52 protein-coding genes, 1 tRNA gene and 1 pseudogene (2 of these 54 running past the window's edge) are annotated in these 57,671 nt (G+C 70.5%); 41 read left to right on the top strand and 13 right to left on the bottom strand.

Translation table 11 applies throughout. The features are described from left to right. The 4 genes from htpX to ACVW00_RS12405 all read left to right on the top strand — a co-directional run. Nucleotides 1-706, top strand: the 3' portion of a protein-coding gene (gene htpX / locus ACVW00_RS12420) for a zinc metalloprotease HtpX (protein WP_457111208.1). Its footprint begins 173 nt before the window's first position; 706 of the gene's 879 nt are visible here — the last part of the coding sequence; its start codon lies off the left edge, out of view; it ends in the stop codon at nt 704-706. Nucleotides 707-840: 134 nt separating this feature from the next. Further along, nucleotides 841-4,407: a DNA polymerase III subunit alpha gene (gene dnaE, locus ACVW00_RS12415; RefSeq protein WP_457111207.1), complete on the top strand. Its 3,567-nt coding sequence runs from the start codon at nt 841-843 to the stop codon at nt 4,405-4,407. Further along, nucleotides 4,395-4,961 (top strand): hypothetical protein, encoded by a 567-nt coding sequence (locus ACVW00_RS12410; RefSeq protein ID WP_457111206.1) that lies wholly within the window; start codon nt 4,395-4,397, stop codon nt 4,959-4,961. Before dnaE ends, ACVW00_RS12410 begins: the two co-directional genes overlap by 13 nt. Nucleotides 4,962-5,022: 61 nt before the next feature. Continuing rightward, nucleotides 5,023-6,609: a DUF3352 domain-containing protein gene (locus ACVW00_RS12405; protein WP_457111205.1), complete on the top strand. Its 1,587-nt coding sequence runs from the start codon at nt 5,023-5,025 to the stop codon at nt 6,607-6,609. Nucleotides 6,610-6,613: 4 nt separating this feature from the next. On the opposite strand, the gene ybaK is transcribed toward ACVW00_RS12405, so the two are convergent. Next, nucleotides 6,614-7,111, bottom strand: a complete 498-nt coding sequence (gene ybaK / locus ACVW00_RS12400) for a Cys-tRNA(Pro) deacylase (RefSeq protein ID WP_457111204.1) — start codon at nt 7,109-7,111, stop codon at nt 6,614-6,616. An 11-nt stretch (nt 7,112-7,122) separates the two neighbouring features. Next, nucleotides 7,123-7,791: an LON peptidase substrate-binding domain-containing protein gene (locus ACVW00_RS12395; protein WP_457111203.1), complete on the bottom strand. Its 669-nt coding sequence runs from the start codon at nt 7,789-7,791 to the stop codon at nt 7,123-7,125. Between the two features lie 81 nt (nt 7,792-7,872). On the opposite strand from ACVW00_RS12395, the gene hisD reads away from it, so the two are divergent. The 6 genes and pseudogenes from hisD (at nt 7,873) to hisF (ending at nt 13,128) form a co-directional block, all read left to right on the top strand. Then, complete coding sequence (gene hisD, locus ACVW00_RS12390; RefSeq protein WP_457111202.1) at nt 7,873-9,177, top strand: histidinol dehydrogenase; 1,305 nt, start codon at nt 7,873-7,875, stop codon at nt 9,175-9,177. Next, complete coding sequence (locus ACVW00_RS12385; protein WP_457111201.1) at nt 9,177-10,274, top strand: histidinol-phosphate transaminase; 1,098 nt, start codon at nt 9,177-9,179, stop codon at nt 10,272-10,274. Before hisD ends, ACVW00_RS12385 begins: the two co-directional genes overlap by 1 nt. After that, on the top strand, nt 10,271-10,873 hold the full coding sequence (gene hisB, locus ACVW00_RS12380) for an imidazoleglycerol-phosphate dehydratase HisB (RefSeq protein ID WP_457111200.1): 603 nt from the start codon (nt 10,271-10,273) through the stop codon (nt 10,871-10,873). Before ACVW00_RS12385 ends, hisB begins: the two co-directional genes overlap by 4 nt. Before the next feature lie 67 nt (nt 10,874-10,940). Then, nucleotides 10,941-11,574, top strand: a pseudogene (hisH, locus tag ACVW00_RS12375) (imidazole glycerol phosphate synthase subunit HisH). A gap of 49 nt (nt 11,575-11,623) precedes the next feature. Then, on the top strand, nt 11,624-12,370 hold the full coding sequence (gene priA, locus ACVW00_RS12370; protein WP_457111199.1) for a bifunctional 1-(5-phosphoribosyl)-5-((5-phosphoribosylamino)methylideneamino)imidazole-4-carboxamide isomerase/phosphoribosylanthranilate isomerase PriA: 747 nt from the start codon (nt 11,624-11,626) through the stop codon (nt 12,368-12,370). Next, on the top strand, nt 12,367-13,128 hold the full coding sequence (hisF, locus tag ACVW00_RS12365) for an imidazole glycerol phosphate synthase subunit HisF (RefSeq protein ID WP_457111198.1): 762 nt from the start codon (nt 12,367-12,369) through the stop codon (nt 13,126-13,128). The genes priA and hisF overlap by 4 nt, the downstream gene beginning before the upstream one ends. Nucleotides 13,129-13,143: 15 nt before the next feature. Here hisF and ACVW00_RS12360 read toward each other — a convergent pair whose 3' ends face one another. Genes ACVW00_RS12360 through ACVW00_RS12350 form a run of 3 tightly spaced genes read right to left on the bottom strand, consistent with a single transcriptional unit; the run spans nt 13,144 to nt 15,275 of the window. After that, a complete protein-coding gene (locus ACVW00_RS12360) occupies nt 13,144-13,968 on the bottom strand; it encodes a septum formation family protein (protein ID WP_457111197.1) in 825 nt (274 codons plus the stop codon). After that, a complete protein-coding gene (locus ACVW00_RS12355; protein ID WP_457111196.1) occupies nt 13,965-14,744 on the bottom strand; it encodes a septum formation family protein in 780 nt (259 codons plus the stop codon). Before ACVW00_RS12355 ends, ACVW00_RS12360 begins: the two co-directional genes overlap by 4 nt. A gap of 24 nt (nt 14,745-14,768) precedes the next feature. After that, nucleotides 14,769-15,275, bottom strand: a complete 507-nt coding sequence (locus ACVW00_RS12350) for a flavodoxin family protein (protein ID WP_457111195.1) — start codon at nt 15,273-15,275, stop codon at nt 14,769-14,771. A gap of 151 nt (nt 15,276-15,426) precedes the next feature. On the opposite strand from ACVW00_RS12350, the gene leuA reads away from it, so the two are divergent. Further along, nucleotides 15,427-17,175, top strand: a complete 1,749-nt coding sequence (leuA, locus tag ACVW00_RS12345; RefSeq protein WP_457111194.1) for a 2-isopropylmalate synthase — start codon at nt 15,427-15,429, stop codon at nt 17,173-17,175. On the opposite strand, the gene ACVW00_RS12340 is transcribed toward leuA, so the two are convergent. Then, nucleotides 17,162-19,105 (bottom strand): ATP-binding protein, encoded by a 1,944-nt coding sequence (locus ACVW00_RS12340; protein WP_457111193.1) that lies wholly within the window; start codon nt 19,103-19,105, stop codon nt 17,162-17,164. The genes leuA and ACVW00_RS12340 overlap by 14 nt on opposite strands. A gap of 594 nt (nt 19,106-19,699) precedes the next feature. Here ACVW00_RS12340 and ACVW00_RS12335 point away from each other — a divergent pair. The 5 genes from ACVW00_RS12335 to ACVW00_RS12315 all read left to right on the top strand — a co-directional run bounded on the left by ACVW00_RS12335 (nt 19,700) and on the right by ACVW00_RS12315 (nt 25,034). Further along, entirely contained in the window at nt 19,700-20,548 is an 849-nt protein-coding gene (locus ACVW00_RS12335) for an alpha/beta fold hydrolase (RefSeq protein ID WP_457111192.1), read from the top strand. Between the two features lie 96 nt (nt 20,549-20,644). Next, nucleotides 20,645-22,303: an ATP-binding protein gene (locus ACVW00_RS12330; RefSeq protein WP_457111191.1), complete on the top strand. Its 1,659-nt coding sequence runs from the start codon at nt 20,645-20,647 to the stop codon at nt 22,301-22,303. Between the two features lie 55 nt (nt 22,304-22,358). Then, nucleotides 22,359-23,126, top strand: coding sequence for a DNA repair protein RecO (gene recO / locus ACVW00_RS12325; RefSeq protein ID WP_457111190.1), 768 nt, complete (start codon nt 22,359-22,361; stop codon nt 23,124-23,126). After that, nucleotides 23,123-23,902 (top strand): isoprenyl transferase, encoded by a 780-nt coding sequence (locus ACVW00_RS12320; RefSeq protein ID WP_457111189.1) that lies wholly within the window; start codon nt 23,123-23,125, stop codon nt 23,900-23,902. Before recO ends, ACVW00_RS12320 begins: the two co-directional genes overlap by 4 nt. Before the next feature lie 145 nt (nt 23,903-24,047). Next, a complete protein-coding gene (locus ACVW00_RS12315; protein ID WP_457111188.1) occupies nt 24,048-25,034 on the top strand; it encodes a type IV toxin-antitoxin system AbiEi family antitoxin domain-containing protein in 987 nt (328 codons plus the stop codon). A 110-nt stretch (nt 25,035-25,144) separates the two neighbouring features. Here ACVW00_RS12315 and ACVW00_RS12310 read toward each other — a convergent pair whose 3' ends face one another. From ACVW00_RS12310 to ACVW00_RS12295, 4 genes are read right to left on the bottom strand one after another with little or no spacing between them, the layout of a single operon-like run. Continuing rightward, a complete protein-coding gene (locus ACVW00_RS12310) occupies nt 25,145-25,552 on the bottom strand; it encodes a Fur family transcriptional regulator (RefSeq protein WP_457111187.1) in 408 nt (135 codons plus the stop codon). Next, nucleotides 25,539-26,531, bottom strand: a complete 993-nt coding sequence (locus ACVW00_RS12305) for a metal ABC transporter permease (RefSeq protein WP_457111186.1) — start codon at nt 26,529-26,531, stop codon at nt 25,539-25,541. Before ACVW00_RS12305 ends, ACVW00_RS12310 begins: the two co-directional genes overlap by 14 nt. After that, nucleotides 26,531-27,298 (bottom strand): metal ABC transporter ATP-binding protein, encoded by a 768-nt coding sequence (locus tag ACVW00_RS12300; protein ID WP_457111185.1) that lies wholly within the window; start codon nt 27,296-27,298, stop codon nt 26,531-26,533. The genes ACVW00_RS12305 and ACVW00_RS12300 overlap by 1 nt, the downstream gene beginning before the upstream one ends. Continuing rightward, complete coding sequence (locus ACVW00_RS12295; protein ID WP_457111184.1) at nt 27,295-28,161, bottom strand: metal ABC transporter substrate-binding protein; 867 nt, start codon at nt 28,159-28,161, stop codon at nt 27,295-27,297. The genes ACVW00_RS12300 and ACVW00_RS12295 overlap by 4 nt, the downstream gene beginning before the upstream one ends. Before the next feature lie 64 nt (nt 28,162-28,225). On the opposite strand from ACVW00_RS12295, the gene ACVW00_RS12290 reads away from it, so the two are divergent. The 11 genes from ACVW00_RS12290 (at nt 28,226) to ACVW00_RS12240 (ending at nt 38,462) form a co-directional block, all read left to right on the top strand. Continuing rightward, nucleotides 28,226-28,531 carry an antibiotic biosynthesis monooxygenase family protein gene (locus ACVW00_RS12290; RefSeq protein WP_457111183.1) on the top strand — a complete coding sequence of 102 codons (306 nt, stop codon included), beginning with the start codon at nt 28,226-28,228 and terminating at the stop codon, nt 28,529-28,531. Nucleotides 28,532-28,615: 84 nt separating this feature from the next. Then, nucleotides 28,616-30,028, top strand: a complete 1,413-nt coding sequence (locus ACVW00_RS12285; RefSeq protein ID WP_457111182.1) for a glycine--tRNA ligase — start codon at nt 28,616-28,618, stop codon at nt 30,026-30,028. A 68-nt stretch (nt 30,029-30,096) separates the two neighbouring features. Further along, nucleotides 30,097-30,780, top strand: a complete 684-nt coding sequence (locus ACVW00_RS12280) for a hypothetical protein (RefSeq protein ID WP_457111181.1) — start codon at nt 30,097-30,099, stop codon at nt 30,778-30,780. After that, nucleotides 30,777-31,940, top strand: a complete 1,164-nt coding sequence (gene dusB / locus ACVW00_RS12275; RefSeq protein ID WP_457113108.1) for a tRNA dihydrouridine synthase DusB — start codon at nt 30,777-30,779, stop codon at nt 31,938-31,940. Before ACVW00_RS12280 ends, dusB begins: the two co-directional genes overlap by 4 nt. A gap of 147 nt (nt 31,941-32,087) precedes the next feature. Continuing rightward, nucleotides 32,088-32,933 (top strand): SH3 domain-containing protein, encoded by an 846-nt coding sequence (locus ACVW00_RS12270; protein ID WP_457111180.1) that lies wholly within the window; start codon nt 32,088-32,090, stop codon nt 32,931-32,933. A gap of 66 nt (nt 32,934-32,999) precedes the next feature. Then, complete coding sequence (locus ACVW00_RS12265) at nt 33,000-34,787, top strand: ABC transporter ATP-binding protein (RefSeq protein ID WP_457111179.1); 1,788 nt, start codon at nt 33,000-33,002, stop codon at nt 34,785-34,787. Further along, nucleotides 34,784-36,598, top strand: a complete 1,815-nt coding sequence (locus ACVW00_RS12260) for an ABC transporter ATP-binding protein (RefSeq protein ID WP_457111178.1) — start codon at nt 34,784-34,786, stop codon at nt 36,596-36,598. Before ACVW00_RS12265 ends, ACVW00_RS12260 begins: the two co-directional genes overlap by 4 nt. Before the next feature lie 252 nt (nt 36,599-36,850). Continuing rightward, nucleotides 36,851-37,207: a phosphoribosyl-AMP cyclohydrolase gene (hisI, locus tag ACVW00_RS12255; protein ID WP_457113107.1), complete on the top strand. Its 357-nt coding sequence runs from the start codon at nt 36,851-36,853 to the stop codon at nt 37,205-37,207. Continuing rightward, complete coding sequence (locus ACVW00_RS12250; RefSeq protein ID WP_457111177.1) at nt 37,200-37,787, top strand: Trp biosynthesis-associated membrane protein; 588 nt, start codon at nt 37,200-37,202, stop codon at nt 37,785-37,787. The genes hisI and ACVW00_RS12250 overlap by 8 nt, the downstream gene beginning before the upstream one ends. A 43-nt stretch (nt 37,788-37,830) precedes the next feature. Continuing rightward, nucleotides 37,831-38,022 carry an HGxxPAAW family protein gene (locus tag ACVW00_RS12245; protein WP_457111176.1) on the top strand — a complete coding sequence of 64 codons (192 nt, stop codon included), beginning with the start codon at nt 37,831-37,833 and terminating at the stop codon, nt 38,020-38,022. Further along, on the top strand, nt 38,022-38,462 hold the full coding sequence (locus ACVW00_RS12240; protein WP_457111175.1) for a DUF2752 domain-containing protein: 441 nt from the start codon (nt 38,022-38,024) through the stop codon (nt 38,460-38,462). Before ACVW00_RS12245 ends, ACVW00_RS12240 begins: the two co-directional genes overlap by 1 nt. 9 nt (nt 38,463-38,471) lie before the next feature. Here the strand turns inward: ACVW00_RS12240 and ACVW00_RS12235 are convergent, their stop codons facing one another. Further along, a complete protein-coding gene (locus ACVW00_RS12235) occupies nt 38,472-38,885 on the bottom strand; it encodes a DUF4190 domain-containing protein (protein ID WP_457111174.1) in 414 nt (137 codons plus the stop codon). A 172-nt stretch (nt 38,886-39,057) separates the two neighbouring features. Between ACVW00_RS12235 and trpC the strand changes: the two genes are divergently transcribed. The 8 genes from trpC to pyk all read left to right on the top strand — a co-directional run bounded on the left by trpC (nt 39,058) and on the right by pyk (nt 51,587). Further along, nucleotides 39,058-39,846 carry an indole-3-glycerol phosphate synthase TrpC gene (trpC, locus tag ACVW00_RS12230; protein ID WP_457111173.1) on the top strand — a complete coding sequence of 263 codons (789 nt, stop codon included), beginning with the start codon at nt 39,058-39,060 and terminating at the stop codon, nt 39,844-39,846. After that, entirely contained in the window at nt 39,843-41,060 is a 1,218-nt protein-coding gene (trpB, locus tag ACVW00_RS12225; RefSeq protein WP_457111172.1) for a tryptophan synthase subunit beta, read from the top strand. The genes trpC and trpB overlap by 4 nt, the downstream gene beginning before the upstream one ends. Beyond that, nucleotides 41,057-41,869 (top strand): tryptophan synthase subunit alpha, encoded by an 813-nt coding sequence (trpA, locus tag ACVW00_RS12220; protein ID WP_457111171.1) that lies wholly within the window; start codon nt 41,057-41,059, stop codon nt 41,867-41,869. The genes trpB and trpA overlap by 4 nt, the downstream gene beginning before the upstream one ends. Further along, on the top strand, nt 41,862-42,491 hold the full coding sequence (locus tag ACVW00_RS12215; protein ID WP_457111170.1) for an SCO family protein: 630 nt from the start codon (nt 41,862-41,864) through the stop codon (nt 42,489-42,491). The genes trpA and ACVW00_RS12215 overlap by 8 nt, the downstream gene beginning before the upstream one ends. 13 nt (nt 42,492-42,504) lie before the next feature. Further along, the gene (gene lgt / locus ACVW00_RS12210; protein WP_457111169.1) at nt 42,505-43,494 is read left to right on the top strand and encodes a prolipoprotein diacylglyceryl transferase; all 990 of its coding nucleotides are present in this window, start codon (nt 42,505-42,507) and stop codon (nt 43,492-43,494) included. A gap of 383 nt (nt 43,495-43,877) precedes the next feature. After that, on the top strand, nt 43,878-48,419 hold the full coding sequence (gene gltB, locus ACVW00_RS12205; protein ID WP_457111168.1) for a glutamate synthase large subunit: 4,542 nt from the start codon (nt 43,878-43,880) through the stop codon (nt 48,417-48,419). Nucleotides 48,420-48,454: 35 nt separating this feature from the next. Then, nucleotides 48,455-49,912 carry a glutamate synthase subunit beta gene (locus ACVW00_RS12200; protein WP_457111167.1) on the top strand — a complete coding sequence of 486 codons (1,458 nt, stop codon included), beginning with the start codon at nt 48,455-48,457 and terminating at the stop codon, nt 49,910-49,912. A 226-nt stretch (nt 49,913-50,138) separates the two neighbouring features. Further along, nucleotides 50,139-51,587: a pyruvate kinase gene (gene pyk, locus ACVW00_RS12195; protein ID WP_457111166.1), complete on the top strand. Its 1,449-nt coding sequence runs from the start codon at nt 50,139-50,141 to the stop codon at nt 51,585-51,587. On the opposite strand, the gene ACVW00_RS12190 is transcribed toward pyk, so the two are convergent. Together ACVW00_RS12190 and ACVW00_RS12185 are read right to left on the bottom strand one after the other, a co-directional pair. Further along, nucleotides 51,550-52,131, bottom strand: coding sequence for an AAA family ATPase (locus ACVW00_RS12190; RefSeq protein ID WP_457111165.1), 582 nt, complete (start codon nt 52,129-52,131; stop codon nt 51,550-51,552). The two genes, pyk and ACVW00_RS12190, sit on opposite strands and share 38 nt — an antisense overlap. Before the next feature lie 77 nt (nt 52,132-52,208). Next, a tRNA-Leu gene (locus ACVW00_RS12185) sits at nt 52,209-52,295 on the bottom strand. 46 nt (nt 52,296-52,341) lie between these two features. On the opposite strand from ACVW00_RS12185, the gene ACVW00_RS12180 reads away from it, so the two are divergent. From ACVW00_RS12180 to ACVW00_RS12155, 6 genes are all read left to right on the top strand, one after another. Beyond that, nucleotides 52,342-52,950, top strand: coding sequence for an ANTAR domain-containing response regulator (locus tag ACVW00_RS12180; RefSeq protein ID WP_457111164.1), 609 nt, complete (start codon nt 52,342-52,344; stop codon nt 52,948-52,950). 214 nt (nt 52,951-53,164) lie between these two features. Then, a complete protein-coding gene (locus tag ACVW00_RS12175; RefSeq protein WP_457111163.1) occupies nt 53,165-54,301 on the top strand; it encodes a branched-chain amino acid ABC transporter substrate-binding protein in 1,137 nt (378 codons plus the stop codon). An 85-nt stretch (nt 54,302-54,386) separates the two neighbouring features. Then, a complete protein-coding gene (locus ACVW00_RS12170; protein ID WP_457111162.1) occupies nt 54,387-55,403 on the top strand; it encodes a branched-chain amino acid ABC transporter permease in 1,017 nt (338 codons plus the stop codon). Then, nucleotides 55,400-56,617 (top strand): branched-chain amino acid ABC transporter permease, encoded by a 1,218-nt coding sequence (locus tag ACVW00_RS12165; protein ID WP_457111161.1) that lies wholly within the window; start codon nt 55,400-55,402, stop codon nt 56,615-56,617. The genes ACVW00_RS12170 and ACVW00_RS12165 overlap by 4 nt, the downstream gene beginning before the upstream one ends. Then, on the top strand, nt 56,610-57,407 hold the full coding sequence (locus ACVW00_RS12160) for an ABC transporter ATP-binding protein (RefSeq protein ID WP_457111160.1): 798 nt from the start codon (nt 56,610-56,612) through the stop codon (nt 57,405-57,407). The genes ACVW00_RS12165 and ACVW00_RS12160 overlap by 8 nt, the downstream gene beginning before the upstream one ends. After that, nucleotides 57,397-57,671, top strand: the start of a protein-coding gene (locus ACVW00_RS12155) for an ABC transporter ATP-binding protein (RefSeq protein ID WP_457111159.1). 445 nt of this gene lie beyond the right edge of the window; 275 of the gene's 720 nt are visible here — the first part of the coding sequence; its start codon is at nt 57,397-57,399; the stop codon falls past the right edge of the window. Before ACVW00_RS12160 ends, ACVW00_RS12155 begins: the two co-directional genes overlap by 11 nt.

Raw genomic sequence — 57,671 nt, 5'->3', positions numbered from 1 at the left:
GATCGCGATCAAGGCGATGCGTGCCTACCCCGTGACCGCCGCGGAGCAGCCGGCCATGTACCGGATCGTGCAGGAGCTCTCCGCCTCGGCCGGACAGCCGATGCCGCGCCTGTTCGTGTCCCCGACCGAGGCGCCCAACGCGTTCGCCACGGGCCGCAACCCCGAGCACGCCGCGGTGTGCTGCACGGAGGGCATCCTCCAGCTCCTCGACGAGCGTGAGCTGCGCGGCGTGCTGGGCCACGAGCTGATGCACGTCTACAACCGCGACATCCTGACCTCCTCGGTGGCCGCCGCTCTCGCGGGCGTGATCACGTCGGTCGCCCAGCTGATGATGTTCGCCTCGATGTTCGGCGGCGGCGGCAGCAACGACGAGGACCGCCCGAACCCGCTGGTGCTGCTGCTGATGGCGCTGCTCGCCCCGATCGCCGCCGCCGTGATCCAGATGGCGATCAGCCGCACCCGCGAGTACGACGCCGACGAGGACGGCTCCCGGCTCACCGGTGACCCGCTCGCGCTCGCCAGCGCCCTCGCCAAGCTGGAGCACGGCGTCGCGGCCCGTCCGCTCGCGCCGACGCCGCAGCTGCAGAACGCGAGCCACCTGATGATCGCGAACCCGTTCCGCGGCCAGGACGTCTCCCGGCTGTTCTCGACCCACCCGGCGACCGCGGACCGAATTGCCCGGTTGCAGGCGATGGCCGGGCGCTGACCGGCTGATCCGACGGCACCCACGCGTGTTGTCAGCGGTGGCTGGCACACTGTCGTCGTACGCTGGCGATCTTCCCCTCAGACGCCTCCGCGCGTGCCGTCCAGCGACCCTCCGGGAAGGTGAGAACCCGCTCCATGGCGACCGGCTCCGACGACTCCTTCGTGCACCTGCACGTGCACACGGAGTACTCCATGCTCGACGGTGCCGCCCGGCTCAAGGACATGGCGCAGCGCACCGCCGAGCTCGGCATGCCGGCCATTGCGATGACCGACCACGGCAACGTCTTCGGCGCCTACGAGTTCTACAAGGAGGCGCGGGCCGCGGGCATCAAGCCGATCATCGGGATCGAGGCGTACTTCACGCCGAACATCTCCCGGTTCGAGCGCAAGGGCGTCAACTTCTACGACGGCGGCCCCGACGACGTCTCGGCGCGCGGCGCGTACACCCACATGACGCTGCTCTCGGAGACCACCGAGGGCATGCACAACCTGTTCCGGCTCTCGACCGGCTCGTGGCGCGACGGGTTCTTCAAGCAGCCGCGGATGGACCGCGAGCTCCTCGCACAGCACGCCAGAGGTCTCATCGGCACGACCGGGTGCCCGTCCGGCGAGGTGCAGGTGCACCTGCGCTACGGCAACTACGCCGAGGCCCGCAAGGTCGCCGGTGAGTTCCAGGACATCCTCGGCCGGGACAACTACTTCCTCGAGCTGATGGACCACGACCTCGACATCGAGCGGCGGGTCCGCGACGGCCTCCTCGCGCTGTCGAAGGACCTGCAGATCCCGCTGCTGGCCACCAACGACTCCCACTACGTCAACCAGGCCGACGCGAAGTCGCAGGAGCACCTCCTGTGCATCAATTCCGGCAGCACCATGACGATCCCCGCCGGCGACGGACCGGGCCAGCGGTTCGCGTTCAGCGGCGACGGCTACTACATCAAGTCCCCGGCCGAGATGCGGGCGCTGTGGGTCGACCGCTACCAGCTGCGCGAGGCCTGCGACAACACGCTGCTGGTCGCCGAGCGCTGCAATGTCGAGTTCACCGAGGGCAACGGCACCTACATGCCGCGGTTCCCCTGCCCGCCGGGTGAGGACGAGGTCTCGTGGCTGGTCAAGGAGGTGGAGAAGGGGCTGCAGCACCGCTACCCCGACGCCGTCCCCGCCGAGGTCCGCAAGCAGGCCGACTTCGAGGTCGGCGTGATCACCCAGATGGGCTTCGCGGGCTACTTCCTCGTGGTCGCCGACTTCATCAACTGGGCAAAGGACAACGGCATCCGGGTCGGCCCCGGTCGCGGTTCGGGCGCGGGGTCGATGGTCGCCTACGCGATGCGGATCACCGATCTCGATCCCCTGCAGCACGGCCTGATCTTCGAGCGGTTCCTCAACCCCGACCGGATCTCGATGCCGGACTTCGACATCGACTTCGACGAGCGCCGGCGCGGTGAGGTGATCCGCTACGTCAGCGAGAAGTACGGCGAGGACCGGGTCTCGATGATCGTCACCTACGGGACGATCAAGGCCAAGCAGGCCGTCAAGGACTCCTCACGGATCCTCGGCTACCCCTTCGCGATGGGCGACCGGATCACCAAGGCGATGCCGGCATCGGTGATGGGCAAGGACGTCCCGCTCCAGGAGATCTTCGACCCCGCCCACAAGCGCTTCGGCGAGGGCGGCGAGTTCCGGGCCCTGTACGACGGCGACCAGGACGTCAAGCAGGTCGTCGACACCGCGATCGGCATCGAGGGCCTCAAGCGCCAGTGGGGCGTGCACGCAGCCGGGGTGATCATGTCCAGCGAGCCGCTGGTCGACGTGATCCCGCTGCTCCGGCGGCCGGCGGACGGCGCGATGATCACGCAGTTCGACTACCCCACCTGCGAGGCGCTCGGCCTCATCAAGATGGACTTCCTCGGGCTGCGCAACCTCACGGTGCTCGACGACGCGGTGAAGAACATCAAGGCCAACCGCGGTGAGGACGTCGAGCTCGAGAAGCTCACGCTGGACGACCCGAAGACCTACGACCTGCTCCAGCGCGGTGACACGCTCGGGGTGTTCCAGCTCGACGGCGGGCCGATGCGGGCGCTGCTGCGCTCGATGCGCCCGGACACCTTCGAGGACATCTCCGCCGTCGGTGCGCTCTACCGCCCGGGCCCGATGGGTGCGGACTCCCACAACAAGTACGCCCGCCGCAAGACCGGGCGTGAGCCGGTGGAGCCGATCCACCCCGAGCTGGCCGAGGCCCTCGAGGACGTCCTGGGCGAGACCTACGGGCTGATCGTCTACCAGGAGCAGGTGATGGCGATCGCGCAGAAGCTCGCCGGCTACTCGCTCGGACAGGCCGACCTGCTGCGCCGCGCGATGGGCAAGAAGAAGAAGTCCGAGCTGGACAAGCAGCTCGAGACCTTCTCGGCCGGCATGACCGAGCGCGGCTACTCGATGCACGCGATCAAGACGCTGTGGGACATCCTGCTGCCCTTCTCCGACTACGCCTTCAACAAGGCTCACTCCGCCGCGTACGGCGTGGTGTCCTACTACACCGCGTACCTCAAGGCGAACTACCCGGCCGAGTACATGGCCGCGCTGCTGACGTCGGTGAAGGACGACAAGGACAAGATGGCGATCTACCTCAACGAGTGTCGCCGGATGAAGATCCAGGTGCTGCCGCCCGACGTCAACGAGTCCGACGCCAACTTCACGCCCGTCGGCACCGACATCCGGTTCGGCCTCGGCGCCGTGCGCAACGTGGGCCACAACGTCGTCGACGGGATCGTCGGGGCGCGCCGCGACAAGGGCCGCTACACCGACTTCAACGACTTCATGGACAAGGTGCCCGCGGTCGTGTGCAACAAGCGGGTCATCGAGTCGCTGATCAAGGCCGGTGCCTTCGACGACATGAAGCACAAACGTCGCGCGCTGGTGGCGATCCACGAGGTCGCGGTCGACCAGTACGTCGACATCAAGAAGAACGAGGCCATCGGGCAGGACTCCCTGTTCGCGGGTCTCGACGACCTCGGCGGAGGTGACGCGGGCGGGTTCGGCATCTCGGTCGCGGTCCCCGACATCGACGACTGGGACAAGATGACGCTGCTCGGGCACGAGCGGGAGATGCTCGGCCTCTACGTCTCCGACCACCCGCTGCTGGGCATGGAGCACGTCCTCTCTGCGGCCCGTGACTGCACCATCGGCCAGCTGATGCTCGACGAGGAGAGGGCCGACAACTCGACGGTCGTCGTCTCGGGACTGATCACCTCCGTGCAGCGCAAGATCACCAAGCGGGGCGACACCTGGGCGATGGTCACCCTCGAGGACCTCGACGGTGTCATCGACGTGCTGCTGTTCCCGAGTGCGTACCAGCTGGCCGCCAACGTGCTGACCGAGGACGCGATCGTCACGGTCAAGGGCCGGCTGTCGCGGCAGAAGGACCAGCCCGAGCTGCACGGCCAGGAGGTCACGCTGCCCGACCTCAACGACGTCGCCCGAGGACCGGTCGTGATCTCGATGCCACTGACCCGCTGCACCGCACCGGTCGTCGAGCAGCTCAAGGAGGTCCTCGGCACCCATCCCGGGATGTCCGAGGTCCGGCTCAAGCTGATGGCGCGGGAGTCCACCAAGGTCATGCGCCTCGACGACGGCCTCCGCGTGACGCCGAGCCCGGCGCTCTTCGCCGACCTCAAGCAGCTGTTGGGCCCCGGATGCGTGGGCTGACCCAGACCGAGGCGCAGCCCACGCGCCCTGCCCTCCTCGGCCACCCGCTGGTGCGGGACGCCGTCGTGGTCGTCGCCTGGTTCGCGGTGGCTGCTGCCATCGGGGCACTGGTGTGGTGGCAGGTCACGCCGCTGGCCGAGTTCACCCGCACGGCGACGAACGCGCAGATGGACGAGGAGCAGCTCGGCCGCCAGGTCTCGGCCGACGGCTGGTTCTTCGTCATCGGCGCCCTCGGCGGACTGGTGAGCGGGATCGCCCTGCTGACGCTGCGTCGCCGAGACCCGGTCGCGACCGTGGTGCTGGTGGCGCTCGGGGGCCTGCTGGCGTCCTGGCTGATGCTCCGCCTCGGGGTGTGGCTGGGCCCGGCCAACCCGAAGGACGTCCTGTCCGACGTGGCCGTGGGCCACAAGGTGCCGCTGCAGCTCAAGACCCACACCGCCGGGGTGGACTTCGCCTGGCCGCTGGGTGCGTTGCTGGGCGCGGTCGGTGTCCTGTGGAGCTCCGATGACCGTCGCGGTCATGAGGAGCCCGCGCCTGGGGCAAACGAGGGGTGAGCGGCCCCGAACGCGAGTAGGGTTCCGCCGCCAGACCTCTTCACCCGAAACCGGAGCTCCGATGTCCGACGACCAGCCGACCGCTCCTCTCGAGACCTCGGCGCAGGTCGAGACCGTCGGACCGCAGGGCGCCGCCAGGCGCTCGCGGCGTCTCCCGGTCGTCGCAGCGGTGGCGGTGGCGGTGGCCGCGGTGCTCGGAGGCGGCGCCTACGCGGCGTACTCCTACCTCGACGGCGGCGGCCCGCAGCCGGCCGACGTGCTGCCGGCGAGCACCATCGCCCTGGTCAGCGTCGACCTGGACCCCTCGGCCGGACAGAAGATCGCGGCGATCAAGTCGATCCGGCGTTTCCCGGCTCTCAAGGAGAGCCTCGGCCTGCATGCCGACGACGACCTGCGGGAGTTCGTCTTCGACAAGGCCACCGGGTCGAGTGGCTGCAAGCTCGACTTCGACCGCGACGTCAAGCCGTGGCTGGGCAAGCGGGCCGCGTTCGCGGGCGTCGACCTGGGCGGAGCGAGCCCGTCTCCGGTCATCGCCCTGCAGATCAGTGATCGCGCGAAGGCCGAGGCGGGGTTCGCCGCCATCGTCAAGTGCACCCACCCCGAGGTCCTCGGCTACGTCGTGGGCGACGACTACCTGATCGCGAGCGACAGCGTCGAGCACGCGCGGCGGGTCCTCGACGACGGGAAGGCCAAGCCTCTGGCCGACGACGCGGCGTACCGCAAGTGGACCGGCGAGGCCGGTGATGCAGGAGTCCTGAGCTTCTACGTCGGGAACACGTCCACGAAGTACCTGTCGCGGCTGCTCGACGAGACCGGGGGGCACCTCCTGGGGTTCGGGACCGGATCGCCGGGTGCCCCGGCGACCGAGGAAGCGCTGAAGGGGTTCCAGGGCCTCGGCGGCACCGTCCGGTTCGCGGACGGAGGGATGGAGCTCTCGATCGCCGGCGGCGGTCTGCGCCCGCTCTCGAGCGTGTCGAGGGTCGGTGCCGAGGTCGGCGACCTCCCCGGCGACACCTCGGTCGCGCTGGGCCTGGGCGTGAGCAAGGACTACGCGAAGAGGCTGCTCGACCAGCTGGGCGACGGCGCGGACGACCTGACGTCACAGGCGGAGTCGGCTGCCGGCCTGGACCTTCCCGAGGACCTGCAGACGCTCCTCGGCAGCGCCGTCACGCTCTCACTGGGCGGTGACGCCCCCGACTCGCTCGACGCGATCCAGGGGCCGGAGGACGTGCCGATCGGGCTGGTCGTCCACGGCGACGCCGACAGGATCCGCGCGGTCATCTCGAAGATCGAGGAGCACACCGGCACGGCCCTGTCCGACATCCCGCTCAACATCGACGACGCCGGCGGCAAGGTCGCCATCGGTCCGGGCGACTACGCCGCCGACGAGCTGCTCAAGGACGGCCACCTGGGCAACCAGGACAGGTTCCGCGACGTCGTCCCCGACGCCGACAAGGCGGCGGCGATCCTCTACGTCGACTTCGACTCGAAGTGGCGCGACCTGATCGTCGACGCGGTGACCCGGGAGGAGGGCCCCGGCTCCGGTGAGGAGCTGGACTCGAACACGGCGCCGCTGCGCGCGCTCGGGATCAGCTCGTGGATCGACCACGACGTCACCCACGCGCTCGTGAAGCTCACCACGGACTGAGGGCTCAGCCGGCCGGCCGCGCGATAGGCGCGATGGTCGCGCCGGTGACCCGGGCGAGGTCGTCCGGATCCAGGCCGAGGTCGAGCCCGCGGCGACCACCGCTCACGTAGACCACCGGGTGCCGGCCCGCGGACTCGTCGAGCACGGTCGGCAGTGAGCGCTTCTGGCCGATCGGCGAGATGCCGCCCACGACGTAGCCGGTCACCCGCTCGGCCACGACCGGGTCGGCCATCGTCGCCTTCTTGCCCTGGACGGCTGTCGCGAGCGCCTTCAGGTCGAGCTGGCCGGTGACCGGGACGATCCCGACGACGAGGCTGCCGTCCACGTCGGCCAGGAGCGTCTTGAGCACCGTGGCCGGGTCGAGGCCGAGTGCGTGCGCGGCCTCGAGGCCGTACGAGGCGGCTGCCGGGTCGTGCTCGTAGGCGTGCGTCGTGAACGGGATCGTGGCGCGGGTCAGGGCCACGGTCGCCGGCGTACCGGGTGCGGTGTTCTTCCTCGCCATGACGGCTCAGGCTAGTTGGGGGACCAGCGGGTCCGGGCGACCTCCGTCGCCGGCAGGCTCGGCAGCGCGCGCATGGCGCGCATCTCCTCGCGCAGCGACCGGCGCAGCATCCGCAGCCGGGTGAGCACGTCGGGTGCCTCGAGGAGGTCCTGGCGCTCCCGCTGGCTCAGCAGGCAGGTCGCGGCCAGCGAGTAGGACAGGTACGCCGGGTCGCGGGGCATCGGTCCGGCGAGCACGGGCCCGCCGCGCATCGACGAGAGGGCGTCGCGATACTCCTCGAACGCGGCGAGGGACAATGCCGCCTCGTCGGTGGCCTCGGTGGTGTCGGCCTCCTCGGCGACCAGCTCGCCACGGGCGGTGAGGTACTCGCCTGCCGGGTCCACCTCGTCGAGCACGATCCGCTGCCGGCCGGTGACCTCGATGTCGAAGCGTCCGTCGTCGTAGCGCTCGACCTCGGTGAGCTGCACCAGCGTCCCGACGCGGTGGAGCGACTGCATGCCGCGGTCACCGACCTCGTAGCCCTCGCGGATGGCGACCACGGCGAAGATGCGATCCGCGGGATCCGGCATGGCGAGCAGGTCGCGCATCAGGGCGCGGTAGCGGTCCTCGAAGATGTGCAGCGGCGTGACGACCCCCGGGAACAGCACCGCGTTGAGCGGGAACACCGGAACCTTCGTCACGACGCTCACGCTAGCCGCCCCGGGTGCCCGCGCACTGAAATCCGGCGCAGGCGCGGCGGTCGGTTTCCCTAGACTGGTGCCATGATCCGCCGTGTCGACCTCAGGGGCACGGCTGCAGCGTCCCCGGACTACCGCACCCTGGTGCCGCGCGCCGAGTTCGACGTGGACGCCGCCGTGGATGTCGTCCGGCCGATCTGCGACGAGGTCCGCGAGCGCGGCGTACCGGCCATCCTGGAGTTCTCCGCGCAGTTCGACGGTGTCGACCAGACCGACATCGCGGTGCCGGTCGAGGCCCTCCACCGCGCTCTCGACGCGCTCGACCCCGACGTGCGAGCCGGGCTCGAGGAGTCGATCCGGCGGCTGCGCACGACCTGCGAGGCCGAGCTGGAGGCCGACGTCGTCACCGATCTCGGCCCGGGTGCGCGCGTGACCCAGCGGATGGTTCCCGTCGACCGGGTCGGCCTGTACGTGCCCGGCGGGCTGGCCCCCCTGGTCTCGAGCGTGGTGATGAACGTGGTGCCGGCCCAGGTCGCCGGCGTGGGCTCGATCGCGCTCACCAGCTCGCCGCAGCGTGACCACAGCGGACTGCCCCACCCGACCATCCTCGCGGCCTGCGCTCTCCTCGGCATCGACGAGGTGTACGCCGTGGGAGGGGCCCAGGCGATCGCGATGTTCGCGTACGGCGCGGGCCCGTGCCGCCGCGTCGACCTGGTGACCGGCCCCGGCAACATCTACGTCGTCTCGGCGAAACGGCTGCTCAAGGGCGTCGTCGGCATCGACTCCGAGGCTGGTCCCACCGAGATCGCCATCCTCGCGGACGACACTGCCGACCCGGCGTACGTCGCGGCCGACCTGATCAGCCAGGCCGAGCACGACCCGCTCGCGGCGTCGGTGCTGGTGACCGACTCCGACCAGCTGATCGCGTCGGTGGCGGCCGAGCTCGAGCGCCAGGTGCCCGCCGCGAAGCACAGCGAGCGGATCCGCACGTCGCTCACCGGGCGGCAGTCGGGCGCCGTGCTCGTCGACGACCTCGACCAGGGGCTGGATGTCGTGAACGCCTACGCCGCCGAGCACCTCGAGATCCACACCCGCGACGCCGCCGCCGTGGCCGCCAGGGTGCGCAACGCCGGCGCGGTCTTCGTCGGGTCCTTCTCCCCGGTGTCGCTCGGGGACTACTGCGCAGGTTCCAACCACGTGCTTCCCACAGCCGGCTGCGCCTGCCACAGCTCGGGGCTCTCCGTGCGCGCGTTCCGCAAGGCGGTGCACGTCGTGGAGTACTCCCGCGAGGGCCTCGACGACGTCGCCGCCCACGTCGTCAACCTGGCCGAGGCAGAGGACCTCCCCGGGCACGCCGCTGCCGTGCGGCTGCGCACCCGGGAGCCGTGATGGCCGACCGCAGGTTCCCGCCGCTGCGAGAGGAGCTGGTCGGGATCGAGCCGTACGGCGCGCCGCAGCTCGACGTGCCGGTGGCCCTCAACGTCAACGAGAACCCCTACGCACCGTCGGCACGCGTGGTAGCGGACATCGCGGTCGCGGTCGCCGAGGTCGCGACGACCCTGAACCGCTATCCCGATCGCGAGTTCACCGAGCTGCGCAAGGGCCTCGCCGAGTACCTCAACATGTCGGGTGGCCACGGCATCGGACCCGACCAGGTCTGGGCGGCGAACGGCTCGAACGAGGTCATGCTGCAGCTGCTGCAGGCCTTCGGAGGTCCCGGCCGCACGGCGGTGTCGTTCGCCCCGACGTACTCGATGTACCCCGAGTACGCACGCGACGCGATGACTGCCTGGGTCGCGGGCCGGCGGCACGAGGACTTCTCCTTCGACCTCGACCACGCGCAGGCGCTCGTCGACGAGCACCGGCCGAGCGTGGTGCTGCTGCCCTCGCCGAACAACCCCACCGGCACGGCGCTCCCGCACCACGTGATCGGCACGCTGTGCGAGCTGACGGCCCGGCACGACGGCGTCGTCGTGATCGACGAGGCGTACGCCGAGTTCCGCAGGGAAGGCACTCCCTCCGCGCTCGAGCTGCTCGACACGCACCGCAACCTGGTCGTCACCCGCACGATGAGCAAGGCTTTCGCGCTCGCCGGAGCCCGGGTCGGCTACCTCGCGGCTGCGCCCGAGATCTGCGACTCCCTACGCGTCGTCCGGCTGCCCTACCACCTCTCGGCGGTGACCCAGGCGACCGCCGTTGCGGCGCTCCGCCACGCCGACGAGCTGCTCGCGAGTGTCGCCGCGCTGCGCGAGGAGCGCGACCGCACGGTGGCGTGGCTGCGCGACCAGGAGCTCGAGGTCGCCGACTCGGACGCGAACTTCTGCCTGTTCGGCCGCTTCGAGGACCGCCACGCGGTCTGGCAGGGTCTGCTGGATAGGGGAGTCCTGATCCGGGAGACTGGGCCCGACGGTTGGCTCCGCGTGTCGATCGGCACCGCGGAGGAGATGGCGGCGTTCCGCGCCGCCTTGCTGGAGGTACTGGGATGAGTCGCACTGCACGGATCGAGCGCGAGACCAAGGAGTCCAAGGTCCTCGTCGAGCTCGATCTCGACGGCACCGGCCGCGCCGACGTCACCACCGGAGTCGGGTTCTACGACCACATGCTGTCCTCGCTCGCCCGGCACTCCCTGGTCGACCTCACCGTCCAGACCGACGGCGACACCCACATCGACGCCCACCACACCGTCGAGGACACCGCGATCGTGCTCGGCGACGCCCTGCTCGAGGCGCTCGGCGACAAGGCCGGCATCCGCCGGTTCGGCGACGCCACCGTGCCCCTCGACGAGACGCTCGTCCAGGCGGTCGTCGACGTCTCCGGCCGGCCCTACTGCGTCCACGTCGGCGAGCCCGAGGGGCAGCAGTACGTCGCCATCGGCCGCGACGGGTACCTCGGGTCGCTGACCCGGCACGTCTTCGAGACCCTCGCCCAGCACGCCCAGATCGCGCTGCACGTCCGGGTGCTGTCCGGCCGCGAACCCCACCACATCGTCGAGGCGCAGTTCAAGGCGGTCGCGCGCGCACTGCGCGACGCGATCGCGCTCGACCCGCGCGAGACCGGCGTGCCGTCGACGAAGGGCACACTCTGAGCACCCCCCGACGTTCTTCGCCTCCCCCGCTCCGCTCCTCCGCCGAACAATGCTGCAGGGACCCCGCATGAGCCCCCGAGTCACCGTCCTGGACTACGGCTCGGGCAACCTCCGGTCGGCCGTGCGCGCCCTCGAGCGTGCGGGTGCCGAGGTCACGCTGACCGGCGATCGCGGAGCGGCGCTCGACGCGGACGGCCTGGTCGTCCCCGGCGTGGGCGCGTTCGCCGCGTGCATGGCCGGGCCTGCGGCGCGTCCGCGGCCCGGAGATCATCGGCCGCCGGCTCGCGGGGGGTCGACCGGTGCTCGGCATCTGCGTCGGCATGCAGGTGCTGTTCGAGACCGGGGTGGAGCACGGTGTCACCACCGAGGGCTGCGGAGAGTGGCCGGGCACGGTGGAACGGATCCAGGCACCGGTGGTCCCGCACATGGGGTGGAACACCGTGTCCGTGCCCGAGGGCAGTGCCCTCTTCGCGGGGGTGGAGCAGGAGCGCTTCTACTTCGTGCACTCCTACGGAGTGCGCGACTGGACCCTGGTGACCAACGGCCGCACGCGCGAGCCGGGAGTCACCTGGACCGAGCACGGCGGCGACCGGTTCGTCGCCGCCGTCGAGAACGGACCGCTGTGCGCGACCCAGTTCCACCCCGAGAAGTCCGGTGACGCCGGAGCCCGGCTGCTGGCCAACTGGGTCGGCTCGCTGTGACCCCACCCAGCCGGCCCATCCCGACGACCCGTGACCCGAGGAGCCCTTCGTGACCGATCCCCACCTCGAGCTGCTGCCCGCCGTCGACATCGCCGACGGCCAGGCCGTCCAGCTGGTGCAGGGCGTCGCCGGCTCGGAGAAGCGCTTCGGCGACCCCGTCGAGGCCGCGTTGCGCTGGCAGCACGCGGGTGCCGAGTGGCTGCACCTGGTCGACCTGGACGCGGCGTTCGGTCGGGGCAACAACCGTGAGCTGCAGGCGGAGATCGTCGGCCGGCTCGACATCCGGGTCGAGATGAGCGGCGGCATCCGCGACGACGAGTCGCTCGAGGCGGCGATGGCGACCGGCTGCCGCAGGGTCAACATCGGCACCGCGGCGCTGGAGCGGCCCGACTGGTGCGCGGCCGCCATCGCGACGTACGGCGACCGCGTGGCGATCGGGCTGGACGTGCGCGGCACGACGCTGGCCGCACGCGGCTGGACCCGCGAGGGCGGCGACCTGTACGACGTCCTGGCCCGACTCGACTCGGAGGGCTGTGCGCGCTACGTGGTCACCGACGTCAACAAGGACGGCATGCTCCAGGGGCCGAACCTCCAGCTGCTGACCGACGTCTGTGCCGTGACCGACCGCCCCGTCGTCGCCTCGGGGGGCATCACCGAGCTCGCCGACCTCGGGGCGCTGATGGGCCTGGTCCCGGTCGGCGTCGAGGGCGCGATCATCGGCACAGCGCTCTACGAGGGAAGGTTCACGCTCGAGGACGCGCTGCGACTGACCTGGCCCGACCGGTTCGTCTCATGAGCCTGGCCGTGCGCGTCATCCCGTGCCTCGACGTCGACGGCGGACGGGTCGTCAAGGGCGTGAACTTCGCCGATCTCCGCGACGCGGGAGACCCCGTGGAGCTCGCCCGGCTCTACGACGCCGAGGGCGCAGACGAGCTGACCTTCCTCGACATCTCGGCCTCGCACGAAGGGCGGGCGACGACGATGGAGATCGTGTCCCGCACGGCCGAGCAGGTCTTCATCCCGCTGACCGTGGGTGGTGGCGTCGGGAGTGTCGATGATGTCGACCGGCTGCTGCGGGCCGGCGCCGACAAGGTCGCGGTCAACACCGCCGCGATCCGCCGGCCCGAGCTGGTCGCCGAGATCGCCGACCGGTTCGGCAACCAGGTGCTGGTGCTGTCGGTCGACGCCCGCCGGGCGCCGGGCACGGACTCCGGCTTCGAGGTGACCACCCACGGCGGCCGCGAGTCGGGCGGCAAGGACGCCGTTGCGTGGGCAGTCGAGGCTGCGGAGCTGGGCGCCGGGGAGATCCTGCTCAACGCGATGGACGCCGATGGCACGCTCGACGGGTTCGACCTCGAGCTCGTGCGGCTGGTCCGAGCGGCGGTGGGCATCCCGGTGATCGCCAGCGGCGGCGCCGGGCGGGCCGAGCACTTCCCGCCTGCGGTCGAGGCGGGTGCCGACGCCGTGCTGGCCGCCAGTGTCTTCCACTTCGGCACACTGCGCGTCGGCGACGTGAAGGCTGCCCTCGTGGACGCCGGCCTCCCGGTCCGCTGACCTCGGGGCGGGCATTCAGCCAGGGTCCGGGGTCCAGCAGTAGCCGTAGCGCTGGCCCGCCGCCCACTGCGACTGGGTGGGCCACTCGAAGCTCCACTTGAGCTTGAGGATGTCGCTGGCAGCCCGCGACTCGATGTCGCGGCAGCTGGCGTCGGCGGCAGCGCCCGCCGCCTTGCCGAGGTACTTGCTGCCCTGGGGGAGGTCGATCGTCGCACGGGCCCGCCACGAGTGCGCCGCGGAGCAGATCACCCTCTCGAACCGCGACGCGGCCGGCGAGGACGTGCCACAGGTGCCGTACTGGTCGAGGGCGCCGTCGGCGGCGAGCAGGTCCCGGGTCCTCCTGGGCAACGGCGCGAGCTGGTCGTGGCCGGCGAGCGCGACCAGGTCGCAGCGGAACCAGAGAGCGCCCCGGTCGCTCTCGGCCAGCGTGGGGCTGAACCACACCACGGCGAGGCGGCTCAGCCGGCGGGTCTCCTCGTCGCCCCCGAGGTAGGTGGCGAGCCGCGCGCGGCAACGGGTCGCGATCTGCTGCTGGACGGTGTCCGAGTCGACCGCCAGGAGGTGGCCGTCCACGACGGGGTCGATCGTGCCGACGCGGATCGTCACGGTGGTGTGCGCGGTCCTGCACGGCACCGGACCGGCCGTGCTCGTCGGCTTCGCTGCCGCCGCGTAGTCGAGCTCGTAGCAGGCGTGTTGCGGTGGCGGTGCGGGCGGCGCCACCGTGGCGGTGGGGGAGGCGGTGGTGCCCTGGGCGGTGGGGCGGTCGTCGCTGCTGCACGCCGACAGCAGGGCCGCGGCGGCCACGGCGCTCGCGACCAGAACCGTCGTACGCCGCCTCACTTGTCCGTCCTCGTCCAGCAGATCGAGCGGCGGTTGCCGGCCGACCACTCGGCCTCGTGGAACCAGGTGTAGGCGTACTGGTAGTCGCTGGGGTAGTGCGACCACGCTGCGATCCAGTCCGAGCACAGGTCGCGCGAGCGCACCTGCACGATCCGGTCACCCGGATAGGGATCCTTCGGCTGACCGACCTTGATGGTCGAGATGGCCCGCCAGTCATGTGGCTGCGAGCACGACACCTTGGTCGAGGAGGCGAACGTGGCGCCGTGGGCGCAGCTGAGCCAGGCGTCGGGCTGACCGGCCGCGAACAGCCCCTTCGCCTCCGCAGGGAGCGGGCGCAGCCGCTTGGTGCCCTCAGGACCGCCGACCACGTCGCAGCGGTACCAGCGGGCGCCGCGGGCCCAGCCGCGCTCCGACGGCCGGAACCAGGCCCAGGAGAGCTGGACGCGGAGCGCGAGGCTCTCGTCGGCGCCGAGGAAGTCGCGGAACGACTCGCTGCACGCGTGGAAGACGAAGGCGCCGTGCCTCTTGTCGTCGTACGCCGTGCCGGTGCTGTCGGGAAGCGCCCCCACCGAGAACGTCTCTGCGGTGTGCGGCTTGCTGCACGGCACGTGCGCACTGGCGTTCGTCGGCTCGTCGAGGTCGCGGGATGTCAGGTTGCGACAGGTGCCGACCTTCGGGGCAGCGAGCCGGTCCGCCTCGGTGTCGTGGTGGGCCGGTGTGCCGCACGCCGCCGCGACCAGCCCCAGGGCGAGGAGGACGACGATGCGTCGGACCACGGACCCTCCTCCAGCCGGCCCCTCTCAGCCGATCAGCAACGCGGCGATCGTACCGCCCAGCTCGTAGGCGGCTTCGAGGTCCGCGTCGCCGACGTCGCCCATCGCCTCGAGCACGTCGTACCCCTGCTTCCAGCCGAGCGCGCCGGTGATCGACAGCACCGACCTGACCGCGCCCGTGGTGTCGTAGCGGCCGTGCACGTAGAGGCCGAACGGCCGGCCCGCGGTCCGTCCCTGCGACTCGCCGGCCCCGCCGCCGGCGTCCAGGGCGCCGCCGACCTGGAGGAACGTGGCGTCGAACACGTGCTTCAGCGCTCCGCTCATGTAGCCGAAGTTGGCCGTCGTCCCGAGGACGTAGCCGTCGGCGTCGAGGAGGTCCTCATGGGTCGCGTCGCCGGTGGCGAAGTCGAGTGCGCGCCGCTCGACCACCTCCACCCCCTCGATCGACTCGTCCCTGGTGCCGGCCAGGACGCGCTCGGTGAGGGCCTGCAGGGCGCGGGTCGGCGAGTGATGGATGACCAGGAGCCGGGGCATGCGGCCAGCGTAGGCACCCGCTATGCTGAGCCGGTCATGTCGATGCGCCGGCTTCTCCTTCGCTGCCGCAGCGAGGTCTGAGCACGCCGGACCCCCTCGCTGCGGAGTGCTTGCGTACGCCGGCTCCACTCCTGACGACAGCGAAGAGAACATGACCCTCGAGAACTCCCGGCTGGACCGGTTCACCAACACCCAGAAGACCAGCGGCATGCCCGTGCACCGCTACCGCGCGTTCCCGCCGGTGGACCTGCCGGACCGCACCTGGCCGAGCAACCAGATCACCCACGCGCCGCGCTGGCTGTCCACGGACCTCCGCGACGGCAACCAGGCGCTGATCGACCCGATGAGCCCGGAGCGCAAGCACCGGATGTTCGACCTGCTCGTGTCGATGGGCTACAAGGAGATCGAGGTCGGCTTCCCGAGCGCGAGCGAGACCGACTTCGCGTTCGTGCGCCAGCTGATCGAGCGCGACAAGGTCCCCGACGACGTCACCATCTCGGTGCTGACCCAGGCCCGCGAGGACCTCATCGAGCGCACCGTGCAGTCGCTGGTCGGCGTACCGAAGGCGAACATCCATCTCTACAACGCGCTCGCACCGCTGTTCCGCCGGGTGGTGTTCCACGCCGACAAGCACGAGATCAAGGACATCGCCGTCCGCGGCACCCAGCTGGTGATGAAGCACGCCGAGAACCACCTCGACAAGACCGTCATCGGCTACGAGTACAGCCCGGAGATCTTCACCGGCACCGAGCTGCCCTTCTCGGTCGAGGTGTGCGAGGCCGTCTCCGACGTCTGGCAGCCCGAGGACGGCCGCGAGATCATCCTCAACCTGCCGGCCACCATCGAGATGGCCACTCCGAACGTGTACGCCGACCAGATCGAGTGGTTCTCCCGGCAGCTGACGCGGCGCGAGTCCACCACGATCAGCCTGCACCCGCACAACGACCGGGGCACCGCCGTGGCCGCGACCGAGCTGGCGATGATGGCCGGCGCCGACCGGGTCGAGGGCTGCCTGTTCGGCCACGGCGAGCGCACCGGCAACGTCTGCCTGGTCACCCTGGGGATGAACCTCTTCAGCCAGGGCATCGACCCGCAGATCGACTTCAGCGACATCGACGAGATCCGCCGCACCGTCGAGTACTGCACCCAGCTGCCGGTGCACCCACGGCATCCCTACGCGGGCGACCTCGTCTACACGGCGTTCTCCGGCTCGCACCAGGACGCGATCAAGAAGGGGCTGGAGGACCTGGATCGCCTGGCCGCCGAGCAGGGCAGGCCGGTCTCCGAGATCGCCTGGGAGGCGCCGTACCTGCCGATCGACCCGAAGGACGTGGGCCGCAGCTACGAGGCGGTCATCCGGGTCAACAGCCAGTCCGGCAAGGGCGGCGTGGCCTACATCATGAAGTCCGAGCACAACCTCGACCTCCCGCGCCGGCTGCAGATCGAGTTCAGCCGGGTCGTCCAGCAGCAGACCGACGACACCGGCCGGGAGATGTCCGCCGACGACATCTGGGCGACGTTCGAGGGGGAGTACCTCGGGCGGGACACCCCGATCAGGCTCAACTCGGTGCACACGTCGTCCGCTGCGGGCGAGAAGGACCAGCTCACCGTCAACGTGTACGTCGACGGCCGGCTGCACGAGCTGCACGGCACCGGCAACGGCCCGATCGCCGCGTTCGTCGACGCGATCAACGGCCTGCGCGAGCTGGATCCCGCGTGGGACTGGGACGTCCGGGTGCTCGACTACCACGAGCACGCGCTCTCCTCCGGCGGCGACGCGATCGCCGCCGCCTACGTGGAGTGCGTCGTGCGCGGGGAGGTCCTGTGGGGAGTCGGGCTGGATGCCAACATCGTCACCGCGTCGTTGCGCGCGGTGGTCTCCGCGGTCAACCGGTCCTGACCCGCGTCTCCATCGGGCTGAGGCGGGCCGCCAGGGGGAGCACGATCGTGAAGGTCGTGCCCTCTCCCTGGCGCGACTGCACGTCGATCTGGCCCCGGTGCCGCTCCACGATGGAACGCACGATCGACAGGCCCAGGCCGGTGCCCTGGATGGCGTCGGCGCGGACGTTGCTGGAGCGGAAGAAGCGCTGGAAGACGTCCTTGACCTCGTCGGGCGGGATGCCGAGGCCGGTGTCGCTCACGCTCAGGCGGCAGGTGTGGTCGTCCTCCACGGTCAGCCGGGTGGTGATGTGCCCGCCGTCGCGGGTGAACTTGATCGCGTTCGACAGCAGGTTCGTCACCGCTCTCTCGAGGTAGGTGGCCTCTCCGAGCACGACCACCGGCTCGTCGGGCAGCTCCTCGTGCAGCTCGAGGTGGCGACTGGAGAGCAGGCCCGTCACGGATGCGTGGCTCGCGTCCACCACCGTCCGGAGGTCGAGCGCCTCGAGCCGTGACGGCGGCTGCATCGCGGCTCCCTCGTAGCTGGCCAGGGTGAGCAGGTCGTTCGCCATCGCCAGCAGTCGCTCGGCATTGCGCTCGACCACGTCGACCATCTGCTTCTGGGCGGGCTCCAGCTCACCGGCCATGCCGTCGACGAGCAGCTCGATGCTGCCGATGATGCTGGTCAGCGGGGTCCGCAGCTCGTGGCTGACCGTGCTGACGAACTCGTCCTTGGCGTCGTCCAGCGCACGCAGGTGGTCGACCGCCTGCTGCTCGCGCTCGAGTGCTTCGCGCAGGAGCTCCTGGTTCCGCCTGGTCTCGGTCACGTCGCGCGCCACGAACAGGTAGCCGATCGGCTGGTTCGAGCCGTCGGCGATCATGCTCGTCGTCATCGACACGACCAGCGGGACGCCGTCCGGCGGCACCCAGGTCCAGTCACGCGTCCTCGCCCCTGCATCGGTGACTCCGTCGACGAGCGCCTCGAAGCCCGCGGGTACGCCGGCAGCCACACCCCGCGCCGCGATCTCGTCGTGGTCGAGGAAGTCCAGGAACGAGCGGGACGCCGCGGATCGGGCGTCGAAGCGCAGCAGCGCCTCCGCGCCGGCGTTGACGATCGTGATCCTGCCGGTCTGGTCGGTGCCGACGATCGCGACGGTCGTCGCGGAGCGCAGCAGGTGCTGCAGCAGGTGCTGGGTGGCGCGCTCGTCGGTGATGTCGGTCATCGTGAGGACGAACTGGAGCGACCCGTCATCGGGGCTGTGGTAGACGCCGTTGGCGTACGTGACGACCCGCTCACCACCGGTCGAGGTGCAGATCACCGTCTCGCCGTGCAGCGGGATGTGCTCGGGGTCGGCGAACGCGTCGCGAACCCGCTGCCACTGGTCCGGGCGCTGGAGCCGTTCCCAGAACGCCCGCCCGACCAGGTCGTCCGCGGTGAAGCCGGTCAGCCGGGTGACCGCAGGGTTCAGCGCGAGCATGATCCCCTTCGAGTCGGTGACCATGATCGGCATCGTCGAGGACTCGATGACCGCCTCTGTGCGTCGCTGCTCGTTGCGCACCGCCAGGTTTGCCCGCAGCTGCTGGCGGACCGCGAGGGCCAGGGGCAGACCGGTCACGACCAGGCACACCAGGTAGAGCTGGGTGATCAGGTTGCTGCTCGTGCTCCCGGCAGGGTGGTGGACGGTGGCGAAGGGGCCGAACCCGCCGACCGTCAGCCAGGTGATCGCCGCGGCCATCAGTGCCTGCTCGATGACCACGACCCGGGACCCGAACGCGACCCCCGCCCAGATCAGGAACGGCAGTGGCGCGAACGCGAGGCTCAGCTCGGTGCCGGGGCCGAAGGAGAAGATCGTGACCACGGCGAGCAGGAAGCCGTGCAGCGTGACGGGGACGGTCCGCGGGCGGCGTACCGTGCCGCGCGGCAGCATGGCGAGCGGCGCCAGCACGATCACCGAGGCCCAGGTGCGAACCGGTGGTCGAAACGATCGTGGCGTCGAAGTCACCACCGAGAAGGCTCTGTGACGTCAGCGCGACGCCCAACCCGGCGACCACGGCACCACCCAGGGCCACCAGGAGGAGCCAGAACAGGTCGGCCAGCTCGTCGAGGTGGCGCCCGACGAGCCGCCGGGTGCCCCAGCAGACCAGGACCGTCTCGGCCACGTCGGCGAGGGCGAGGCAGGCCGACGCGTCCCAGGGGCGACCGCCGAGGAGGTTGGCGAGCAGGTTCGCGACGAAGAGCGCTCCGACGAGCCCTGGCCACCAGGAGCGCGGTGCCACGAACAGGGTGATCACCCCGACGCCGGCCGCCGGCCACCAGCTGGCCGTGGTGTCGGTCGCCTTGGACAGCTCGATCCCGATCTCGCCGGCTGCGAGGGTGGCGAGGACCAGCCCGGCGACGAGGATTCGTCGCCAGACGGGGGTCGGTCCGCCGGGAGTCGCCACTGGGCGATTCTCCCCGAAATCGGGTGGTTCCGAGGGTGAACAGCACGACTCGCGCCCCGTGATTGTCGCCGTGCCGTGCGCGCCGTCGTGGGAAACTCGGAGTCATGTCCCTGGTCTCCGAACGCATCGGCCAGTTCTTCCACGACGGTCACCGCATCGAGTACACCGAGTACGGCGCGGGGGAGCGCTGGGTGGTCCTGGTCCACGGCCAGCTGATGCCGCGGCGGATGCACCAGCCGCTGGCCCGCAAGCTCGCCGCGACGGGGGCCCACGTCGTCACCGTCGACCTCCTCGGGCACGGTCGCTCCGACCGGCCCGCCGACCCGCTGCTGTACTCGATGACCGCGTTCGGGGAGCAGGTGATCGCGCTCCTGGACCACCTGGGCGCCGAGCGGGCGGTCCTCGGCGGCACCTCGCTCGGGGCGAACGTCTCCCTCGAGGCAGCGGTGCTCGCTCCCGAGCGCATCCAGGGCCTGCTCATCGAGATGCCGGTCCTCGACAACGCCGTCGAGGCGGGGATCCTGGCGTTCGCGCCGCTGCTGTTCGTCTCGAGGTTCCTGCCGTTCGCGGTCAGCGGGGTCCGCAAGCTGTCCCGTGCGGTCCCGCGCGGGATCGTGCCGTTCTGGGTCGGCATCGGCCTGGACACCCTCGACCAGCGGCCCGCCGCGATGGCGGCCACCGTCCACGGCCTCTTCTACGGGAGGGTGGCGCCCTTCTCGCGGCAGCGGCGGGCGATCGACGCCCCCGCGCTCGTCGTCGGGCACACCCGTGACCCGATCCATCCTGCGGCCGATGCCGAGATGCTCGCCGACGAGCTGGTCGGGGCCCGCTTCGTCGCGGCACGGAGCATCCTGGAGTGGCGGGTCGCGCCCGAGCGCCTCGACAACCTGGCGGCCGGCTTCGTCGCGGAGTGCTTCGAGTCCGCTGCCGGCAGCCGGCTGCTCGGCAGCTGATCGCCCTCCGGCGAATGTGAGCGATATGCCGGTTTCACGTCAGTTCGGCCACTACGCTCGGCTGCATTCCCGGGTCGCGTGAGAGGCGGCAGTCGAATGCGATCCAGATCGGCGTTCATCCTCGGGATCCAGCAGCTGCTGGGTCGCGAGCACGCCGACCCGCGGGTCGCGCAGTACCTCTTCCTGGTGCCGGTGCTGCTCGACGTGTGCCTGGTGACGCTCCTGCAGGACGCAGAGCTGCGCCCGTCGTACCTGACCGGTCTGGTCGTGGTCGCGCTGGCGACCTTCGTCGCTCACCTCGTCGGCGTCGGACGGCTCTCCGAGCAGTGGTCGGTCGTCGTGCCGGCCGCCGACGTGCTCGGTCTCGGCCTGATGCGGGTGATGCCGGAGAGCACGCTGGGCATCGCCCTGGTGTTCCCCGCGATCTGGCTCGGGCTGCAGTTCGGCCGGCGCGGCGTCGTGCTGACCGCGATGACCGTGCTGGTGTCCTTCGTGCCGATCTTCGTCGAGCGGGACCCGTCGAGCAACGAGGTGTCCGGGATGGGAGAGGTCCTGCTGATCACGGTGCTCTGCTCACTGGTCGTCGCCGTGACCGCGGAGCTCTGGCTCGGCAAGGTGGACGAGGCGGCCGACGCGCAGCGGATGCTCGAGCGCGCAGTTGCGGACAGCGCCGACCAGCGGCGGTTCAACGAGGCGATCCTCGACAGCGTCGACGTCGGGCTGCTCACCCTCGACGCCGACGGACGGGTGCACTCGATGAACCCCCGGCACCAGCGGTTCATGGAGCTCGCCTACCCGCAGGGCCACGACGGCTCACCGGACCAGAAGGGCTTCACCTTCGCCGCGGACGGGTTCACCGAGCTCGCCCGCAACGAGCTGCCGACCTGGCGGGCCATGCACGGCGAGACGCTGCGCGACTACCTCATCTGGGTCGGGGAGGACCCGGGTCTGCGGCGCGCCTTCGCGGTGTCGGTCTCGCCGTTCTTCACCACTGAGGGGACCTTCGACGGCGCCGTGCTCGCCTACCACGACGTCACCGAGCTGATGACGGCCGCACGCCTCAAGGACGAGTTCGTCGCCACCGTGAGCCACGAGCTCCGCACGCCGCTGACCTCGATCGTCGGGTACGTCGACGTGCTCCTCGAGGACGTCCCGGACATCCCCCCGGAGGCCACACCGTTCCTGCAGACCGTCCAGCGCAACGCGCGCCGGTTGCACCGGCTCGTCGACGACCTGCTCTCCGACGCGCTCAAGCTGGGCAAGGCCGAGCTGCGCCTGGGCCGGGTCCCCGTCGACCAGGTGCTGCGGACCTCGGCGACGGAGGCGGAGAGGTCCGCGGCGCTCAACGGACTGACCTTCAGCTTCGAGCTGGAGGGCATCGGGCCGCTGGAGGTCGAGGGCGACCCGGAGCGGCTCTCGCAGGTGATCGACAACATCTTCAACAACGCCATCAAGTTCACCCCCACAGGCGGTCACGTGTCCGCTCGGGTCCGGCGTGACGGCCACGAGGCAGTCATCCAGATCGCGGACACGGGTCGTGGCATCCCGCAGGAGGAGCTCGAGGACGTGTTCGTGAAGTTCTTCCGCTCACCCGGGGTGCAGATCGACGCGATCCCCGGGACTGGGATCGGTCTGGCGATCTCGAAGGCGATCGTCGAGGCGCACGGCGGTTCGATCGATCTCACCAGCACGGTCGGCGTCGGCACCACGTTCGAGATCCGGCTTCCGCTGGCCGGACAGCGAGCCGCTGGATAGCCAGGCGCAGCGAGTCGGCGGCGCGCCGTGACCGGGGACGCGCGACAATGGGCGCATGCCCCTGTACAGCGACGAAGCGATCGTGCTGCGCACGCGCAAGCTCGCTGAGGCCGACAGGATCATCACCCTGCTGACCCGTCAGCACGGCGTGGTGCGCGCCGTCGCCAAGGGCGTACGCCGGACCACGTCGCGGTTCGGCTCCCGGCTCGAGCCGTTCACCCACGTCGATCTCCAGCTCGCCGAGGGTCGCAACCTCGACGTGATCACGCAGGCCGAGACCCGGTCGCCCTTCGGTGAGGCGATCAGCGCGGAGTACGACCGGTACACCGCCGCCTCGGTGATGCTCGAGACCGCCGAACGGCTCGTCGCCGAGGAGCGCGAGCCCTCGGTCCAGCAGTACCTGCTGCTCGTCGGCGCCCTGCGCGCGATGGCAGCCGGTGAGCACCGCCCGGCCGACGTGATGGACTCCTTCGTGCTGCGCTCGCTCTCGGTCGCCGGCTACGCCCCGTCGTTCGACGGCTGCGTGCGCTGCGGCGTGGAGGGCCCGCACCGCGCCTTCCACCCGGCATCGGGCGGGGTCCTCTGCTCGTCGTGCCGCGCTCCGGGGTCGGCGCACCCGGCGAGCGAGACCGTGCGCCTGCTCGGTGCACTGCTCGCGGGCGAGTGGCCGGTGGTCGACGCGGCGCAGGACCGGCACCGCCGGGAGGCCCGCGGACTCGTCTCGGCGTACCTCTCGTGGCACCTGGAGCGCGGCCTGCGCTCGATGCCCTACGCCAACGACTCGCTCATGGCGGCTCCGGCGCCGATCGAGGACGTCTCGTGAGGAAGCAGCCCAGCAGCCGCCGCTTCCGCGCGCCTGAACCGCATCCGAGCGGTGCGACACCGCCGGACCTGCCGGCCGAGCTCGTGCCCCGGCACGTGGCGGTGATCATGGACGGCAACGGGCGCTGGGCGAACCAGCGCGGACTGCCCCGGACCGCCGGCCACGAGCGCGGCGAGCAGTCCCTGGTCGAGGTGGTCAAGGGCGCCATCGAGATCGGCGTCCAGGCTGTCTCGGCGTACGCGTTCTCGACGGAGAACTGGTCCCGCTCGCCCGACGAGGTGCGCTTCCTCATGGGCTTCAACCGCGACGTGGTCCGGCGACGCCGCGAGGAGCTGCACGAGCTCGGAGTCCGCGTGCGGTGGGCCGGCCGAGAGCGACGGCTGTGGCGGTCGGTGATCAACGAGCTGCGGGTCGCCGAGGAGCTGACCCGTGACAACGACGTGCTCACCCTGACGATGTGCGTCAACTACGGGGGCCGTGCCGAGATCGCGGACGCCGCGCGGGCTCTGGCGCACGACGTCGCGGCCGGTCGGCTCAACCCTTCGCGCGTCGACGAGCGCACGTTCGCCCGCTACCTGTACGTCCCGGAGGTCCCCGATGCCGACATGGTCTGGCGCACCTCGGGGGAGGAGCGGCTGAGCAACTTCATGCTCTGGCAGGCGGCGTACTCCGAGATGGTGTTCAGCAACGTGCTGTGGCCCGACGTCGACCGGCTGGCGTTCTGGAGGGCCATCGAGGAGTACGCCAAACGGGACCGTCGCTACGGGTCCGCCTGACCGATCGCCGAGGCGGCGCAGGTGAAAGCCCGGAGATCGCCGAGGCGGCGCAGATGAAAACGTCAGGATCGCCGAGGCGGCGCAGATGAAAGGGCCCTGTGGACGGAGCTGACGCGGCAGGAGTGAAGCCGCGGATCCTGAGTCGATGGCGATGCCCTTCCTCACCCGCGACCTGTCACTGCTCGACGATCGGTTCCCGCTCCCACTCGACGCACCGTTCACCTCCGCGATGGCTCGCGCGCGCGGCATCCACTCCTCCGAGCTGGCGCGACTGGTCCAGCTCGGACTCCTCCGCCGGCTGATCGCCGGCGTGTACGTCGCCTCGCAGGTCGACGACAGCCTGGATCTGCGCGTGGCGACGCTGCGACTCGTCGTGCCGCCCGGCGCGGTCGTGACGGATCGAACCGCGGGGTGGCTGCACGGCGCGCCGAGGATCCTGGCGCCCGGCGACCACCAGGTGGTGCCCAGGGTCTCGGTGTTCCACCGCGGCCGTGGGTGCCGTCTGCGCACCGAGCTGCTGGCGAGCGGTCAGCGGATGATGCCGGACGAGGACGTCATGGTCGTGGGCGGCGTGCGGGTCACGACGCCACTGCGAACCGCCTGTGATCTCGGCCGGCTGCTCAGGCGCGAGCAAGCGCTGGCCGCGCTCGACTCGATGCTGCGTCTCGGATCCTTCGACAAGGAGCAGCTTCTCGAGGCGTCCTCAGGCTTCCGCGGCTATCGCTGGGTTCGACAGCTGCGTGCGTTGGCGCCTCTCGCGGACGCGCGCGCGGAGTCGCCCGAAGAGTCCATCCTGAGGTTGCGGTGGCTCGACTGTCCCGGGTTGCCTACTCCCGAACCGCAGCGACCGGTCGCGGCGCCGAGCTGGGTGACCGAGGGCCTGTACTGGGTCGACCTGGGCGTCGACGACCTGAAGTTCGCGGTCGAGTTCGACGGGGAGGAGTTCCATGGCCCCGACCGGGCCCAGCACGACGCCGAGCGGCGGTCCTGGATCACCGACCAGGAGGGGTGGGTCCTGCGTGTCGTACGCAAGGAGAACTTGCACGGGCGCAACCAGGACCTCGAGAAGATCCTGCGGGCGGGATTAGCCGAAGCCCGGGCGACGATCGCGCAGCGGCGTACTTTCATCTGAGCCGTCTCGGCGATTCCGGGGCATTCATCCGAGCCGCCTCGGCGACTCCGGGGCTTTCATCCGAGCCGCCTCGGCGACTCCGGGGCTTTCATCTGAGCCGCCTCGGCGGTTCAGACGCAGCGCGAGCAGGTGCCGAAGATCTCCAGGGTGTGGCTGACGTCCGCGTAGCCGTGGGCCTCGGCGACGGTGCGGGTCCAGCGCTCGACGGTGGGACCCTCGACCTCCACGGTCGCCCCGCAGCTGCGGCACACCAGGTGGTGGTGGTGGCTGCCGCTGCACCGTCGGTAGACCGCCTCGCCACCCTCCGCGCGCAGGGTGTCGAGCTCGCCGGCGTCGGCCATCGCCTGCAGGGCGCGGTAGACCGTCGACAGGCCCACGTTGTCGCCGCCCGCCTTCAGCGCCTCGTGGACCTCCTGGGCGCTCCGGAAGTCGTCGAACTCCTGGAGCGCCGCGGCGACGGCTCGTCGCTGCCGGGTGGGGCGCAGGCCCTGCGCGTTCCGGTCCTCAGTGCTCGTCATAGTGCCCTCCGTGTACGGCGTGCCGGTGACCGTCGTGGATGTAGTCGACGTGGTCGCCGTGCTCGACCGCGACATGGCCGCAGCGCGGGCCGTGCTCGTGGCGGTGGTTCTCCTCCACGACCTGCTCCTCGGGCCGCACCGGCATCTCGAAGGGCACCCGGGCCAGGCGCCGACGCTGCAGCACGATGCCGACGGGCGCGGTGACGGTGAAGCCGAGGAGAGCGACGAGCACGATCGACGGACCGGGCGGCACGTCGGCGTACCACGACACCACCACCCCGGCGAGCGAGGCGACCAGCCCGGCGAGCATCGCGGACAGCATGGTGGACCGGAAGCCCCTCGAGAACTGCTGGGCGGTGGCGACCGGGATCACCAGCAAGGCGCTGACGAGGAGGAGGCCGACCGTGCGCATGGCGACGCTGACCGAGACTGCCGCGAGCACCGAGATCAGGACGTTGTAGAACTGCACCGGCAAGCCGCTGGTGCGCGCAAAGTCCTCGTCGTTGGACACCGAGAACAGCTGGGGGAGCAGGGCGAGGCACAGCGAGATGACCGCGCCCCCGAAGAGGATGATGCTGACCCAGAGGTCCTGCGGCGAGATCGAGAGCAGCGAGCCGTAGAGGTAGGACTGAAGGGTGGCGACGCCGTCACCGCCGATGGACACGAGCATGAGCCCACCGGCCAGGCCTCCGTAGAAGATCAGCGCCAGCGCGACGTCGCCCGACGCGCGCCCCGACGAGCGGATCAGCTCGATGGCCACCGCCCCGAAGATGGCGACGGCGACCGCGGTCAAGGTGGGCGACGTGCCGGTGAGGAGACCGAGCGCGACCCCGGTCACGCTGATGTGCCCGATGCCGTCACCCATCAGCGAGAGCCGGCGCTGGACCAGGAAGGTGCCGACTGCCGGTGCCGCGAGACCGGTCGCGGCGGCGGCGATGAGCGCCCGAACCATGAACGGCTGCGAGAGCAGGTCCAACATCAGTGCTCCTCTCCGAGCAGGCCGGACATCGGAGCGACGGGAGGGCGCCGTTCGTCCGGCTCGCAGTGCTCACCGTGCCCGGCTTGCTCCAGCGAGCTCGGTGCGCCGTCGTAGGTGACCCGGCCCTCGCGGAGGACGACCGTGCGCCCGATGAGCGGCTCGAACGGCCCGAGCTCGTGCAGCACGACGACGATGGTCGACCCGGCTCGCGCGCGGTCGGCCAGGGTCGCGGCGATCGCCTGCTGGCTGACCAGGTCGACACCGGCGTTCGGCTCGTCGAGCACCAGCAGCTCGGGCTGGCCGGCCAGCGTGCGGGCCATCAGCACGCGCTGCTGCTGGCCACCCGACAGCGTGGCTACCTGCTGGGCGGCACGGTCGGCCAGCCCCACGGCCTCGAGTGCGTCCCGTACGGCGAGCCGGTCCTCGGCCCGGGGCAGCTGGAACGGACGCCGGCGCGCGAGCCTTCCGGCGGCGACCACCTCGCGCACGGTGGAGGGGACTCCCTGCGTGATCGTCGAGCGCTGGGGCACGTAGCCGAGTCGCTGCCAGGCGTCGAAGTCCTCGAGCGGCCGTCCGAAGAGCCGCACGTGGCCCGCCGACATCGGCAGCAGCCCAAGCACCGCCTTGACCAGCGTCGACTTGCCGGAGCCGTTCGCCCCCAGGAGGGCGACCACCTCTCCGGCCTCGACGTGGAGGTCGACGTCGCGCAGGATCGGCCGGCCGGACAGGGTGACCCCGCCGCCGGTGATCTCGATGACGGCACTCATGAGGACACCTTGCACCCGTTGGCCTTCTGCAGCGCGGCAAGGTTGGCGCGCATGATCGAGACGTAGTCGGCCGACCTGCCCTTGGCGATCCCCTCGATCGGGTCGAGCACGGCCGAGGCGACTCCGAGGTCGTGGGAGAGGACGTCGGCCATCTTCGGGCTGGCCAGCGTCTCGCTGAAGACGGTGGTGATGTGGTCCTTCTCGATGAGCGAGCGCAGCTGGTCGAGGTGCGAGGCGCTCGGTTCGGCGTCGGGAGACAGCCCGGCGATCGGCTCGGAGGTCAGTCCGTAGCGGCTCCAGTAGCCGAAGGCGTCGTGGCTGGTGACGATCACGTGCCGTTCGCAGTCGGCGAGCCCGGTCGTGAAGTCCTGGTCGATGCCGGTCAAGGTTTCGCTCAGGGTGGCCAGGTTCGCCGCGAAGTCGTCGGCGTGCGCCGGGTCCACCTCCGCGAGCCTCGCCTCGATCGCCGTCGCCGCGTGCGCCAGCCGCAACGGGTCGAGCCAGAAGTGCGGGTTGCCCGCGGTGAGCTCCACCGACGGTGCGACGTCGAGGCTCGTGCTCTTCGCGTTCTCGCCGACGGCGCTGTCGACGGCGGGCTGGAGCTTCGACTCGTACACCACCAGGTCGGCGTCCGCGACCTCACCGACCTGGCGCGGGGTCAGCTCGAGATCGTGCGGCTCCACGCCGGGGGCGGTGAGGTCGACGATCCGGACGTGGTCGCCGGCGAGCTGCTCGGTGACGTACTCCAGGGGGTAGAACGACGCGACCACGGTCGGGCGGCCGTCGCCGGACCCGGCGCCGCACGCCGAGAGCGGCGCGGCCACCAGGACGGCGAGTACCGGAGCGAGGGTCCGAAGGCGCATGACAATGATTCTCATTTGAAATGAGAATCATTGTCAAGTCGCATCGACGGTCTACGATCGACGCGTGCTGGTCGTGAACAGGTTCCGCGAGCCCGACGCGGCGTTCCGCGGCGACCTGGAGGCCGCGCTCGCGGTGCTGTCGGCACAGGCGGGCTACGAGGACGGACGGCTCGGCCGCAACGTCGACGACCCGTCGCTGTGGGCGATGGTGACCCGGTGGCGTGACGTCGGCAGCTACCGCCGCGCGCTCTCGACGTACGACGTGAAGGTCGGCGCCGTGCCGCTGCTGAGCCGCGCGATCGACGAGCCCAGCGCCTTCGAGGACCTCGACGGCGAGCTCAACGAGTCGATTCCGAGGAGCGCCACCTGATCTGCACTCGATAGGGTGTGCTCTCGCTCGCCGGCAGCCAGTCGGCAGAAGAGCTCTCCAGAAGTGTGCAGGAGCTGAACACCCGTGGCCAACAAGCCCGTCTCCGTCGTCGACAACGTCGTCTCCCTCGCCAAGCGCCGCGGTTTCGTCTTCCCCTGTGGCGAGATCTACGGCGGCACCCGCTCGGCCTGGGACTACGGCCCGCTCGGCGTCGAGCTGAAGGAGAACATCAAGCGCCAGTGGTGGCGCTCGATGGTGCAGTCGCGCGACGACGTCGTCGGACTCGACTCCAGCGTGATCCTGCCGCGCCAGACGTGGGAGGCGTCGGGCCACGTCGCCACGTTCACCGACCCGCTGACCGAGTGCCAGTCGTGCCACAAGCGGTTCCGCGCCGACCACCTCCAGGAGGCGGTCTTCGAGAAGGCCGTGAAGAAGGGCGACACCATCAGCTCGCCCGACGACGTCGACCTCGCAACCGTCGCCTGTCCCAACTGCGGCACCCGCGGGGCGTGGACGCCGCCGCGGCAGTTCTCCGGCCTGCTGAAGACCTACCTCGGCGTCCTCGAGGACGAGTCCGGGCTGCACTACCTGCGCCCGGAGACCGCGCAGGGCATCTTCCTGAACTTCCTCAACGTGGTGACCTCCAGCCGCAAGAAGCCGCCGTTCGGCATCGCGCAGATCGGCAAGAGCTTCCGCAACGAGATCACGCCCGGCAACTTCATCTTCCGCACGCGGGAGTTCGAGCAGATGGAGATGGAGTTCTTCGTCAAGCCCGGCGAGGACGCCGAGTGGCACCAGTACTGGATCGACGAGCGCACCCGCTGGTACGTCGACCTCGGCATCCGTGAGGAGAACCTCCGCCACTTCGAGCACCCCGCGGAGAAGCGCAGCCACTACTCCACCCGCACGGTCGACATCGAGTACCGGTTCAACTTCGCCGGCTCGGAGTGGGGTGAGCTCGAGGGCATCGCGAACCGGACCGACTACGACCTCACCGTGCACTCCAAGGCGTCCGGCACGGACCTGTCGTACTTCGACCAGGCCAACAACGAGCGCTACACGCCCTACGTGATCGAGCCGGCGGCCGGCTTGTCGCGCAGCCTGATGACCTTCCTCGTCGACGCCTGGACCGAGGACGAGGCCCCCAACACCAAGGGCGGGGTCGACAAGCGCACCGTCCTGCGGCTCGACCCACGGCTGGCGCCGGTGAAGATCGCGGTGCTGCCGCTGAGCCGCAACGAGGACCTCACGCCGCGGGCCCGGGCGCTCGCAGCCGAGCTGCGCCAGCTCTGGAACGTCGAGTTCGACGACTCCGGCGCGATCGGCCGCCGCTACCGCCGCCAGGACGAGATCGGTACGCCGTACTGCGTCACCGTCGACTTCGAGAGCCTCGAGGACGGCGCTGCGACGGTGCGCGAGCGCGACTCGATGAGCCAGGACCGGATCTCGCTCGACGGCCTGCGCACCTACTTCGCCGAGCGCCTGGGCGCATGCTGACGCCGGCGTCCGGAGCCTCGGAGCGGCGCCCGGACCGCAACGGCGGTGCGCCTGTGCACAATGTGCGGGTGACCCACCCTGCTCCCGCCGCACTGCGCCGCGCCACCCTCCGCTGGACGATCCCCGTGGTCGCCGCGGCGCTCGTCCTCTCGGGGTGCGGGGGCGAGGAGAAGCCGACGACCAAGCCGTCGGTCACGGTGCCGACGGCCGACGTCAACGTGCCGTCCGGGGTCGTGCTGACCAAGGCGGGGGCCGAGCTGAAGTTCGGCGAGAAGGCGACGGTGGCCTACGAGCCGAACTCCCAGCGCAACACCGTGCTGGAGCTGACCGTCAACTCCGCGGCGGAGGGCACCATCGCCGACCTCGGCACCTACGTGCTCGACGACCGCACCAAGGAGTCAACGCCGTACTACGTCAACGTCACCGTGACCAACGTCGGCGACGGCGACGTGGGCCAGACCCCGATCCCGCTCTGGGCGGTCGACGACGCCAACACGCTGATCCAGGCGTCGAGCTTCACCAACTCGTTCGCGCCGTGCGCCTCGACCCCGCTGCCGACGACGTTCGCGCCGAACGCGACGGTGACCACGTGCCTGGTGTACCTCGTCCCGGACCACGGGAAGCTCACGGGCGTGAGCTTCCGCCCGCTGCAGGCGGTCGCGCCGATCGTGTGGAAGGGCGACGTCACGGCGCCGGCGACGACGCCGCCGGCCACGCCGAAGAAAAAGAAGAAGAAGAAGAAGTCGTCCTGAGCAATGGTCTGAGGCTCGGAGCTCTCCGGGTCGACACCCCGGTGGTGCTGGCACCGATGGCCGGCATCACCAATGCCGCCTACCGCCGGCTGTGTATGGAACAAGTTGCAGCGCAGGGTTCCTCTGGGCTTTTCGTCTGCGAGATGATCACCAGCCGCGGCCTGGTCGAGGGAGATGCCACCACGCGGTCGATGCTGGTCTTCGACGAGCTCGAGGACGTCCGCTCGGTCCAGCTCTACGGCACCGATCCGGCGTACGTCGGCAAGGCGACCGAGATCCTCTGCGCCGACTACGGCGTCGCGCACGTCGACCTCAACTTCGGCTGCCCGGTGCCCAAGGTGACCCGCAAGGGCGGGGGAGCTGCGTTGCCCTGGAAGCGGACCCTGCTCGGCGAGATCCTCCGGGCAGCGGTCGGCGCCGCCAGCCGGTACGACGTACCGGTCACCATGAAGACGCGGATGGGCATCGATCCGGAGCACCTCAGCTACCTCGACGCCGGCCGGATCGCGGAGGAGTCCGGGGTCGCGGCCATCGCGCTGCACGGCCGCACCGCGCTGCAGGGCTACTCCGGCACGGCCGACTGGGACGCGATCACTCGCCTGGTGGAGCACGTGTCGATCCCGGTGCTGGGCAACGGCGACATCTGGGAGGCGGCGGACGCCCTGCGGATGGTGGAGCAGACGGGTGCAGCCGGAGTCGTCGTCGGCCGTGGGTGCCTGGGCCGGCCGTGGCTGTTCCGCGACCTGGCCGCCGCATTCGCGAACCGCTCTTCTGTCGACCGCGTCGAGACGCCGACCCTGCCGACCCTCGGCGAGGTGAGCACGATGATGCGCCGGCACGCAGAGCTGCTCTGCCGGCACATGGGGGAGGAGCGCGGCTGCAAGGAGTTCCGCAAGCACGTGTCCTGGTACCTCAAGGGCTTCGCTGCCGGTGGCGAGCTCCGTCGGGAGCTCGCTCTCGTCTCCACCCTCGAGCGGCTGGACGCCCTGCTCGCCGAGCTGGACCCCGACGAGCCCTTCCCGACGGTGGTCCTCGGCGCGCCGCGCGGACGGCAGGGGAGCCCCCGGAAGAGGGTGGCGCTGCCGGAGGGATGGCTCGACGACACCGACGGTCGCGGCCTGGTCGTGCGCGAGGACGCCGACGAGACCACCGGAGGCTGAGTCCGCCCGGGTGACCCCGGTCACGCCGGGTGGCCCGACTCACGTCGCAAATGTCCGCTTTGATTCGCGTTCCGGCGGCTAGCCGTGTTCTGATGGCGTGGCCCTCCACGCGAGGGCACGCCCTTGTAGTCAACGTTAGGACGTCTCGTGACCCGAGGCAGACACAGCCTTGCGCCACAAGCATCCCGGAACCGACGCATCGCCTTCCTGGCCGCCCCGTTGGTCACCAGTGCCGTCGTCGGCATCGGTGTCGCCGTCTCCGGAGGCGGCTCGCAGCCCCTCGACCTGAGCCGCTACGCCAGTGACGACCTTGCGTCGGCAGCGGGCGACCACGTCGTCGCCGAGCGCGCCGTCGGGGTCTCCCGCGACACCGACCGGCAGGCCGTCACGGCGCTGATCGACCCGAAGGTCGCCGGCCGGCTCTGGACGACCGCCGCCCTCGACCTGCGCGCCACTCCCGACCAGGACGCCCGCGTCCTCGGCGAGATGAAGGCCGTCTCCCGGGTCCGGGTCACCGGCCAGCAGAGCGGCGACTACGCGCAGGTGCTGGTGCGCGACGAGGGTGCCAGGACGGTCGCCTGGGTGACCGCGGCGTACCTCGTGGAGAAGAAGCCGACCGACCCCGCACACCTGCCGCTGAGCGACGCGCCTTGCCCGGACTCCTCGGTCGAGTACCGGCTCACCTCCGGAGCAGTCCGCCTCTACCGCGCCGTGTGCCACGCGTTCCCCCAGGTCTCGCAGTACGGCGGGTGGGACAACCACGGCGAGCACAGCAGCGGCAAGGCGCTGGACATCATGACCAGCGACGTCGCGCTGGGGAACTCCATCGCGGAGTTCCTCCAGGCGCACGCGTCCGAACTGGGCCTCTTCGACATCATCTGGCGCCAGCACATCTGGACGCCGGTGCGTTCCAGCGAGGGCTGGCGGGCGATGCCGAGCCGGGGCTCGGAGACCGCGAACCACTACGACCACGTGCACGTCTCGGTCGACTAGGGCCTCGCGAACCTCGTCGTAATCAGGTGGGCGGAACAGACGGCCCCCGCCTAGGGTTGCCCCACTGTGAGTGACCCAGCCGAGTCCGGACGGACGACCCTGCTCGACGGGTTCAAGGTCCTCGGTGTGGCGATCCGGCGGCAGCCGTGGATCTTCACGGTCTCGACCCTCGGCAGCGTCCTCTTCGGCGCGCTCACCGTCGCCGATGCCTGGGTCCTCGGCTGGGCGACCGACCACGTGGTGCTCCCTGCCTTCGAGGACGGCACGACCACCTCCGGCGGCATCCTCGCCGTGCTCGGGCTGTTCCTCGGCGTCGCGATCCTCCGGGCCGTGGGCATCGTCGCCCGCCGGCTGGGTGCGGGGGTGATGCAGTACCGGATGCAGGCGGCGTACCGGCGCGAGGTCACCGCCCAACACCTCCGGCTGCCGATGTCCTGGCACCAGAAGCACCCGGCCGGGCAGCTGCTGTCCAACGCGAACTCCGACGTCGAGGCCGCCTGGGCGCCGATCGCGCCGCTCCCGATGGCGGTCGGCACGCTGGCGATGGTCGTGATCGCGGTCGTGCAGATGCTGCTGGTCGACCTGCCGATGGCAGCGGTCGGGCTGATGGTCTTCCCGCTGGTCACCGCTGCCACCTTGACCTACCAGCGCTTCTCCTCACCGCTGTTCACCCGGATCCAGGCGCTGCGCGCCGAGCTCAGCGAGGTCGCGCACGAGTCCTTCGACGGCGCGATGGTCGTCAAGACGCTGGGCCGTGAGGCGGAGGAGACCGAGCGCTTCGCGGAGAAGGCGCTCCAGCTGCGCGACCTCGGCGTCCGGGTCGGCAGGATCCGCGCAGTCTTCGACCCGCTCCTCGAGGCGCTGCCGGGCTTCGGCGTGCTCGCCGTCCTGGGTGTCGGCGTCTGGCGGATCCGCAACGGCGCCGCCGATCCCGGTGACCTGGTGACGATCGCCTACCTGCTCACGATCGTCGCGTTCCCGATCCGCTCGATCGGCTGGCTGCTGGGGGAGTTCCCGCGCTCGGTCGTCGGCTTCCGGCGGGTGCACCGGGTGCTCGACGAGCACGTGGACACGACGTACGGCGACGTGCGGCTCGCCGGCACGGACGGCGCCGCACGGCTCGATGTCGATCGGCTGGAGTACTCCTACGTCCGCGGCCAGCGCCTGCTCGCCGACCTGAGCTTCGCGCTGGAGCCCGGCCGCACCGTCGCCATCGTGGGCGAGACGGCGGCCGGCAAGAGCACCCTCACCACGCTGCTCACCCGCCTCGTCGACCCCGACGGCGGCAGGGTGCTGCTCGACGGCACCGACCTGCGCGACCTGGCTGCCGGTGAGATCGCCCGGCACGTCGCGCTGGTGCCGCAGACCGCCTTCATGTTCGACGACACCGTGCGCGGCAACGTCACGCTGGGCGAGGACGTCGCCGACGAGGACGTGTGGGCTGCCCTGCGGACCGCACAGGCCGACGGGTTCGTCGCGGCGCTGCCGAAGGGCCTGGACTCCCGGCTCGGCGAACGCGGCACGACGCTCTCCGGGGGTCAGCGACAGCGACTCTCGCTCGCGCGGGCGCTGGTACGCCGGCCGCGCCTGCTCGTCCTCGACGACGCCACCTCGGCGGTCGACCCCGAGGTCGAGGCCCGGATCCTCGCGGCGATGAGGAGCACGCTGCGCTCCGGCTCCACCGGTTCGACGCTCCTGCTCATCGCCTACCGCAAGGCGACCATCGGCCTGGCCGACGAGGTGCTCTTCCTCGACGACGGCCGGATCGCCGACCGTGGCAGCCATGCCGAGCTGCTCGCCCGCAACCCGGCGTACGCCCGCCTGGTCAACGCCTACGAGGAGGTGCCGACATGAGCGTGACTGTTGCCGCCGCGGGCACCTCGATGGCCACCGGCGACGAGATCTCGGCCTGGCAGACGATCAAGCGCGGCGCCGAGATCTCGCCCGAGCTCAAGGAGGGCTTCTGGGGCACGCTGGCCCTGGCCCTGCTCGGCACCGCCGGGCGGGTCGTCGTGCCGATCGTCGTGCAGCAGACGCTCGACCGCGGCATCAACGGTCCCCACGGGATCGACCTGGCCTTCGTGACCAGGATGGCGTTCTTCGCGGCCGCAGCGCTGGTGCTGACCGGCGTCTCGGCGTACCTGATGACGGCGCGCCTTTTCACGAGTGCCGAACGCGGCCTCGCGACCCTGCGGATCAAGGCCTTCCGACACGTCCACGACCTGCCCCTGCTGACGCAGAACACCGAGCGCCGCGGCTCGCTGGTCTCCCGCGTGACCAGCGACGTCGACCAGGTCAGCCAGTTCCTGGTCTTCGGCGGGATCATCGGCATCATCAGCGTCGGCCAGATCGTGGTCGCCACGCTGATCATGCTGTTCTACAGCTGGCAGCTCACGATCGTCGTGTGGGTGTGCTTCGCCCCGCTGTTCCTCTCCCTGCGCTTCTTCCAGCGCAAGCTCTCGGAGGCCTACGGCGTGGTCCGCCGAATGGTCGGGCAGATGCTCGCCGCCGTGTCCGAGCCCGTGGTCGGCGCCGTGGTCGTGCGGACGCACGCGATCGAGGGCCGCACCCAGGCGCGCATCGACGACGCGATCGGGGCCTACCAGACCGCCAGCACGAAGGCCCAGGGGCTCACCGCGTTCTCGTTCTCCCTCGGTGGTGTCTCGGCGGGCCTCGCGAACGCGCTGGTCCTGCTGGTCGGCATCTGGCTCGGTCGCGGACATCTCTGGGCAGGTGACATCACCTCGGGACAGGTGCTCGCCTTCGCGTTCCTGGTCACCTTGTTCGTGAGCCCGGTCCAGATGGGCACGCAGGTGCTCACCGACGCCCAGAACGCGATCGCCGGGTGGCGCCGGGTGATCGGCATCCTCGACACCCCGGCCGACCTCGACGACCCGGGCGAGCGCGGCGTGCAGCTGCCGCACCGCCCGCTGGACGTGGCGTTCGACCACGTCGACTTCGCCTACCCGGGCGGGCCGCTGGTGCTGCGCGACGTCCACCTCGACATCGCCGCCGGCACTCGCGTCGCCGTCGTCGGCGAGACCGGTTCGGGGAAGACCACCTTCGCCAAGGTGCTCACCCGCCTGGTGGACCCGGTGGCGGGCGAGGTCCGGCTGGCCGGGCAGGATCTCCGCACGGTGACCTTCGCGTCGCTGCGCCGCCGGGTCGTGCTGGTGCCGCAGGAGGGCTTCCTCTTCGACTCGACGCTGATCGCCAACGCGCAGTACGGCGACCTGCACGCCGGCCCCGACGACGTACGCCGGGCGGCGGCCGAGCTCGGCCTGGCCGACTGGCTCGACGGGTTGCCACTGGGCCTGGAGACGCGGGTCGGCCAGCGGGGTGAGTCGCTCAGCGCCGGCGAACGCCAGCTGGCCGCGCTGATCCGGGCACACCTCGCCGACCCGGACCTGCTGGTGCTCGACGAGGCCACCAGCGCCGTCGACCCGGCGCTCGAGATGCGCATCGGTCGCGCGCTCGAGGCGCTGATGTCGGGTCGCACCAGCGTCACCATCGCCCACCGGATGTCGACGGCCGAGAACGCCGACGAGGTGATCGTCTTCGACCAGGGCCGCGTGGTCCAGCGCGGGCCGCACGCGGCGCTGGTCGCCGAGGGTGGCGTCTACGGACGGCTGCACTCGTCCTGGGTCGCCCAGCAAGCCACCTGACCGCCGAGCGGGCAGAAACGCAGCTGCGGAGTACGCCGAGCGGGCAGAAACGCTGCTGCGGAGTACGCCGAGCGGGCAGAAACGCTGTCCGGGACGATGCCGAGCGGGCAGAAACGCTCGTTGCTTGCCGCGCGGCATGTCTGCCGGTCGACACGCGCTTCGGGTGCGTTCTTGCCCGCTCGGCGTACCTTCAGGCCGCGTTCGTGCCCGCTCGGCGTACTTGGGCGCAGCGTTTGTGCCCGCTCGGGGATAATCGCCGGGGTGACGTCCTCCCTCGACCCCGACATCGCCGCGCGGCTCAAGCGCGACGGCCACGGCCTGGTGCCGGCGGTCGTGCAGCAGCACGACACCGGCGAGGTGCTGATGCTCGGCTGGATGGACGACGAGGCGCTGCACCGGACGCTGACCACCGGCCGGGGCACGTTCTGGAGCCGGTCGCGCCAGGAGTACTGGGTCAAGGGCGAGACCTCCGGGCACCGGCAGCACGTCGTCGAGGTGCGCCTCGACTGCGACGGTGACACCCTGCTGGTCAAGGTGGACCAGGAGGGTCCTGCCTGCCACACCGGAGCGCGCACCTGCTTCGACGCCGACCTGCTCTCCGATGGCTGACCCGCGTCAACGCACCGGCTTCGCGCCGACGGCCGGGCTGGGGCTGGCCTCCGCAGCCCTCTGCGCGCTCGCCTCGGCGAAGCCCTGGTTCGGGCTCGCCTCGGACCAGCCGGCGATGCCCGGCGTGCCGTCGTCGCAGACGACGATCGACATGCCGCTGGCTCTCGCGCTGTCGCTGGTCGTGCTCGCGGGCTGGGGAGCGGTCCTGGTCTCGCGTGGTGCCTGGCGAAGACTTCTGGTCGCGATCGCCCTCGCTGCCGCGCTCGGGGTCGTGGCATGCGCGGCCACAGCGCCGTTCGTGCTGCCCGACGACCTGCGCGACAGCCTCGGGTCGTCAGGGGCCGGCCTGGGCGTGCAGCCGAGCGGGTGGTTCCTGACCGGCGCGCTCGCCGCCGTCCTGAGCTCGCTCGCCCTGGTGGTGGCCTGGCGGCTCGCACCTCGCTGGCCCACGATGAGCAGCCGGTACGACGCTCCGGCGACCCGCGCGACGGGCACGGACGACACCGACCTGTGGAAGGCCCTGGACGCCGGTCTGGACCCGACCGACCCGAGCCGTCGTACCGGGCCGCCGTCCCCCTAGAATGCTCACGCCCAGAGGTACGGCATCGACAAGGAGTCACCCCATGGCGGACAACCACGGCAACACCCCGGCAGCCTGGACAGCGGTGACCATCGCGCTGGCCAGCTTCGTGGTGGGTGGGATCGGCCTGATGGTGGACTCGATGGCGATCTTCTGGATCGGCGTCGCGCTCGCACCGATCGCGATCGCGGTCGGCTACGTGATGGCGCGGATGGGCTACCACACGGGCCACTGATGGCGATCCTCGCGCGTGTCCCGGAGCTTCAGGGGGCTCGCGCGCGCCGGCTGCGCGCACCACTCGGCGCTGCGGCCGCAGTCGGTGTCGCCGCCCTCGCGCTCCGCCTGCGCGATCCCCACCAGCACGGGTCGTGGGGACTGTGCCCGTTCAAGGCGCTCACCGGCTGGGACTGCCCGCTGTGCGGCGGCCTGCGGTCGGTCAACGACCTCGGCCGGGGCCAGCTGCTGGACGCGGCGCACAGCAACCTGCTCTTCGTCGGCTCCCTCCCGCTGATCCTCGGGCTCTGGGCCTTCTGGGCGTACCGCGGCTGGACGGCCTCGTCCCGGACGCTTCCGGCGAACCTCGTGCGGCCGCTGCTGGTGGGCTACTGCGTGCTTGCGATCGCCTTCGCGATCTACCGCAACACTCCGTGGGGAACGGCCTGGCACGTCGCCTGACCGGAGGCCCTAGCTGAAGCTGCCGCTGCCCGCGAAGGCGATCAGGCCGATCACCGTCAGCGCGATCCCGATGATCCCCAGGATGAAGCCCGCCTGGGCCTGACCTGCGCCTGTCTGCATGCCGCCGGACGCCGCGATCTCGCGCTTGGCCTGCTGGCTGAGCACGATCGCCACGACGCCGGTGATCACGCCGCAGCAGATCAGGCTCAGGATGCCGAGAATCATCGACCACAGCGCCTTCTGGTTGCCCCTGGGCATGGGCTGCCCGTAGTAGCCGCCCGGCGCGGGCGGGTACCCGGGCGGCGGCCCGCCGTAGGGCGGGGCGGGCGGCGGCGCGCCGTACGGCGGGGTCGGGGGCTGGGCCGGCGGGGGCGGCGGTGTGGCGTCGGCGCCGTCGGGGCCGGGCGGGGGCGGATAGCTCATCGGGTCCTCCGTGGGTCGGTGCGACAGCAACCTACTGGTCGACATCACCGACGCGCGGGACCGACGGGCGGCGGCGGTCTCCCGTGGCGGACCTCCGAGCCGGTGGCGTGGGCCCACGTGAGAGCCTTGAACCGCCCCCGCCGTCCCGACGATCCCCAGTGAGGCCAGCCCCATGTCCGTGCTCGACGACATCGTGGCCGGGGTGCGCGAGGACCTCGCGGTGCGCCAGGCAGCGGTGCCTGAGGCCGACCTGCTGGCGCTGGTCTCCGAAGCACCGGTGACCCGCGACCCGATGCCGGCCTTCCGATCCTCCGGACTCAGCGTGATCGCCGAGGTCAAGCGCCGCTCGCCCAGCAAGGGAGACCTGGCCGCCATTCCCGATCCCGCCGCGCTCGCGCGCGCGTACGCCGCCGGGGGCGCCGACGCCATCTCCGTCCTCACCGAGGAGCGCAGGTTCGGCGGCAGCCTCGAGGACCTCCGGACGGTGCGCGCGGCAGTGGAGACGCCGCTGCTGCGCAAGGACTTCATCGTCTCGACGTACCAGCTGCTGGAGGCGCGCGCCGCCGGCGCCGACCTGGTGCTGCTGATCGTCGCAGCGCTCGACGACCCGACGCTGACCAGGCTCCACGCCGAGGCCCGCGAGCTGGGGCTGAGCGTGCTCGTCGAGGTGCATGACGAGGCCGAGATCGGGCGAGCGCTCGCGGCCGGCACGGAGCTCGTCGGCGTCAACGCCCGCAACCTGAAGACGCTCGACGTCGACCCGGGCACCTTCGGCCGGCTGGTCGGGCTGCTGCCGGACGACGTCGTGAAGGTCGCCGAGTCCGGCGTCACGGGACCGGACGACGCCGCCCGCTACGCCGAGCAGGGTGCTGACGTCGTCCTGGTCGGGGAGGCGCTGGTCAGGGACGGCGACCCGGCGGCAGCAGTGGACGCGATGCGTCGGGCAGGTGTGCGCACGTGACCGAGGGGACCTACGGCGACTTCGGCGGGCGCTTCATGCCCGAGGCGCTGATCAGCGAGCTCGACCGGCTCACCGCCGTCTGGCACGAGGCGATGGCGGACCCCGAGTTCACCGGTGAGTTCGACCGCCTCCTGCGCGAGTACGCCGGCGTGCCCAGCCTGCTCTACGACGCGACCCGGCTCTCCGAGGTCGCCGGTGCCCGGATCCTGCTCAAGCGCGAGGACCTGAACCACACCGGGGCCCACAAGATCCGCAACGTGCTCGGCCAGGCGCTGCTCGCCAAGCGGATGGGCAAGACCCGGATGATCGCGGAGACCGGCGCCGGGCAGCACGGTGTCGCCACGGCCACCGCGGCGGCGTACCTGGGCCTGGAGTGCGTGGTCTACATGGGCGAGCTGGACACCAGACGGCAGGCGCTCAACGTCGCCCGGATGCGGCTGCTGGGCAGCGAGGTGCGGGCCGTCGACTCCGGCAGCCGCACCCTCAAGGACGCGATCAACGAGGCGATCCGTGACTGGGTCGCGACGGTCGACCACACGGCGTACTGCTTCGGCACCGCAGCGGGACCGCACCCGTTCCCGGCCATGGTCCGCGACTTCTGCCGCGGTATCGGCGACGAGGCCCGGGCGCAGTGCCTCGAGCTGACCGGCGCCCTGCCCGACGTCGTCACCGCCTGCGTCGGCGGTGGGTCGAACGCGATCGGGCTGTTCACGGCCTTCCTCGGCGACACCGACGTGCGCATCGTCGGGTTCGAGGCTGGCGGCGAGGGCATCGACACTCCCAGGCACGCTGCGACGATCACGGCGGGGGACATCGGCGTGCTGCACGGAGCGCGGACCTTCGTGCTGCAGGACGAGGACGGCCAGACGATCGAGTCGCACTCGATCTCGGCCGGCCTGGACTACCCGGGCGTCGGCCCCGAGCACGCCCATCTCGCGAAGAGCGGCCGCGCCGACTACCTGCCGATCACCGACGCCGAGGCCATGGACGCGCTCGCGCTGCTGGCGCGCACCGAGGGGATCATCTGCGCGATCGAGTCGGCGCACGCCGTCGCCGGTGCTCTGAAGCTGGCGAAGGAGTCTCCGGGCTCGACGATCCTGGTCAACCTCTCCGGACGCGGTGACAAGGACATGGAGACCACGACGACGTGGTTCGGCCTGGGCGACCCGGCTCCTCCGGCGGTCGCGCCGGTCGAGACCGAGGGCGGGCAGTGAGCACCGGCAAGGCCTTCGCGGCGACTCGGGCCGAGGGCCGGGCGGCACTGGTCGGCTACCTGCCGGCCGGGTTCCCCACGGTCGAGCGGTCGATCGAGGCGCTCAGGCTGATGGTGGAGGCCGGCTGCGACGTCATCGAGATCGGGCTGCCCTACAGCGACCCGGTGATGGACGGGCCGACGATCCAGGCCGCCGCGCAGCAGGCGCTCGAAGGCGGCGTGCGCACGACCGACGTGCTGCGCACCGTCGAGGCGGTCGCCGCCACCGGCGTCCCGACCCTGGTGATGACCTACTGGAACCCCGTCGAGCGCTATGGCGTCGACCGGTTCGCGGCCGACCTGGCCGACGCCGGGGGAGCCGGTCTCATCACGCCCGACCTGACTCCTGACTCGGGCCCGGAGTGGATCGCGGCGGCCGATGCACGCGACCTCGACAAGGTCTTCCTGGTCGCACCGTCGTCGACCGACGAGCGGCTCGCGATGACCACGGCGGCCTGCCGCGGCTTCGTCTACGCCACCGCGGTGATGGGCGTGACCGGCGCCCGCGCGAGCACGAGCGACCTCGCGGGCCCCCTCGTCGAGCGCACCCGCACGGCGGTGGCGTCGTACGGCGGGGACCTGCCGATCGGCGTCGGGCTCGGCGTCTCCAACGGCGACCAGGCCGCCGAGGTGGCGGCGTACGCCGACGGGGTGATCGTCGGCTCGGCATTCGTGCGCACCCTCCTCGACGCGGGCACCGACCGTGATGCCGGACTCACCGCGCTCCGGGCGCTCACCGAGGACCTCGCGCGAGGTGTGCGGCGTGGCTGAGCCCCGCCGGGCGCTCGCAGCGCTGCTCGCGGTGCTGGCCCTGGGCGTCGCCGGCTGCGGAAGTGCGGCCGATCGGGCACCCGTCTCCGCGGTCTCGGGCGACGACGACGGCTACCACGGCACCCACCTCGACGACCCGTACCTCGTCCCGGACATCACGCTCCCGGACGCCGAGGGGAAGCCGTACTCCCTGGCGAAGGACCCGACGCCGCTCAAGGTCGTGTTCTTCGGCTACACGAACTGCCCGGACATCTGCCAGGCCGTGATGAGCTCGATCGCGAGTGCGGTGAGCCGGCTCGACGACACCCAGCGCACGCAGGTCCGCGTGGTGTTCGTGACCACCGATCCGGCGCGCGACACCGGGCCGGTCCTGCGCAGCTACCTCGCCAGGTTCGACCCGGCGTTCACCGGCGTCACCGGCGACCTGAAGCAGATCACCGCCCTCGGCGACCCGCTCAAGGTCTACGTCGACAAGGGCCAGAAGCTGCCCAGCGGCGGCTACGAGGTCGACCACTCGACGTACGTCTTCGGGATCGCGGGCGACCGGGCCCAGACGATCTGGACGCAGGGAACGTCGCCCGCCGCGATGGCGGCTGACATCATCAAGCTGCTGAAGTCGTGACGAAGGAGCCCCTGTGACCGCGAACCTGATCGCGCCGTTCATCACGACGCTGTCGATCCCGAGCCCCGGCCAGGGGGTGTGGCACCTCGGACCCGTGCCGATCCGGGCCTATGCGCTCGCGATCATCCTCGGCGTCGTGGCCGCGGTGTGGTTCGGCGAGCGGCGCTGGGCCGCTCGAGGGGGACGCTCCGGCGAGGTCGGTGACATCGCGCTCTGGGCGGTGCCCGCCGGTCTGATCGGTGCGCGGCTCTACCACGTCGCGACGGACCACGACCTGTACTTCGGGGCCGGCAAGAACGCCTGGGACGCCCTCGCCGTCTGGCACGGCGGGCTCGGCATCTGGGGCGCCATCGCGGGCGGGGCCGTCGGAGCCTGGCTCGGCTGCCGGCACTACGGCATCCGGATGCTGCCGCTGATGGACGCACTGGCCCCGGCGCTGCTGCTCGCCCAGTCGATCGGTCGCTGGGGCAACTACTTCAACCAGGAGCTCTTCGGCCGGCCCACCAGCAAGCCGTGGGGGCTGGAGATCGACGCCGGGCACCGTCCGCCGGGCTACGAGAAGTTCACCACCTTCCACCCGACGTTCCTCTACGAGTCGCTGTGGAACCTCGGTGTCCTGACCCTCCTGGTGTGGCTCGACCGGCGGCTGCGGCTGGGCTTCGGCCGCGCGTTCGCCCTCTATGTCATGGGCTACTGCCTGGGTCGGTTCTGGATCGAGCACCTGCGCATCGACACGATCGAGCTCAACGACGTGCTCGGACTCCGGTGGGGCGAGTGGATGTCGGTCGGCCTGTTCGTCGGCGCGCTGGTCTACTTCGTGGTCGCGGGCCGCCGGCACCCGGCGCCGGCGAGCCGCGAGGACAGCGTGTACGTCGACGGGCGGGAGCCGGGCGGATCGGCGGACGAGCCGGCTGAGGTCGGGGCTGCTGACGTCGAGCCGGCGGATGTGGAGCCGGCTGACGTCGAGCCGGCTGATTCCTCGAACGGCTCTCCTTCGAGCTGAGCTGGTCCGCGGGTTGCCACTCTGCGTGGTTGGGAGAACGCAGCGACGAGGGGGTCCGTGCCGGGAGGGTTTGCCGTCGGCTGTCGGTCTGAGCGTTCGTTGTGCGGTGCCTGGCAGTCACCGGGTGACAGCCAGCCCCCGCGTGAGCACCGGGATCACGGCCGTCGGGGAGCCAGCCACGAGGAACACCACCCATCCCCGCTCAACGTCCACCATCTGAGACCTCCGTCCCACGAAATGGGCGCGCTGGCCGGCCGATCCCTGTTGTAGGCTGATCTCTCCGCATGGGCCAGCGAAGTCCTGTGCAGCATGCTTCCACCGCCGCACCGAGCCGGGTCCGTCATGGTCCGCCCTCGTGCGCAAGACGACGACGGGAGAGTGCGTTGCAGGCATTCCCGCCGCCCCAGGGGCTGTACGACGGCGACCACGAGCACGACGCGTGCGGCGTGGCCTTCGTGGCGACCCTGACAGGCGTTCCGAGCCACGACATCGTCGCGCAGGCGCTCACCGCGCTGCGCAACCTCGAGCACCGTGGCGCCGCGGGCGCTGAGCCGAACTCCGGCGACGGCGCCGGCATCCTCCTGCAGGTGCCGGACCGGTTCTTCCGCGAGGTCACCGCCGAGCTGGGCTTCGAGCTCCCCGCGCAGCACGCGTACGCCGTCGGCACCGCGTTCATCCCCGGCGACGCCGGCCAGGTCGAGAAGACCCGCAAGCGCGTCGAGGAGATCGCCGCGGAGGAGGGGCTGACCGTCCTCGGCTGGCGTGACGTGCCGACCGACCCGTCGTCACTGGGCGCAACGGCGCTCTCGACGATGCCGACCTTCCTGCAGCTCTTCGTCGCCTCCAAGGGCAGCCGTCTGCTCGGCATGGGCCTCGAGCGACTCGCGTTCTGCCTGCGCAAGCGGGCCGAGCACGAGGCCGACGTGTACTTCCCGTCGTTGTCCGGCCGGACCATCGCCTACAAGGGCATGCTCACCACCGAGCAGCTCGACCACGTCTTCCCCGACCTCGTCGACGAGCGCGTCGAGAGCGCGGTCGCGGTCGTGCACTCGCGGTTCTCGACCAACACGTTCCCGAGCTGGCCGCTGAGCCACCCCTACCGGTTCATCGCGCACAACGGCGAGATCAACACCGTGATGGGCAACCGCAACTGGATGCGCGCCCGCGAGGCGCTGCTGTCCAGCGAGATCATCCCCGGAGACCTCGAGCGGCTCTTCCCGATCTGCACACCGGGCGCCAGCGACTCCGCCTCGTTCGACGAGGTGCTCGAGCTGCTGCACATGGGCGGCCGCAGCCTGCCGCACTCCGTGCTGATGATGATCCCCGAGGCGTGGGAGAACCACACCGAGATGGACGCCAGCCGGAAGGCGTTCTACGAGTTCCACTCGGCCCTCATGGAGCCGTGGGACGGCCCGGCGTGCGTGGTGTTCACCGACGGCACCCAGGTCGGCGCCGTCCTCGACCGCAACGGCCTCCGGCCGAGCCGGTACTGGGTCACCGACGACGGCCTGGTCGTGCTGGCCAGCGAGGTCGGCGTACTCGACCTCGACCCGGCGACGATCGTGCGGAAGGGCCGGCTGAAGCCGGGCCGGATGTTCCTGGTCGACATCGAGGAGCACCGGATCATCGAGGACGAGGAGATCAAGTCGGCCCTCGCCGCCGAGCACCCCTACGACGAGTGGCTGCACGCGGGCCTGATCAAGCTCGGTGACATCGCAGAGCGCGAGCACATCGTGCACAGCCATGCCTCGGTCACGCGGCGCCAGCAGATCTTCGGCTACACCGAGGAGGAGCTGCGCATCCTGCTCACCCCGATGGCCAACAACGGCGCCGAGCCGATCGGCTCGATGGGCACCGACACCCCGGTGGCGGTCCTCTCCGACCGCCCGCGACAGCTCTTCGACTACTTCGCCCAGCTGTTCGCCCAGGTGACCAACCCGCCGCTGGACGCGATCCGCGAGGAGCTGGTGACCAGCCTCAACGGCACCATCGGCCCGGAGGCGAACCTCCTGGAGCCGACGCCGGCGTCGTGCCGCCAGGTGGTGCTGCCGTTCCCGGTGATCACCAACGACGAGCTGGTCAAGATCCGCCACGTCAACCGCGACGGCGACATGCCCGGCTTCATCACCCACGTCTCGCGCGGCCTCTACGAGGTCGCCGGCGGGGGAGCGGCCCTGGCGCGCCGGCTCGACGAGATCTGCGCCGAGGTGTCGTCCGCGATCGCCCAGGGCGCCCGGATCATCGTGCTCTCCGACCGGCACTCCGACGCGATCCACGCGCCGATCCCGTCGCTGCTGATGACCGCTGCCGTCCACCACCACCTGGTCCGCGAGAAGACCCGCACCCAGGTCGGCCTGATCGTGGAGGCCGGCGACGTCCGCGAGGTCCACCACGTCGCGACCCTGATCGGGTACGGCGCCGCCGCGGTGAACCCCTACCTGGCGATGGAGACCGTCGAGGACCTCGCGCGCGACGGGTTCTACGTCAAGACCGAGCCGGACGTCGCGGTGAAGAACCTCGTGAAGTCGCTCGGCAAGGGCGTGCTCAAGGTGATGTCGAAGATGGGCGTCTCCACGGTCGCCTCCTACACCGGTGCGCAGATCTTCGAGGCGCTCGGGCTGTCGGAGGAGCTGGTCGACAAGTACTTCACCGGCACCACCTCCAAGCTCGGCGGTGTCGGCCTCGACACGATCGCCGAGGAGGTGTCCCGGCGCCACCGGGCGGCGTACCCCGTCGACGGCATCGCGCCGGCGCACCGCGACCTCGCCATCGGCGGCGAGTACCAGTGGCGCCGCGAGGGTGAGCTGCACCTGTTCAATCCCGACACCGTCTTCCGGCTGCAGCACGCCACCCGTAGCGGTCGCTACGACGTGTTCAAGCAGTACACCCGGCTGGTCGACGAGCAGGCCGAGAAGCTGATGACGCTGCGCGGGCTGTTCCGGTTCAAGGAACCGGCCGCGCTCGGGCGCACGCCGATCCCGATCGAGGAGGTCGAGCCGGTCTCCGAGATCGTCAAGCGGTTCTCGACCGGAGCGATGTCCTACGGCTCGATCTCGCAGGAGGCGCACGAGAACCTCGCCATCGCGATGAACCGGCTGGGTGCCAAGTCCAACACCGGCGAGGGCGGCGAGGACGCCGACCGGCTCTACGACCCGGAGCGGCGCTCGTCGATCAAGCAGGTCGCGTCCGGCCGCTTCGGGGTCACCTCGGAGTACCTCACCAACGCCGACGACATCCAGATCAAGATGGCCCAGGGAGCCAAGCCCGGTGAGGGCGGCCAGCTGCCCGGCAACAAGGTCTACCCATGGGTGGCCAAGACCCGGCACAGCACGCCGGGTGTCGGGCTGATCTCGCCGCCTCCCCACCACGACATCTACTCGATCGAGGACCTCGCCCAGCTGATCCACGACCTGAAGAATGCCAACCCGCAGGCACGGGTGCACGTCAAGCTCGTTGCGGAGGTCGGCGTCGGCACGGTCGCGGCGGGCGTGTCGAAGGCGCACGCGGACGTCGTCCTCATCTCCGGCCACGACGGCGGCACCGGCGCCTCGCCGCTCACGTCGCTGAAGCACGCCGGCGGACCGTGGGAGCTCGGCCTGGCCGAGACCCAGCAGACGCTGCTGCTCAACGGGCTGCGCGACCGGATCGTGGTGCAGACCGACGGCCAGCTCAAGACCGGCCGCGACGTGGTCATCGCCGCCCTGCTGGGCGCCGAGGAGTACGGCTTCGCCACCGCACCGCTGGTGGTCTCGGGCTGCATCATGATGCGTGTCTGCCACCTCGACACCTGCCCGGTGGGCGTCGCCACCCAGAACCCCGTGCTGCGCGAGCGGTTCTCCGGCAAGCCCGAGTTCGTCGTGAACTTCTTCGAGTACGTCGCCCAGGAGGTCCGCGAGCTGCTCGCCGAGCTGGGCTTCCGCTCGCTCGAGGAGGCGATCGGCCACGCCGAGGCGCTCGACGCCGAGCGCGCCGTGAAGCACTGGAAGGCCGCGGGCCTCGACATCGCGCCGATCTTCCACGTGCCCGACCTGCCGGAGGGCGCCCCCCGGCGCAACACCACCGGCCAGGACCACGGGCTCGATCGGGCTCTCGACAACGAGCTGATCGAGCTGTGCCGTCCGGCGCTCGAGCACGGTGAGCCGGTGCGCGCCCAGCTGCCGATCCGCAACGTCAACCGGACCGTCGGCACGATGCTGGGCCACGAGGTCACCAAGCGTCATCGGGCCGAGGGGCTGCCGCCCGGGACCATCGACCTGACGTTCCTCGGATCGGCCGGCCAGTCCTTCGGGGCCTTCCTCCCGCCGGGGATCACCCTGCGGCTGGAGGGCGACGCCAACGACTACGTCGGCAAGGGGCTCTCGGGGGGGAGGATCATCGTCCGGCCCGACCGCTCGGCGACCTTCGCCGCCGAGGAGCAGATCATTGCCGGCAACACCATCGGCTACGGCGCGACCTCCGGTGAGATCTTCCTGCGCGGCCAGGCCGGTGAGCGGTTCTGCGTGCGCAACTCCGGCGTGACGGCGGTCGTCGAGGGCGTCGGCGACCACGGCTGCGAGTACATGACCGGCGGCTCCGTCGTCGTACTGGGCCGCACCGGGCGCAACTTCGCGGCCGGCATGAGCGGCGGTGTGGCCTACGTGCTCGACCTCGTCGAGGGCCGGGTCAACCCCGAGCTGGTCGAGCTGGCGAAGGTGGAGGGCAAGGCCGCCGACGAGCTCGAGATGCTCGTGCGCCGGCACCTCGAGGAGACCGACTCGCCGGTCGCCGAGGCATTGCTGGCCGACTGGCCCGCGTCCCTCGCGCGGTTCACCGAGGTGATGCCGAGTGACTACAAGCGGGTGCTCCAGGCCCGCGAGGAGGCCCTCGAGGAGGGCCTCGACGAGGACGAGACCGCGGCCCGGATCATGGAGGTGCTCCATGGGTGAGCAGACCCCGGGCACCCGAGGCGGAGGTACGCACCATGGCTGACCCCAAGGGCTTCTTGAAGCACGACCGCGAGGTCGCCGAGCGGCGCCCGGTCGAGGAGCGTGTGCACGACTGGAACGAGGTGTACCCGGGCGGACCGGGCCGCGCCCTGCTGCCGATCATCCGCACCCAGGCCGGGCGCTGCATGGACTGCGGCATCCCGTTCTGCCACCAGGGCTGCCCGCTCGGCAACATCATCCCCGAGTGGAACGACCTGGTCTGGCGCGACGACTGGGACGCGGCGATCGAGCGGCTGCACGCCACCAACAACTTCCCGGAGTTCACCGGCCGGCTCTGCCCGGCGCCGTGCGAGACCGCCTGCGTCCTCGGGATCAACCAGCCCGCGGTGACCATCAAGAACGTCGAGGTCGCGATCATCGACCGGGCCTGGGAGTCGCACAACGTGCGGCCCGAGGCGCCGGAGTGGTTGTCGGGCAAGACCGTCGCCGTGATCGGCTCCGGTCCCGCCGGGCTCGCCACGGCCCAGCAGCTGACCCGCGCCGGTCACACGGTCGCCGTGTACGAGCGGGCCGACAAGATCGGCGGGCTGCTGCGCTACGGCATCCCCGAGTTCAAGATGGAGAAGAAGGTCCTCGACCGGCGCCTCGAGCAGATGAGGCGCGAGGGCACCGTCTTCCGGGCCGGCGTCGACGTCGGCCACGAGCTGACCGGCCTCGACCTGCGCGACCGGTACGACGCCGTCGTGCTCGCGATCGGGTCCACGGTCGCCCGCGACCTCCCGGTGCCGGGTCGTGAGCTCGGCGGCATCCACCAGGCGATGGAGTACCTCCCGCAGTCCAACCGGGCCTCGCTCGGCGAGCCGGTCGAGGGCCAGATCCGGGCCGACGGCAAGCACGTGGTGATCATCGGCGGCGGCGACACCGGTGCGGACTGCCTCGGCACGGCGATCCGGCAGGGGGCGAAGTCGCTCACGCAGCTGGAGATCATGCCGCGTCCGGGCGAGGACCGGCCGCCGCACCAGCCCTGGCCGACGTACCCGATGACCTTCCGGGTGTCCTCGGCCCACGAGGAGGGCGGCGACCGGGCGTACTCCGTGTCGACCCAGGAGTTCCTCGCCGACGAGCAGGGCAACGTCCGGGCGCTGCGCCTGGTCGAGGTCGACGAGAAGTTCCAGCCGATCGAGGGCACCGAGCACGAGATCCCCGCGGAGCTGGTGCTGCTGGCGATGGGCTTCGTCGGTCCGGAGCGCGAGGGGCTGGTCGAGCAGCTCGGCGTCGAGCTCGACGAGCGCGGCAACGTCGTCCGCGACGCGTCGTACGCGACGAGCGTGGAGGGGGTCTTCGTCGCCGGTGACGCCGGACGCGGCCAGTCGCTGATCGTCTGGGCGATCGCGGAGGGCCGGGCGGCTGCCGCCGCGGTGGACACCTACCTCACCAGCGCGACCACACTGCCCGCCCCGATCCCGCCGACCGAGCGCCCGCTGACCGTCTGACCCATCGCCGAGGCGGCGCGGATGAAAGCCCAGACCGCGCCGAGGCGGCCCCGATGAAAGCCCGGACCACGCCGAGGCGGCCCCGATGAATATCCAGACCACGCCGAGGCGGCGCAGATGAAAGACCAGGTCTTTCATCTGCGCCGCCTCGGCGCCTTTCTGATTTTCAGCTGAGACGCCTCGGCGGAATTGGATCGTTCAAGTCCGGTTCCAGTAGGGTCGTCGCGTGCGGAGAGCAAAGATCGTGTGCACGCTGGGGCCGGCCACGTCGACGAAGGAGAGCATCCGTGCTCTGGTCGACGCGGGCATGGACGTCGCCCGGCTGAACCTGAGCCACGGCACGTACGCCGAGCACGAGGCGGTCTACCGCCTGGTCCGCGAGGCGTCCGACGAGAGCGGCCACGGTGTCGGCATCTTCGCCGACCTCCAGGGCCCCAAGATCCGGCTCGGCTGGTTCGCCCAGGGCGGCACCCGACTGCAGACCGGCCAGTCCTTCACGATCACCACGCGCGACATCTCCGGTGACAACGAGATCGCCCCCACGACGTACGACGGCCTGCCGGGCGACGTCCGCGAGGGCGACCAGATCCTCATCGACGACGGCAAGGTACGACTGCGGGTGACCGCGGTCGAGGGCACCGAGGTGCACACCCGGGTCGAGGTCGGCGGCCGTGTCAGCGACCACAAGGGCATCAACCTGCCCGGCGTGCCGGTCAGCGTGCCGGCGATGTCGGAGAAGGACATCGAGGACCTGCGCTGGGCGCTCCACCTCTCCGTCGACTTCATCGCGCTGTCCTTCGTGCGCTCGGCCAAGGACGTCGAGGACGTGCGCCAGGTGATGCGCGAGGAGGGCGTGATGCTCCCCGTGATCGCCAAGATCGAGAAGCCGCAGGCGATCGACAACCTCGACGAGGTCGTCAAGGCGTTCGACGGCTTCATGGTCGCCCGCGGCGACCTCGGGGTCGAGTGTCCGCTGGAGGACGTGCCGTTCCTGCAGAAGCGCGTCGTCGAGAAGGCCCGTCGCAACGCCAAGCCCGTGATCGTCGCGACCCAGATGCTGGAGTCGATGATCAGCAACCCGGCGCCCACCCGCGCCGAGGCCTCCGACGTCGCGAACGCGGTGCTCGACGGAGCCGACGCGGTGATGCTGTCCGGCGAGACGAGCGTGGGGGAGTACCCCATCGAGACCGTGCGCACGATGGCGCGGATCATCACGTCCACCGAGCACCACGAGCTGCACAGCATGGCGGCGATCGACTGGCAGCCGAAGACCCGCGGTGGCGTCGTCGCCAAGGCGGCGGCCGAGGTGGCCGAGCGCGTCGGCGCGAAGTACCTCGTCGCCTTCACACAGAGCGGCGACTCCGCTCGCCGGCTCGCCCGCTACCGCGGCTCGATCCCGGTGCTCGCGTTCACCCCGGAGGCGCAGGTGCGCTCGCAGCTTGCGATGACGTGGGGCGTCGAGACCTTCAAGACGGTCGCCGTCGAGCACACCGACGAGATGGTCCGTCAGGTCGACGAGCAGCTGCTCGCGATCGGGCGCGTGTCGGAGGGCGACCTCGTCGTGATCATCGCGGGCAGCCCGCCGGGCATCCCGGGCTCGACCAACGCGCTCCGGATCCACCGGATGGGCGACGCCATCAACGAGGTCGCCCCGGCGTACCGCCGCCCCCGCTGACCCGACTCACCCAGCGGTCCGCGTCGGTCGCAGTCCGCAGCCGTACGACGGGCAGCTGGGGTCGCTCCCGGAGCACCTGCTCGATCCGCGGCGCCACCCGGGGGTGGGACGACCACGCCCACCGGATGATCTGCTCGGGGTCGGTGAAGATGCGCCGGAGTGGGCCCTCGCGGTTGCCGTTCCAGAGCTCCTCGCGTCGCATTCGGCGGCGCAGCGTCCTTCGGACCACGCGCCAGGTCGTTCGCAGGCGGGGGACGTCGAGCCAGACCATCAGGTCGCACCGCTCGAGCAGGACCGGTCGCGCCGCGTCGTACTGCCACTCGCACACCCACTGGTCACCCGCAGCGATCGCACGGACGTCCTCCAGGAAGCTCTCGCGTACGGTCCAGCCGGGCCCGTGGAAGAGCGAGTCGAGCTCCGTGTAGGGCAACTCGAGCCGCGTCGCGAGCGCCCGGGCGAGGGTGTTCTTGCCGGCACCCGACGCGCCGTTGACGACGATCCGGCACGGAGTGAAGCCGATCGGATCGTCGGGGCCGAGGAGCACCACCTGATTGTCGCCGAACCGTTCCGTCGAGTGCTCAGGTGGTCGCCATGGCAGCCACTTCAGCACACGACCGACGTTGGTGCCGGGTGTGGGACTTGAACCCACACGTCCTTTCGGACAATGGTGTTTGAGACCATCGCGTCTGCCGATTCCGCCAACCCGGCTGGGGCGTCCATACGGTACCGGAGCGCTCCTCGATAGCCTGTCCCGGTGAGTCAGCAGAGCGGTGCCTCCAGCGCACCCACGCGCCGCGTGGTCATTGCCGAGGACGAGGCGCTGATCCGGATGGACCTCGCCGAGATGCTCGCCGAGGAGGGGTACGACGTCGTCGCGGCCGTCGAGGACGGGGAGCAGGCCGTCGTACGCGCCGAGGAGCTCCGCCCCGACCTGGTGATCCTCGACGTGAAGATGCCGCGGCTCGACGGGATCGCGGCGGCCCAGCGGATCGCGTCCCAGCGGATCGCGCCGGTGGTCATGCTCACGGCGTTCAGCCAGCGCGACCTGGTCGAGAGCGCGCGCGACGCCGGCGCGATGGCCTACCTGGTCAAGCCATTCGGGAAGTCCGACCTGATGCCCGCGATCGAGATGGCGGTGAGCCGGTTCGCCGAGCTGCAGCAGCTCGAGGCCGAGGTGGCCGACCTCAGCGAGCGGCTGGAGACCCGCAAGCTCGTCGACCGCGCCAAGGGTGTGCTGCAGGAGAAGCTGGGGCTGAGCGAGCCGGATGCCTTCCGCTGGATCCAGAAGACGGCGATGGACCTGCGACTCTCCATGCGCGACGTCGCCGTCGGTGTCGTCGAGCACGGCATCGAGCTCCGCTAGACCGAGGCACCGGAAAACGGCCGCGCTAGACGGCTGAAGACGTGCGGGATGCACCAAACTTCCCCGAATGGGCCTATTGCGGTCACAACTTCGCAACAGTGAGAATCGACCCGACGACGAGCGCCCGAGGGAGAACTGCTGGTGCTAGCGTCCCGGGCACAACACGTGATCGTGCCGAGCGTCGATCGCGATCCACCCCGAAAGCGGAGGAAAGATGATCCGTTCCAAGAAGTCCCTGCGCGGCCTCGTCGCGTTGGCCGGTATCGCTGCGCTCACCCTGAGTGCCTGTGGTTCGAGCAACGACGACAAGAGCTCCAGCGGTGACAAGGGCAGCTCGAAGAGCGCCCTGTGCGGCAAGAACCTCGCGTTCCTCGGAGCCCTGACCGGTGACGCGGGTGCCCTCGGCCAGAACATGGTCAACGGCATCAAGCTGGCCCTGGAGGAGTACACCGCCAAGAACGCCGACTGCAAGATCGGCCTGAAGACGTTCGACTCGCAGGGCAGCGCGGACAAGGCGCCGGCGCTCGCGACCCAGATCATCAACGACGACTCGATCTTCGGACTCGTCGGTCCGGGCTTCTCCGGTGAGTCGCTGGCAACTGGCAAGACCTTCTTCGAAGCGGGCCTGCCGTCGATCTCCCCCTCGGCGACCAACGTCACGATCACCCAGCAGAACTGGACGACGTGGCACCGGGTCATCGGCAACGACGACGCCCAGGGAGCTGCCGACGCGAAGTACCTGACGGAGACGGTCGGCGCGAAGAAGATCTACGTGATCGACGACGGCCAGGACTACAGCAAGGGCCTCGCCAACAAGGTGAAGTCGTCGCTCGGTTCTGCGGCCACGGCCTCGGACCAGATCTCCAAGGGCCAGACCGACATGTCGGCCGTGGTCACCAAGGTCAAGGCCTCCGGTGCCGACGCCGTGTTCTACGGCGGCTACTACACCGAGGCGGGCCTGCTCGCAAAGCAGCTGCGCCAGGGTGGTTTCACCGGCACGTTCATGTCCGGTGACGGCGCGGAGGACCCGAACTTCGTGACGGTCGCCGGCGCGCAGGCTGCCAACGGTGCGCTGCTCTCGGCTCCGGCCGGCCCGGCGCCGTCGGGCTTCAAGGCGACTGGTCTGTACGCCACGCAGGCCTACGACGCGACCAACATCTTCCTGGCTGCTCTGGCCGCCGGGAAGGACTCGGCGAAGGACATCAACTCCTTCATCGGCAGCTACACCGGCGACGGTGCCAGCGGTCCGATCGCGTTCGACGACAAGGGTGACATCAAGCAGTCGACCATCTACGTCTACAAGGTGGCCGACGGCAAGCTCGACGTCACCAACCCCGAGGCGATCAAGTAGCAGTCGAGAAGGATCTGCAGCACACAGAGAGGTTGCGGCCGGGAGGAGACTCCCGGCCGCAACCGATCACCCTGAGAGGACTCCGTTGGACCTCGGCGCGCTGTTCGGCAACTTCAACAATTTTCTCGACTTCACGGTCGGGGGGCTGGTGTTCGGCGCGATCTACGCGCTCATCGCCCTCGGCTACACGATGGTGTACGGCGTCCTCCAGCTGATCAACTTCGCCCACTCCGAGGTCTTCATGTACGGGACCTTTGCCGTGGCGTGGACGTTCGTCCTGCTGCACGGCACGGGCGACGCCTCCTGGAGCCTCGGTCGGGCGCTCCCGATACTGCTGGTCGCCCTGGTCGCGGCCATGCTCATGTCGGCGGCGATAGCCCTGCTCCTCGAACGTTTCGCCTATCGACCTCTGATCAACAAGAACGCCCCGAAGCTGATCGCGCTGATCTCCGCGATCGGCGCCTCGTTCGCACTGGCCGAGGCGATGGGCCTTCGTGACCGGTTCGCCAAGTGGGTGGGCCTCGACGACAACCTCAGCAATTACGTCTCGCCCAACAAGGCACGCGACGTGTACTCGAACCCGGTCAGCATCCAGCCGCACGGCCTGTTCCACATCGGCGGGTACGACGTCACCGACGTCGACCTCGTCGTGATCGTTGCGGCGCTCGCCATGATGTTCGCCCTGGACATGTTCGTCCGCCGCACGAAGTTCGGTCGCGGCATCCGGGCCGTCGCCCAGGACCCGGAGTCGGCGGCACTCATGGGGGTCAACTCCACCCGCGTCGTGCAGGTCACGTTCCTCGTGGGCGGGCTGATGGCCGGCGCGGCGGCCACGCTCTACATGATCAAGATCGGGTCGACCCGCCAGAACGCAGGCTTCATCCTCGGCGTGAAGGCCTTCACCGCAGCCGTCATGGGAGGCATCGGCAACCTGCGGGGCGCCCTGCTCGGCGGTCTGCTGCTCGGCGTCATGGAGAACTGGGGCTCTGCCGTCTTCGGCTCGGAGTGGAAGGACGTGGTCGCCTTCGTGCTGCTCGTCCTGATCCTCCTCGTCAGACCGTCCGGACTCCTCGGCGAGGCACTCGGAAAGGCGCGGGCATGAGCACGGTCACCGGTACTCCGCCGACTCCGCAGGTCCAGCTCAGCCCGCTTCAGCGGCTGGGTCTGTGGTGGGACGGCGTCGTCGACCGCTACAACGCGCTCCCGAGGGTGGCGCAGGTGCTCCTCGTGCTCGTGTTCGTGCTGTTCTGCTACGCGCTGCCGCTGCTCAGGCCGCCGATCATCACCACGAACAGCATCGACTTCGGCGGTGTCATGTTCAGCGTCGCCGCGTTTGCGCTGGTCGCCCTCGGCCTCAACATCGTCATCGGGTACGCCGGCCTGCTGGACCTGGGCTACGTCGGGTTCTACGCCGTCGGGGCGTACACGACAGGCGTGCTGACGACGTACCACTGGCACTGGCCGTTCTTCCTGGCACTACCGCTCGCGATCGCGGTCACGATGGTCACCGGCGTCATCCTCGGCGCCCCGACACTTCGCGTCCGCGGGGACTACCTCGCCATCGTCACGCTCGGGTTCGGAGAGATCATCCGGATCTGCGTGAACAACGTGCAGTGGCTGGGCGCCTCCGCGGGCATCAAGGACATCCCGCACCCGAACACGATCGGGAAGAAGCCCGATCCGCCCTTCGACCCGGGCGGCCTGTTCGCCATCCCGCACCTGAAGTGGAACGGCTGGGTGCCGTCCCTCGACAAGGTGCACGAGACGCACTTCCTGGTCTTCGGCGCCGTCGATGCGATCCCGTACTACTGGCTCCTCCTGACAGCCCTCATCCTGGTCCTCGTCGGCGACCGGCTCGTCAAGGCCAGCCGCGTCGGCCGGGCCTGGGAGGCCACCCGCGAGGACGAGGACGCCGCCGAGCTGATGGGCGTGCACACCTTCAAGTACAAGCTGATGGCGTTCGCGCTCGGTGCGGCCATCGGTGGCCTCTCCGGCTCGTTCTACGCCAGCAGCCAGGGCGGCTACATCAGCCCGGACAGCTTCCCGCTCCTGCTCTCGATGCTCTTCGTCGCGGCGGTCATCGTCGGGGGCTCCGGCAACCGGTGGGGTGCCATGGCCGGAGGGACGCTGGTGGCCTACCTGCCGGAGCGGTTCAGGTCGTTCTCCGACTACCGGCTGCTGGTCTTCGGCCTGGCACTCACAGTCCTGGCGGTGTGGCGACCCGAGGGTCTGCTGCCACCGCGCCGCACCCGTCGCGCCAAGCTGCTGGCGGCCGAGATAGACGAGCTCGAGGGGGAGGGGATCGTCAGTGACTGAGCCGGTCACGCAGGCAAGGAGCCTGCTCGAGGTGGACGACGTCACGATCCAGTTCGGAGGCCTGACCGCCCTGGACTCGGTCACCTTCGACATCCGCGAGGGCGAGATCCTCGGGCTGATCGGCCCGAACGGTGCCGGGAAGACCACCTGCTTCAACGTGATGACCGGGGTCTACCAGGCGACATCGGGGCAGGTGCGGTTCGACGGCACCCCGCTCGCGAAGCTCAAGCGCCACCAGATCACCCAGCTCGGCATCGCTCGCACCTTCCAGAACATCCGGCTGTTCCGGTCGATGACCGTGCTGGAGAACGTCATGGTCGGTGCCGACGCGCACAGCAAGGTCGGCTTCTGGGACGCACTGCTGCGCACGCCGCGGCACCGGCACACCGAGGACGAGTCGACCACGCGGGCCAAGGAGCTGTTGAAGATCGTCGGGATCACGGCACGCCAGGACGAGCTCGCAGCCAACCTCTCGTACGGCGACCAGCGCCGGCTCGAGATCGCGCGTGCGATGGCGACCGGACCCAAGCTGCTGTGCCTCGACGAGCCGGCCGCAGGCTTCAACCCGGCCGAGAAGGTCAAGCTGATGGACCTGATCCGCAAGGTCCGCGACCAGGGCTACACCGTGCTGCTCATCGAGCACGACATGCGGCTCGTCATGGGGGTGACGGACCGGATCGTCGTCCTCGAGTTCGGACGGAAGATCGCCGAGGGAGTGCCCGCCGAGATCCGCGACAACCCTGCCGTGATCGCCGCCTATCTGGGAGTCGAGGAAGAAGATGCTTCTTGAGGTCGACGGCCTCTGCGTCAACTACGGCCACATCGAGGCGATCCGCGACATCAGCTTCAGCGTGGAGGAGGGCACGGTCACCTCGCTGATCGGGGCGAACGGTGCCGGCAAGACCACCACGCTCAAGACGCTCTCCGGTCTGCGCAAGGTGCGTGCCGGTGCGGTCCGGTTCGACGGCAAGGACATCACCCACGCGCCGCCGTACGAACGCGTGCTGCTGGGCATCAGCCAGTCCCCGGAGGGACGCGGCTGCTTCCCGGGCAT

Source organism: Marmoricola sp. URHA0025 HA25 (assembly GCF_054059435.1).
Note: the sequence above shows the minus strand (reverse complement) of the source record. Positions and strands in the feature narration are given on the sequence as shown.

Coding starts and splice junctions, on each gene's coding strand:
- dnaE (WP_457111207.1), top strand. CDS start 841: ATGGCGACCGGCTCCGACGACTCCTTCGTGCACCTGCACGTGCACACG.
- ACVW00_RS12410 (WP_457111206.1), top strand. CDS start 4,395: ATGCGTGGGCTGACCCAGACCGAGGCGCAGCCCACGCGCCCTGCCCTC.
- ACVW00_RS12405 (WP_457111205.1), top strand. CDS start 5,023: ATGTCCGACGACCAGCCGACCGCTCCTCTCGAGACCTCGGCGCAGGTC.
- ybaK (WP_457111204.1), bottom strand. CDS start 7,111: ATGGCGAGGAAGAACACCGCACCCGGTACGCCGGCGACCGTGGCCCTG.
- hisD (WP_457111202.1), top strand. CDS start 7,873: ATGATCCGCCGTGTCGACCTCAGGGGCACGGCTGCAGCGTCCCCGGAC.
- ACVW00_RS12385 (WP_457111201.1), top strand. CDS start 9,177: ATGGCCGACCGCAGGTTCCCGCCGCTGCGAGAGGAGCTGGTCGGGATC.
- hisB (WP_457111200.1), top strand. CDS start 10,271: ATGAGTCGCACTGCACGGATCGAGCGCGAGACCAAGGAGTCCAAGGTC.
- hisF (WP_457111198.1), top strand. CDS start 12,367: ATGAGCCTGGCCGTGCGCGTCATCCCGTGCCTCGACGTCGACGGCGGA.
- ACVW00_RS12350 (WP_457111195.1), bottom strand. CDS start 15,275: ATGCCCCGGCTCCTGGTCATCCATCACTCGCCGACCCGCGCCCTGCAG.
- leuA (WP_457111194.1), top strand. CDS start 15,427: ATGACCCTCGAGAACTCCCGGCTGGACCGGTTCACCAACACCCAGAAG.
- ACVW00_RS12335 (WP_457111192.1), top strand. CDS start 19,700: ATGTCCCTGGTCTCCGAACGCATCGGCCAGTTCTTCCACGACGGTCAC.
- ACVW00_RS12330 (WP_457111191.1), top strand. CDS start 20,645: ATGCGATCCAGATCGGCGTTCATCCTCGGGATCCAGCAGCTGCTGGGT.
- recO (WP_457111190.1), top strand. CDS start 22,359: ATGCCCCTGTACAGCGACGAAGCGATCGTGCTGCGCACGCGCAAGCTC.
- ACVW00_RS12315 (WP_457111188.1), top strand. CDS start 24,048: ATGGCGATGCCCTTCCTCACCCGCGACCTGTCACTGCTCGACGATCGG.
- ACVW00_RS12310 (WP_457111187.1), bottom strand. CDS start 25,552: ATGACGAGCACTGAGGACCGGAACGCGCAGGGCCTGCGCCCCACCCGG.
- ACVW00_RS12305 (WP_457111186.1), bottom strand. CDS start 26,531: ATGTTGGACCTGCTCTCGCAGCCGTTCATGGTTCGGGCGCTCATCGCC.
- ACVW00_RS12300 (WP_457111185.1), bottom strand. CDS start 27,298: ATGAGTGCCGTCATCGAGATCACCGGCGGCGGGGTCACCCTGTCCGGC.
- ACVW00_RS12295 (WP_457111184.1), bottom strand. CDS start 28,161: ATGCGCCTTCGGACCCTCGCTCCGGTACTCGCCGTCCTGGTGGCCGCG.
- ACVW00_RS12260 (WP_457111178.1), top strand. CDS start 34,784: ATGAGCGTGACTGTTGCCGCCGCGGGCACCTCGATGGCCACCGGCGAC.
- ACVW00_RS12250 (WP_457111177.1), top strand. CDS start 37,200: ATGGCTGACCCGCGTCAACGCACCGGCTTCGCGCCGACGGCCGGGCTG.
- ACVW00_RS12245 (WP_457111176.1), top strand. CDS start 37,831: ATGGCGGACAACCACGGCAACACCCCGGCAGCCTGGACAGCGGTGACC.
- ACVW00_RS12240 (WP_457111175.1), top strand. CDS start 38,022: ATGGCGATCCTCGCGCGTGTCCCGGAGCTTCAGGGGGCTCGCGCGCGC.
- ACVW00_RS12235 (WP_457111174.1), bottom strand. CDS start 38,885: ATGAGCTATCCGCCCCCGCCCGGCCCCGACGGCGCCGACGCCACACCG.
- trpC (WP_457111173.1), top strand. CDS start 39,058: ATGTCCGTGCTCGACGACATCGTGGCCGGGGTGCGCGAGGACCTCGCG.
- ACVW00_RS12200 (WP_457111167.1), top strand. CDS start 48,455: ATGGCTGACCCCAAGGGCTTCTTGAAGCACGACCGCGAGGTCGCCGAG.
- ACVW00_RS12175 (WP_457111163.1), top strand. CDS start 53,165: ATGATCCGTTCCAAGAAGTCCCTGCGCGGCCTCGTCGCGTTGGCCGGT.
- ACVW00_RS12165 (WP_457111161.1), top strand. CDS start 55,400: ATGAGCACGGTCACCGGTACTCCGCCGACTCCGCAGGTCCAGCTCAGC.